This window comes from Empedobacter sp. UBA7611, from assembly GCF_002484365.1.
GTDB classification, from domain to species: domain Bacteria; phylum Bacteroidota; class Bacteroidia; order Flavobacteriales; family Weeksellaceae; genus Empedobacter; species Empedobacter falsenii_B.
Genome location: NZ_DLJR01000041.1, coordinates 6,304 through 59,969 on the forward strand (window position 1 = coordinate 6,304; position 53,666 = coordinate 59,969).

Below are 53,666 nucleotides of genomic sequence, written 5' to 3' on the forward strand. Positions count from 1 at the left end.
ATCAAAAAGAGAAGCAATTGCTTCTCTTTTTTTATTTAAATTGATTTATTTTTACTCCTCCACTCTTTTATCTTCAATGTGATTTGTTCGAAAATATTCTCGAACCGAAACAAACGTAGGTTCTATATGCACTAAAACGTCTTTTACTTGTGGCATTTTGGCTTGTACAGCATCTTTCAGATCATGACTAATTTTATGTCCTTCCACTACCGAAATCGTTCCATCGACTATTGCATGTAAATCCACATAATAATTCATTCCGTTCTTACGCACATTACATTTTTCAGTCGCCATAACACCAGGAACATGCGAAGCGATTTCTCTGATTTGTTCAATTTCATTTTCGTACAATTGTTCATCCATAATTTCTCCCAACGCAGGTCGAAGGATTTTGTACGCATTATATAAAATAAAACTTGATGCAAAAAGTGCTGCAACATCATCTGCTGCCTCCCAACCTGGTCCCATTACCAATGAAATCGAAATTCCGATAAACGCCATTAACGATGTAATTGCGTCCGAACGATGATGCCAAGCATCTGCTTTTAGAGAAGAACTATTGGTTTCAACACTTTTTCGCATTACATACTGAAACGATAATTCTTTGAATAAAATAATTCCTCCAAGAACTAATAAGGTAAATGGTTTGGGCTGATGATGTGGTGTAATAATATTGTTAATACTTTCTTTTGCAATGATAATCGCAGAAACAATAAGGAAAGTAACCACTAAAAATGTGATTAACGCTTCTGCTTTTCCGTGCCCGTAAGGATGATTTTCATCTGCAGGTTTTGCAGAATACTTTAGTCCAAAGAAAACAAATATAGAAGAAAAAACATCTGCCGAAGACTCGATTGCATCTGCAATAAGTGCGTAAGAATTCCCAAAATAACCAGCCAAAAACTTAATTCCAGCCAAAGAAGCGTTTCCTACAATACTAAAAATTGAAGCTTTGATTGCTTTTTCCGAATTATCATTCATACCAAAAAAATAAGCCCTACAAATGTAAGGCTTATTCTAATTTTATATCTCGAAAATATTATTTTTCTAAGAATGGGTATTTATAATCTTTTGCAGGAACAAATGTTTCTTTGATTGTTTGAACAGAAGTCCAACGTAACAAGTTCATTGCAGAACCTGCTTTATCATTTGTACCAGAAGCACGCGCTCCACCAAATGGTTGTTGTCCTACAACTGCACCTGTTGGTTTGTCGTTGATGTAGAAATTTCCACAAGCATTTTTCAATGCTTTAGCAGCTAATTCTACAGCAGCACGATCTTTCGCGAAGATTGATCCTGTTAATGCGTAAGCAGAAGTTTCGTCAACTAATTTTAAAGTTGCTTCGAATTCATTTTCATCATAAACATAAACTGATAATACAGGCCCGAAGATTTCTTCTACCATTGATTCATATTTAGGATTCGTTGCTTTGATAACTGTTGGTTGAACAAAATATCCAACTGAATCATCATAAGTACCACCAATTACAACTTCAGCTTCAGAAGATGCTTGTGCACGATCGATATATGCTTTAGATTTTTCGAAAGAGTTTTTATCGATAACCGCTGTCATGAAATTAGAGAAATCCTCTGGAGATCCTAATGTAACAGTTGCTAACATTTCTTTCATTTGTTTCTCAACTTCGCTCCATAAGTTAGATGGAATATAAGCACGAGAAGCAGCAGAACATTTTTGTCCTTGGTATTCAAACGCTCCACGAACTAAACCTACAGCAACTTCTGTTGGACAAGCTGATTTGTGAACCATTACGAAATCTTTTCCTCCTGTTTCTCCTACGATACGTGGATAAGTTCTGTAATTGTTGATGTTATCTCCAATTTGTTTCCATAAAGTATTGAAAACTTTTGTAGAACCTGTGAAGTGTAAACCTGCAAAATCTTTGTGTTCTAAAACTGTTTTTGCAGTTTCTGCTCCATCAGTTAAGATCATGTTGATTACACCATCTGGTAAACCAGCTTTTTTGAACACTTCCATTGTTACTTTAGCAGCTAAAGTTTGTTTATCAGAAGGTTTCCAAACTACAACGTTCCCCATCAAAGCCATACAAGATGGTAAGTTACCAGCAATTGCAGTAAAGTTGAAAGGAGTAATTGCAAAAGTAAACCCTTCTAATGGACGATAATCTACACGATTCCAAATTCCAGGAGAAGAAATTGGTTGATCTGCATAAATTTCTGTCATGTATTGTACATTGAAACGTAAAAAGTCAATCAACTCACAAGCTGAATCAATTTCTGCTTGCATTGCATTTTTAGATTGACCAATCATTGTTGCAGCATTTATTTTTGCACGGTAAGGACCAGCAATCAAATCTGCAGCTTTCAAGAAAATTGCCGCTCTATCTTCCCAAGGCATTGCAACCCAAGCTTCTTTTGCAGCTAAAGCTGTATCAATCGCTTTTCTTACATCATCTTGTGTTCCTTCGTGGAAATAACCAACAACTTTTTGGTGGTCATGTGGAGGACGAATTTCTTTTTTATTTCCTGAAAAAATTTCTTCAGAACCAATGTATTGAGGAACTTCAGTTACCTCGTTAAACATTTTTTTGTATGCGTCTAATAATTGCGCACGCTCTGGCGTTCCAGGAGCATATGATTTTACCTCTTCGTTAACAGCGTGAGGAATTTGAGCAAATGATTTTGACATTTTGATTATTTTGTTTGTTTATACTTTTCAAAGTTCAAATTTAAGAAAAATAAATGGAAATGTTTCAGTTCAGATAATTAAGTCTTTTATCACTTTAGACATAAAATTATCCATTATTCTTCCTTTTTATTTTCTTTTTTATCTTTTGTATGAAGAATTTGATTTTCGATATTTTCTAAATATTGAATCTGCATTTCCTGTATTTCTAATAATTTTTTATTCTGATGAACCAATAAATGATCTATTTTTTCACTTAATAATTTTATTTCCAATTCAGCTTTCAAGTTAATCTTATAATCATGTTCGGCTCTATCACGATCTTTATCTTCTTGACGATTTTGACTCATCATAATAATTGGTGCTTGTATTGCTGCTAAACAAGACAAAATCAAATTGAGTAAAATAAATGGATAGGGATCAAAACCTTTGTTGTGCAACATCCAAAAATTAAGAAACATCCAAGCCAATAAGAAAATAAAAAAAGAAATAATAAATGTCCAACTTCCACCAAAAGATGCTACTTTATCTGCGATTCTATCGCCTGTTGTCAATGGCTTTGATGAATTTTCTTTTATATTCTCGGAAAGAATAGAATTATCACGAATCGCTTCCACTACATCTTGATCCAATTTTTCCATTTCACCTTTTTCTTGCGAAATCAAATTTGCAAAAAATTGACGACGATATTTGTTCAATATTTTTATCGAAACATAATCTTCTTCGGTAATTGCTGGATAATCTTGCTCAATCAATTTAAAAATCTCTTGCTGAATTTCTTTTCCTTTTACAGCTTCGTAGCGATTAATTGGTTCTTGAGTTACAAAACATTTCATAATAATCTATTTTAGTCAAAAATCACATTACAAAAAACGCTCCTAAAATTAGAAGCGTTTTAATTATTAAAAGTTATTTGTGTAATAATCGAAATATTTACAATTTGATTTTATTTCTTGATATGTTTTCGTGTCCGAATATTGTTTCAAATTTTTAAAATTAGAACGATAATTTGCCACTTTAAACCCTAAAATTTTATCTTCGTTATCATATTGATTTTCGTACAAACGTTTCAACACAGGGTCTTTTGCATTATAAAATCTTCCTTGTTCATTCTTAGACAATGCAAACAAAATTTGCGCTTTCATTTCTTTGTCTTTTGTCGAATCAAAAGCTTTTTTCAAATAATTTTCTGACGGCGTAAAATTATCTACGTAGTTTCCACCCCAACCGAAACTTTTGTAAAAGAAGTTGCTTGTCGCTTCATATTGATCACCATAATTATTAAATTTTGGTCCATTATCATTGTTTCGATCAAATGTCAACAAATAACGATAATAGCCTAAAGTCGTCGTATTGTAAAAGAAATTCCCCAACAAATAATTCGCTTTTGCAGCTTCTTCGGTATTCTTCTTTGCTATTTTATTCAATTCAATCATCGCATTTGTCAATTCTAATTTTGACATTTTTGGTTTGATAAATTTGAATTCATTCAAATATGATGTTGCGATCACTTGATTTTCGTCACAATTGAAACATTCAATCTTATTATATCCAAAGATTTTATTCGGAATATTATGATAACCATCAAACTGATTTTCTACCCAAGTTTTGCTTTCTTTTTCTGTTGTATAATCGTAATCATAAACAAAATAAGCACTTTCTGACGTGTGATATTTTTGATCAATCTTCTCAAATTCTTTTTTCGCCAAATCAAATTTCATTTCGCCTAAATACAATGTTCCTTTGAAATCGGCTAAATAATCTGATAATTTAAACTGAATTTCTTTTGATTTTTCTGTTCTCCAATCCCATGAACTCGATTTTACTTTTGCATTAATCAAATATTTTTCGAAAGCTGTTTTATTCGATTTTTTATCCAATTTATCTAAATCATTGATAATCGTCCAATCTGGATTTGAACCTAATTGTGTAATTTCATTATGAATCAAAAATGCTTTTCCTTTGTCACCTTGCAAAAAATATCGATTTGCTAAAACATCTAAAATCACATTTTTCAAGTTCATTTTTTGATCATCTTCATCCGAATAACCATAGACATCTTCTGGTAATTTTGGATATTCATAATTCAAAATCGACGCATATTTTTGCATCAATTGATTCTCAAAACTATCTGTAATTTTCTTTTGTTCGAAAATTTCTAATAAAATTTCAATCACTTTTTTCTGTTGTTGAAATTCTTTCGAAGTTGAATTTACTTTTGCTAAATAATCCTTTGTTTCCGCAAAATTTTTGTTCAATAAATTCAAATATGCCACCGATAAATTCCAATATTCTTTGTCGTCAGCTTTTATCACTTGCGATTTTGCCAAAGAAATTAATTCATTAATCTGAATTTCATCTTTCGAATTTTCATCAGAACTTCCATAATAATCGTTATTCGCTTTTACAGGCAAATACAAATCCGTGTATTTTTTTCGCACTTGCGACGAATCCCAATAATAATCTTCAGGATTTTGTTGCAAATATTCGCGCTCAATTAAATTGATAGAACGCGCAAATAAAATTCTCGCTTGTGGCGCATTTACATCATTTGCAATAATTTTTTTTGCAGGCGCCAACGGATTCGAAAAATCGTTGTAACCAATTAACAAATACAAATCATTTTTCTCTTGAATCGTTTTGGCATTGGCTAACATTTTCTCATAATTCAAATCTTCTGTCACTCGCATCGATTGATAAGCACTCATTTTTCGATCATTCGAATGAGAAAAAACTTCGAAAAAGTCATAATTCGCCTGAATATAATTTCCAAGCGCACGCTCCGCACCACCTTTTTGATCTAATGCATAATAGTACATCGAATTTTTGAGTCCTTGCGAAGCCACATACATATTAAAATAGTTGATGGCATCTTTATATTCGTGGAAATAATGCGCAAAACGTACCAATTGATAACCATAACGGATTTTTAATTCTTTGTCCGTTTCTGCATTCCAACTTTTCTTTAGAACTTCAAGAACTTTTTTATAATTTAGATTATTGACATTTTTTTCGGGACGATCGACATACGACCATTCACCATTATCGATGTAATAAAAAGCCATGTAAGGCTCTAAATACTTAGCATACGACAGATAAAGTAAACTTTGTTTATTCTTTTTTACCCAATCTGTTGTTGCAAAATTATAGTTCGAATTCGACGATTTTCCATTCTTTACCATCATATCAATTTCTTGTTTCGATGCTTTAAAAACCAACTCAAATGCTTGTTGATAGCTAATTCCCAACGTTTTTTGCCAATCCAAAATATTTTCATTCTTTTGATTTGCATCCATTGTATAATATGGATTATCCAAAGTCATCAAAAATGGCTGATATTGCGGTGCTTCGCTTAATGTTTGCGAAAAAAGATTGTAGTAATAATAATCTTCTCCACCACCATCAGCACACGCAAATACTTTGGTTAAACCAAAAGTTAAGCATAAAGTAAGTACTATTTTTTTCATAATTGTGTTGGTATTGTTTTCAAAAATTTTGAGTCTAAATGATAATAAATCAAGCGATAATTGTAAGATAATTTTGTATCGATAAATGATTTTGCTTCAACTAATAATTCGGGAGAAATCATTTCAACTTTTATTGTAAAACCTTTGCTCACATAAAAATTTCGTACAAAAAAATCATCTTCCACTTCATAAAATCCATTTCTGATTTTCTTTACAGGTTTTCCTATCAAATCTTGCTCCGAAAAAGAATTGATTAATTTTATTTTTCCTTGATGATTTGTCAAAATTGCCCACGAATAAATTGGCAAAGCAACATCTAATTTGATTGGATAATCGTTCAAGTTTTTTAAATAATCTTTTGCTATTTTCAAATCTAAAATCGAATTATTTTCAGATTGATCAGTTGGATTTTCGGTTGCATAACACATCAAAACCATTTTATCCAAAGGCGGAACTCCTTCTTTGTCTTTAAATTTGACTTGATGCAAACGCAAAGTTGCCGAAAGTTTTTTTCCCGAAATATGTTTCAATTCCGACAAAAACATAAAATAATTCTCACGCGTAGATTTCGTCCAATCACAATCTATCTGAATTTCATTGAAACTTTTTAGATTTCCTCTTTCAGCCGTTTCACTCAAAAAATTATACACATCTTTTGCTAAAATTTTGACTTGATCTTTTGATGTATTCAGAAAAGTTTGATTGGTAATAAAAACCGTCGGAATATAATTGACATTGAGCTTCGTTGCATCAAAATTCTGAATAATTCCAACTGGAGAAATTTTATTCAACTTTTTATCCACATCAAAAAAACGAACATAAATATTTTCCACTTTTAGTGAATCAACCGCTTTTTTCTCTGTTTCATTCACCGAATAATTACTTCGCCAATAATAAAAATCAATTGGTGATTTTTTGGTTTCAGAAATACATCCAACCAAACTAATTATCGTAAACAGTGTTAAAAATCTAAATAAAAATTTCATACTCAAATTTAACTCAAAATCTATAAATCACAATCGATGAAAATAGTGAGATTTTATCAAATTAATTGTCGAAATTTATCCTCTATAATATTCTTAAAAAATGAATGATAAAAATTTTCAGCGTGTAATCGAAATGTCTTTTGCAAGTGTTTATCCGCATTACATCACGAAAGCAGAAAAGAAAAACCGAACAAAAACGGAAGTTGATCAAATTATTTTTTGGTTAACAGGTTATACTGAAAAAGATTTGGAAGAAATTTTAACAAAGAAAACTAACTTTCATGATTTTTTTGAAAATGCACCAAAGTTTAATCCAAATTCAACTAAAATAAAAGGTGTGATTTGCGGCTATCGTGTGGAAGAAATTGAAAATCCATTGATGCAAAAAATTCGATATTTAGACAAATTAATCGATGAATTAGCCAAAGGAAAAACGATGGAAAAGATTTTGAGAAGTTAGATTATTTCCACTTTTTGATATGTTCAATTGGTTGCTTTAATTGAAAACTTAACGATTTTATTTTTGCTTTGATCAACTTTTTTCGTCCATAATAACTTCTTGTGTAATGCAATTCTGCATCGCCTACAAGTTGCAACCATTGTTGATGAAAATATTCAGCCTTTTTCTTGTGTTGACCAATAATTTCGGGAACCGAATGATAATCTCTTTGTTTGAAAAGCTTCATCAGCACACTTTTTCGTTCGATAAAATAACGTGGATTATCAATTGGATTTAAAATATTTTCGAGCGAATGTAAAAAAGTCGCCTTATCATAAGTTGTTGCCGACAATAAACTACACGAAATATTTCCCGATTTATCTACAGTTGTCAAAATATTTGTTTCTCGCAATTCATTAGACAATAAATTAAAATGTTGCAAAGTATTGAATAACGCAACAGCTATTTTCTGAAAATCTTTGGTGATATCTCTATATTGAATATAAAGTTTGATGTTTTTGTAAAAATTAACTCCGAAATACACAATTCCGACCGTTGAGAGAAAAATTATGGTTGAAAGAAAGCTTTTTTTCGACATCGAAAATAAAAGTGTTCGAATACTTTCTTCGAAAAAGAAAACGATAAAAGAGATGAATGAAAGAAGTAAACTTGTTGTTAAACTTTTTATCGACTTCGAATAATACAAATGTTTTGAGAAATCATATTCTTTTTCTCCGTCATAAAAATACTTTAATTCATTATCAATCTTTGTTCCTTCGGCAATAGAATTTGTCCAAGAATCTCTAATTTGAACATCATTTTTACTCCATTCTATCGTTTGCTGATTGTAATTTTCAATAGATTCCTCTGTAAATTGTTCAGGAAGATTCAGACGAGAAATACCATTCGAAATCGTGTTTTCTTTTTGCGAAATCCCAACAAAAGCCTCAAATCGTTGTCTCATTTTATCCAAATCTCCACCTCCATTTTGCGCAAACAAATCCAACGTAACCAAATGCCAAACGTTACTCACTTTATTTGGTTCTTCAGAATTCACACGAATCGCACGCCCACGCATCTGATTTGATGTTACAAAAGAACCTACATTACTCGCTAAAATCAAACTATTGATACTCGGCGCATCCCAACCTTCGCCCAAATAAGCGCGAGTTCCGACAATTATTTTGATAACACCTTTGTTAAATAATTTTGTTAAAACAGCCAATAAATTTCCTCTTGAATTATCTTCCGTAACAACTTCGAAAAAATTATCATCGAACATCACCGATTTAAACTGAATCGCTTCTGCTCTATCTTTGAACTGATAAATTATTTTTGGAAGAATTGTTTTCGAAACGATTACCATCGAACCTGTAATAATCGCAAGATGTGGAATTATTTCTGAATTTAGATTTCGAAGTTTTTCGAAAATTGGAAAAACGCCTAACTTTATTTTACTTGGTTCATTCTGTAAATTATCCGAATAAAATTCTTTTCGAATATAATCGGTCAAAATTACCATGTGCAACTTATCGCCCAAATGTTGGTATTCTGATTTTACAATTTCTGCAATACTATCAATCTTTTTTACACTATTTATCAGCGAATTTTTAACTTTTTGATTATAATGTAAAGTAACTTTTATCTGATCGATTGCTCCGATTCGTTTTAAATTCGTTAAAAATGGTTTCAAAAATTTCTCGTGTTCCAAATAAAATTCTTCATCTTTAAACAACAAATAATTGAACATACATTCTGCCCAATAATAATTGAAAGGCGGAAAATCTATCGTTTCGTTTTCTAATAAATCCAAATGCTGAAAATCCAATGGCGTATCAAACGATTTCAGATAAATCACAAAAGACGCATAGGCATCAAAATCTGCATAAATTTCGTCGAAACAACTTGCAGGCGTTTTGATAAAATCTAACATCAAAACAAATTCATACAAAGCTGTATTTTCTTTAACCTCTTGGAAAAAAGCTTCTACTTCTTCAAGGTTTTTGGAAATAATTTCACTCTCAAAATTTATGGGAAATGAACACAACAACAAATCTTGATGCGGACACAAATCTTTTTGTTTGACTAATTCTGGAATAGATATTTCGCAATCAATCGGACCACAAAAAGTGAGATAACGATTCCATTCTTCTTTCGCAACATCAAAAGGCGGCGTAGCAGTTAACGCCACAATCTTTGGTGATAATTCACTTTTGATTTTATTGAGACTTTTCCACCATTCATTTTTTAGATGATGCGCTTCATCTACAATCAAAGTTTTGACGTTATTTTCTTTTAATAATTGAATCAAAGATTGTTCGTCTTTTACCATCGAAGCATGTAATCCTTGATAAGTAGAAATGGTAAGAAATTTTGGTTGATGAATATCCATCGAAATCCAATCGACTTCCTGATTATCAAGAAAAAGCTCAATAAATCGATCTTTCCATTGATTACGAATCGCTAAAGTTGGCGCTAAAATAAGCGTAGGCTCATTAATTCGAAGCATTACTTCCAATCCCAAAACCGTTTTTCCAGAGCCAGGCGGTGCTACAATATTAAGATGCGCATCTTTTAAATGAAATTCTAATTCATCTAAAACACGCTGTTGATAATCGCGCCAAGAATACTTAAATTTTATAGGTTGAGTGTTGAAAGTCATGATTGATAAAAAACTGAATTATTTATCTCCTCGAATTTCCAGTTCCATATCCCATCAATACATCGTATCGTTGTCCCCAAGGGCGATAGTAAAACAACGCTTGATATTGATTTTCAGTTTGCCAAAAACTTCCGCTCACATAACTTGGATCAATTTTTCCTGTTTTAGTATTTTTTACGACATATTGATAATTGTAATAACCTTGTTTCAAGAATAATTCGGTTACCCAAAATCCTGCATCGTCTTTTTCTAATTTCGAATTTTCATCAATTTCCCAATTATTAAAAGCTCCCACAACATACGGAACGTACAATCCATTTTGATCTTCGAAAGCGTCTAAGGCAAAATAAACCCACGAATAATCTGCTTCAGAATTTGCTGCATATTCGTTTCCATAACGATTATTTCGGATATAAAAATTTCCATTAATGTCTGGATAATCATCATAAGGTAAATTATATTTCGGAATATCTGCACGCAAAACAGTGTGGTAAACACTATCTTTTCTGAATGTTTTTTCTGTTGTTAAACTCGGAACTTCTAAATTTTTGTTATCAAACCAATTATATTCTGCACCACCGTCAAACAAAATATTGGTATCATTATATGTTAATTGATTTGGACGAGAAAAAGATGGTCGATTAACAAAATAACCTTCATTCCAATTGTTATTTTTCATCAAAAATAATCTTGCGCCATCAGGAACTTCAGTTAAATTTTGTGTTCCACTTGAAACTTGAACTTGCAAACGCTGATTCAATTCTTTTACGGTTGGATTATTGTAACGAGAAACCATCACACCAACATCCGCAATTGGTTGATAAACGGCAAAACGTTTCGTGAAAATTGGATTCGAATCATTTTCTAAATACACTTTCAATACATAATTTCCAGGCAATTTTACATTCATTTGCTCATTCGGAAATTGAATTTGATAATTGGTATATTTTTGATACGTATTGAATGAATTTTTATAAGTTCGCGCATAATCAGCATTAACACCATTTAGAAATTCAGTTTGAAAAATATTCGATTCAGACCAATCTGCATTTCTGTGTTCGATAGAATATTGATAACGTTTGTAACCTGCGCTGATATCATCAAAAAGAAAAATTAATCTTTCGCTAGAACCTAACTTGATAATGGGTGTATTATCGTTTGTTTGCGGGTTAAAAACTTGAATCGTCTTGATATTCTTTGGAGTAATTATATCCTGAAATTGTCCAAAAAGAACAGAAGTTAACAGACAAAGTATGATCGAATAAAATTTCATTTTCATTATAATTTTGATTGTTAAAAATACAAAAAAAGCGCATGCCTTTTTTGAAAAAGACATACGCTTATATAACTCTAAAATTTATTTTTTAGTACAAAGCAGGAAACTCATTTGGTTTCGCTTCGCGCATCAATTCATAAACTTGTTCTGTAATATCATCAACAGAAGGTTTTGAGAAATAATCTCCATCAGTCGCATACGCAGGACGGTGAGCTTTCGCTGTAATCGTCAATGGTGCGCTATCTAATGTAAAATATCCACCTTGTTTCTCGATAATTTCTTGTAACAAGAATGCACTTGCTCCACCAGGAACATCTTCGTCAACAATAACTAAACGATTCGTTTTGTTCAAACTTTTCGCAACATCTGCATTGATATCGAAAGGTAATAAAGATTGCGCATCAATTACTTCAACAGAAATACCTAATTGCTCCAATTCTTTCGCTGCATCCATCACAATTCTCCAAGTAGAACCATATGTTAACAACGTTACATCTTTTCCTTCTTTTGTAATTTCTACTTCACCAATTGGCGTTGTAAATTCACCGATATTAGTTGGTGCAGGCTCTTTCAGACGATAACCGTTCAAACTTTCTACAACAATTGCTGGCTCATCTGCTTGCATCAATGTATTGTAAAAACCTGCGGCTTTTGTTAAATCACGCGGAACCAAAACATTCACGCCACGAACCAAATTCAAAATTCCTCCCATTGGCGAACCTGAATGCCAAACACCTTCTAAACGGTGACCACGCGTTCTGATAATCACAGGCGCTTTTTGACCTCCGTTCGAACGATAAAGCACAGTTGCCAAATCATCAGAAATTCCCTGCAAACAATAAAGGATATAATCTAAATATTGAATCTCTGCAATTGGACGTAAACCACGCATCGCCAAACCAATTCCTTGACCAAGAATTGTTGCTTCGCGAATACCTGTATCCGAAATACGATCGATTCCATATTTTGCTTGAAGACCTTCTAAACCTTGGTTTACATCACCAATGTTTCCCGCATCTTCACCAAAAACTAATGCCTTTGGGTATTTTTCGAAAATTTTATCGAAGTTATCACGTACAATTACACGACCATCTTCTAATGTTGGATTTTCTCCAAACTCAGGTTTTACTTGTGGAACTTGTGTTGCTGTACCAGAAACTAATTTAGTCGAATAAATTTCTTCTTCACGTTTCATTTTAGCATCTAACCAAGAAATTAATTCAGTTTTAGAAGCTAAATTTTCTAAACGAGTTAAACGAATAACTTTACGAATTGCGCCATAAACATCACGTTTGAAAGGGCTTTTCTTTGATTTTAGATTACTAATTTCAATGTTGATAAAAGCACCATTAGCACTTTCTGAAGCAACTTTCGTTAATAATTCTAATGCTTCATTTTTCAAATCCAAAATTGGATTCAAATAATCGTCCCAACATTGTTTTTGAGAAGCTTTTACTTCAGCTTTAACATCAGCTTCTAATTGATCTAATTCTTCCGCAGAAATAATTGCTTCCGAATGATCTGCAAATGCTAAAATATATTCACGGAATTTTGTGATTCCGTCAAATTCTTTTTCCCAAGTCAAACGCTCCTCTGATTTATAACGCTCGTGCGAACCAGAAGTCGAGTGACCTTGCGGTTGCGTACATTCTTGCACGTGTACAATACACGGAATGTGATGCTCTCGCGCAAATCTTTCTGCACGTGTATACGCTTCAATCAAAGCAGGATAATCCCACGCTTTTACTGTAATAATTTCGTAACCTCTTTCTTCTTCCGTTCTTCCGAAACCTGATAATAATTCAGAAAGATTCGATTTTGTGCGTTGAAATTTAGCTGGTACAGAAATTCCGTAACCATCGTCCCAAATAGAAATCACCATTGGCACTTGCAAAACTCCACCAGCATTTATCGTTTCCCAAAAATGTCCTTCAGAAGTACTTGCATCTCCAATTGTTCCAAAAGCAATTTCATTTCCGTTTACAGAAAATTGTTGATCTTCGTCTGATTGAGGAACATTTCTAAAATATTTTGAAGCTTGTGCTAAACCTAACAAACGTGGCATTTGACCAGCTGTTGGCGAAATATCTGCACTCGAATTTTTTTGTTCTGTTAATTTTTTCCAAGAACCGTCTTCATTTAAAGAACGTGTGCCGAAGTGAGATGTCATTTGACGACCTCCAGATGAAGGTTCTTTCTCTAAATCTGTTAAAGCATATAATTGTGCAAAAAATTGTTCAACTGTTAATTGACCAATTGCGAACATAAATGTTTGATCGCGGTAGTATCCAGAACGGAAATCTCCATTTTTGAATACTTTTGCCATTGCAATTTGTGGTAATTCTTTTCCATCACCAAAAATTCCAAATTTTGCTTTCCCAGTAAGTACTTCTCTTCTCCCTAAAAGACTTACTTCGCGAGACATAAAAGCAGTCTTGTAATCATTAATGATTTGACTTTTAAACTCTTCGAAAGTAATTTTATTTACCTCTTTTGTTTCCATTTCTTTTGTTTGTTGCATCACAAATTTAACAAAAGATTTGTAACTTACACCATACAATTTGCGTCTAACGAATAGATTATAGAATTGTATCATCCAATTAATAACTATAAAAATAAATACATGAAAAAAACTTTACTGAGTATTTGTCTGGTTTTTGCCTTTGCAAATTCACCTTACTTAATGGCTCAAACGAAATCTGGAAGCGCAACTTTTGTGACGCAAGTAGAAGGAATTAAGGAATACAAACTACCAAATGGATTACAAGTTTTATTGGTTCCTGATCAATCGCAAAGTAATGTTGTGGTTAACATTGTGTACAATGTTGGATCTAAACATGAAGGTTATGGCGAAAAAGGAATGGCGCACTTGTTAGAACATATGTTGTTTAAATCAACTAAGAATTTAGGTGATATCAAGAAAATGTTATCTGACAAAGGTGGACGCGCAAATGGAACAACATATTATGATCGTACAAATTATTACGAAGTTTTCCCTTCAAGCGACGAAAATTTACGTTGGAGTTTAGAAATGGAAGCTGATCGAATGATTAATGCAACCATTAAACAAGAAGATTTGGACAAAGAGTTTTCAGTTGTGCGTAATGAATTTGAAATTGGTGAAAATGATCCTTCAAGTGTTTTAATGGAACGCGTTATTTCTGCTGGCTATTTATGGCACAATTACGGAAAATCTACCATTGGATCTAAAGAAGATATTGAGCGTGTAAAAACACCACAGTTGCGCAAATTCTACGAAAAATATTATCAACCAGATAATGCAACTTTAATTATTGCTGGAAAATTTGACGAGAAAAAAACAATGGAATATGTGAATCAGTATTTTGCTTCAATTCCAAAACCAACGCGTGTTTTAGACGAAATTTTAACAGTTGAACCAGCGCAAGATGGTGAAAAATTTGTTGAAGTAAAACGTGCAGGAGATTCGCAATCTGTTGGTGTAATGTATCACGTTGCAGCATATAGCGATAAAGATTATGCAGCGATTGATGTTTTAAATAATATTTTAACTTCAGATCCTTCGGGATATTTGTACAAATCTTTAGTTGACACACACAAAATTGCTTCAATTTGGGCGTATAGTCCAGAAGTTCGCGATGCGAGTTTCTTCTACATCGGAACTGAAATTCCAAAAGAGAAAAATATCGAGCAAACTAAAAATGATATTCGTTCAGAATTAGACAAAGTTGCTACAATTAATTATACTGATCAAGATGTGCAACGTGCGAAAGCAAGTATTGTGAAAAACATCGAAAATCAAAAAAATAATACGATTAATTATGCCATTGGTTTAACAGAAATTGTTGGTGCTGGTGATTATCGTTTAGGTTTCTTGTACCGCGATAATATCGAGAAAGTAACCAAAGAAGATGTAAAACGTGTTGCTGAAAAATATTTTAGAGCGAATAATAGAACAGTTGGAACTTTTATTCCGACGAAAGATGAAATTCGTGTAAAACCGACTGAATTAACGAATAAACAAATCTCAGATTTAGTTTCGAACTACAAAGGTCGTGCAGTTGAGAAAGAAGCAAAACCATTTGAAGCTTCGATCAAAAATTTGAAAGCTCATTATGCAGAAGGAAAATTGAACAATGGTCTAAAATACGGAATCATCGATAAAGAAATTAAAGGTGAAAAAGTAATTCTTTCGTTTAATTTGCCAGTTTCTAATGAAAAAGATTTGGCAAATAAAGGAATGATTGGTCAACTAACAGCTGAATTGTTAATGTCTGGAACGAAGAATCTAACAAAAGAACAAATCAAAGATCAATTAGATGCTTTAAAATCTTCGGTTGGATTTAGATTTAGTGGACAAAATTTATCTGTAACAATCAATACGTACAAAAATTCATTAGACAAAACTATGGATATCGTACGTCAAATCATTACAGAACCTACTTTCCCAGATGCTGAATTAGCGAAATCTGTAAATGAATATGTAACATATTTGGATGCAAATACAAACGATCCGCAAGCATTAGCCTTCAACGAAATTAGTCGTTTAACATCTAATTATCCTAAATCTTCTATTTTCTACACAGCTTCTTTTGCTGAAACGAAAGATGATTTGAAGAAAATCAAACAAGCTGATTTAGTTGATTTTTATAAAAATATTTTAGGTGCGCAAAATGGTGTTGTTTCTATTGTTGGAACAAATGACAAAGCGAAAGTTGAAAAATTATTGAATGATACTTTTGGTAAATGGAACAGCAAATCGAAGTACGAAAAGGCGTATCCAACTTTTACAGCAACGAAGAAAGAGGATAAACTTTACAACATTCCAGACAAAGAAAATGCTGCTGCAGTTGGATCAATTAACTTCAAAATGAATCGTGAGAGTGCTGATTACGCCGCAATGGTTATGGCAAATGAAATGATTGGAAGTGGAGGATTTTTATCTGCTCGTATTCCAATGCGATTAAGAGAAAAAGAAGGAATCAGCTACGGCGCAGGTTCTTATGTTTCGATTCCAAGCGATCCTAAAAACGACGTTTCTTCTTGGGGATATTATGCATTCTTGAATCCAACAAAACGTGAAGCGGTTGAAAAAGCATTGAAAGAAGAAGTTGCAAAAGCATTGAAAGATGGTTTCACAGCGGACGAATTGAAAACAAATATTGTAAGTTGGAAAAACGGACGTACGACTTCTTTGGGAACTGACGGAACTTTATTAGGTTTATCGAATGGTTATTTATTGAACGGAATTTCGTTTGATGAATTTGATAATTTAGAGAAAAAAGTAGATGCATTGAATGTAAACCAAGTAAACGAGGTTTTCAAAAAGTACATTTCTTTGGATAAATTGACTTCTGTTTACACAGGAACTTTTGATAAAAAGTAAATACAATTCATATTAATTAAAAGAAAGCTTCAGATTATTCTGGAGCTTTTTTTATGATTTATTTAGAATAAAATTCTATCTGATTATTCATTTTCGGTCTAAAATGTGAAAAAATTTGTTAAAAAACCCTCATTTTAACATCATCATAAGTTTTTGGCATCATAATTTCTTAACACTAGAAACAATAAAAAAACAATTAACCTTAAATAATAATTCATATGCAAGGATTAGAAGAAAACAATCAACCAACAAACAAAGGAAAAAACGGTTTAGTAGTTCCTTTGGCATTAGTCGGAATCTTATTAGCAGGAAGCGTAGGATATAATATTTATCAAGCAAACCAAATCGGGAATCTTGAAAAAAATGAATCTTTAAATTCTCAAATCCTTAAAAACGAAACGGGTCAAAAAGATCAAATTCGTAAACAATATGATTCTATTTTAAACGACTATACACAATATAAAGCTCGTATCGAAGATCGTAACAATTTATTGGGCGATAAAGAAAATATGATTCAGTTAAAGAATCAAGATATTCAAGAAATTCTAGATAAAGACAATCCTACTGCAGAAGAAATGAATCGTGCTCGTAAAATGATCAACGATTTAGAAGGAAGTGTAAAAAATTACAAATCTGAAGTTGCGCGTTTACAAAAAGAAAATGCAATTCTTGTACGTAGTGTTGACGAATTAAATAATAAAAATTCTGCTTTAACAACAGACAACAATAATTTAAGAGAAAACAATAAAGAGTTAACATATAACTACGAAACAGAAAAAAGTGTTCGTCAAAAAGACAATGCAATTTCGAAAGGAAAGATTAATGAATTAAGTTCAACTTTATCTGTTTCGAATCAACAAATCAAAGGAATTCGTGTAAGAAATAGCGGAAAAGAAGTTGAAAAAACACGTGCAAAACGTATAGATAAAATTCGTGTTTCTTTTGATGTAGATCGTAATTCGAGAACAGAATCTGGAGAGAAAAAATTATATGTTGCTATCTATAATCCTGATGGAACTTTAGGAAGATATGGAAATGCACAAGGTGGACAAATTGAATTGAGATCTGGAGATACAGTAAATTTCTCTGATGCAATCAACTTTAATTACACAAACGGACAAACAAAAAATATTACGTTTGATTGGGAAAACGAGGAATTCCAAAAAGGAGTTTACACGTTCAATGTTTACGAAAATGGATTTAAGATTAGTCAAGCAAAAATAACCCTAAACTAATTATTGATACAAGACTAACCAAGAAAGCTCAGCAATTGCTGAGCTTTTTTTTGATTTAATATATTTTTTAAATATTATCGTTTCAAAAGATTAATACTAACTGTTGCCAACTCATTATTTGGATATTTTTTAAACAATGTTTTATCTGGAACCAAACCTGTTTCTTGACAAATACGATGAAAAACATCTACTTCCACAATATATTGATCCGAGAATCCATGCGTCGCATCATACGCTGTTGCCGGCGTATTTCCTAAATTCTTCGCCGTTAAATCTGGAGCAATTGTATGTAATTCGATCAATAACAATCCAAATTTATCTACATAAGGCGCCCATTTTTTGAGATGATTCAATAAATTTTGTTCCACATCATTGTTTGACAATCGTTTTCCTCTAAACGCAAAAGCTCCTGTAGAAGCACTAATTCGATTTGTTTTGACATCTTCTACATCTTCCCAAATTCGGTTATGATCTAAAAATGTTCGGATATTTAATAAATCACTCAACTCTATTGAATAATCATTTTTCAAATCCGTTGCCAAACGATCTGGATCGCCAATATCGCCCCAAATCACTTTTGCCCAAATATCATTTTTAATTAAATTGGCACGCGTTACTTTCAATGCTGCTTGATTATAATCTGCACCAACCAAGAAAAGCGGATATTCGTCTAGATGTTTTCCGCGTAAGGTTTGACGTTCTATGACATCATACAAATGTTGCAAAAGCGCTCCATTTCCACATCCCATATCCAAAATCCCTTTCGGTTGCTCTTCTATTGGACGATTAAAAATATCAACAATAAACTCATCAATCACTTTGAAATAAGTGGAATGCGCTCCTCCGCTACCCCAAACATTCATTTCGCGATTCACATGTTGCTCATCTTCACCATCGGTAATTTCACGCAATTTTGTTGGCGAACCGAAAAGTAAATCATTCAACTTTGCAAACATTGGTAAATAAGAAACTGTAACACCATACGATGTTGCTCGACGTGCAAAAAACAATCCTATTTCGGTGAATTTATAGTTTTTTTCGTGTTTAGTAAACCAACCTAATTCGGTTAATCTTTCTAATATTTTTTCGAAAGTTTGTGGATTTTTGTGAAATTCATCTGGATTGAAAGAAGCTTCCATAAAGTATTTATGAAACAAACCGCTCATTCCCATTCGCACAATAATTGGTCCAACCAAAACGCCTTCGATATGTTTGGTAATTTGATAATGCAAAGGTTTTTCAAGAAACTCTTCGTCATCAGCAGTCATCAAATAAGTTTTATATTTATCAAATAATTTGATCCATTTTTTACAAAACTCATCCGAAAAATCATGTTGATTGATTACCTCATTTTCTGCCAAAAAAACAGCTAAATCATGGTAAATATCAATATTAGTAAATGCTCGATCCGAATATTTATTGGTTTGAATTTCGACATTATCTTTCGCATTGTCCACCGAATATTCTAACATATTCTGCGAAGCCAATACACGCAAAGCAACATTTAGATAACCTTCGTTTGCCTGAAATTCTTTTGTCAATTCTTCTAACTGTATAGTTTTGTGCTCGACAATGTAATGCAAAGCTCCTTTTTTAGCCAAAGCGCTTAATACCGGAGCCGTTACCAAACCATCGAGATGTCTAAAAATTAGCGATCTCAAATATTTTTTATCCATTTTGGTTGATTTTTTCTACTATAAATATATTGAAAATTGCGAAAAGTTGATGTGAAGGTTATTGTAAATTTTAAAAATCAGAAATAAAAAAAACCTCATCTATTGATAAGGTTTTTGATGTATGTGATTAATCAATTTTGATAAAATTACCATTCAAATCAAATTTCAAATCGACATTATTTTGTAACAATTCTACTTTTATTTCTTTATCTTTTGTATCCATTTCAATTGATTTCGCATCAATTTTAGGATATTTAGTTTGAAGATATTTTTGAATATTATCTGGGAAAAATTTAATCGGAATCGCTTTTCCTAGACCATTTTTCACCTCCTTCCAATCTCCATTATCTGTAAATTCTATTTTTGTTCCGTCTTTCAACTGAATATTATATGTTGTGATATTGCGTTCAACTTCTTTTATTGCATTCACGAACTCCATATTACCAAAGTTTTTCGAAACAAAATTTTGTGCATTAACAGGCAAATTATTTGCTGAAATAACGGTTTCATTCGGGTCAATATTTACTGTTTTTTGTTGACCATTATCTTGCAAAACCACATAGGTATTTGACGAAGTCGATGATTCTGGATTATTTGCAATATCACTCTCCGAAACAATTGGCTGTTCTGCAACTTCAGATTTACTTGTGATAACTTCTGAGTTTTCTGTTTTCTTCGATTCGCACGAAGAGAAAACTAAGCTTAAAATGACGGCTGTTGATAAAATTACTTTTCTCATGATTTGGATTTTAAACGTTTATCAACAAGCATTATACCATAAAAAAAGCTGATTAAAAATTTAACCAGCTTTTAAGAGTTTATTTTTTCTTCTGAACTAAAATCAGGTATTCCCAAGGTTTTAATTTCAGTTTTGTTGTAGCATCAAATGTCACATCTTCGTTGTTCATAAAATTTTTGTACACACCATTAATTGGAACTGTAATTTCTTTATTTGCTTTCGTAAAATTCGCAATAAAATAAGCTTCTGTCGTATTTTTTTGACGTTTGAACGCTAAGATAGATTTATCATCAGATGTTTTCAAACGTTCGTAAGAAGCCGCTTTTTTCGCTCCATTAAACGCTTCATTTGTGATTTTTAATTCTCCTAACTTTTCGTAAACGCCACGCATTTTTGCTGTTGAATTACGATCAATAGAATCTTTGACAAAGAATTTTAAACGACGATTAAAATCTTCTTCTTGTCCATTATAAATCAAAGGAATTCCTGGTAAAGTATACGTTAATGCAGCAAATGTTTCGACCGCATCACCCATTCTTTCGTACTCAGTTCCAGCCCAAGAATTTTCGTCATGATTTGATGTGAATAATAATTTATAATCATCCGCTTGCCATTTTTTCGGAATCGAATCCATGTACGCATCAATCGCAGAAACATTCTTTTTACCTTTTGCAATGTCATTCATGATATGATGAATTTCCCAACCATAAGCGGCATCGAACGCATTATTTGCTAATAAATCTGGCTTCTCTGTTTCACCTAACATAAAAATTTCGCGACCTTTTGCCAATTGTGGTTTTGCTTCGTTCCAAAAATCTGTTGGAACTTCGTGCGCCATATCACAACGGAAACCATCAATTTTGAAATCATCTAACCAATATTTCATATCGGCAATCATCTGTTTGCGCATTTCTTTGTTATCGAAATTTAATGCCACAACATCCGACCAATCGTAAGGAGAATGCATTTTTCCGTTCTTATCTTGTTCGTACCAATCGGGATGTTGTTTTACCCAAGGATGATCCCAAGCCGTGTGATTCGCAACCCAATCCAAAATCACATAGATTCCGTTTTTGTGCGCTTCATCAACTAATTTCTTAAAATCTTCGGCATTTCCAAATTCTGGATTGATTCCTCTATAATCTTTGATCGAATAATACGAACCTAAACCTTCTTTTCGATTTTCTTCTCCAATTGGATAAATAGGCATAATCCAAAGGATTTTAACACCTAATTTTTTGATATTCGAAATCTCATTTGTTACCGCAGCAAAAGTTCCTTCTGGCGAAAATTGACGAACATTCACTTCATAAATCACAGAAGTTTCTGCCATATCAGCCGTAAAAGGTAAAATACCTTGTTGTTTCATTTCAGTTTTAACGTCTTCTGACTTTGTTTCCTTTTTGCTTTCACAACTTGTCAAAAACAAAGTTGTCATCAAGGTTAAACCAACTATTTTTTTTATCATTTTTTCTTCTATTACTTCTCAAAAAATTAATTCACTTTTTCCAATAATACAATATCAGAAGTCGTATTCAATTCTAAATTTCCGTTCACAACTTTTCCAGAAAAACCTGAATAAGCATCGCGAACTTTGGTACCATCTTTCCAAACAGAACTTACATTAATTGTTTTTTTTCCAATTGGCATTTCCAATCCAATCACCACTTCGTCTGTCTTATATTTTCTTGTAAAAATATACGGAGAATTTTGCAAATCTGTTTGATTTCCTGCTCCAACCGCTGGATGATTTCGTCTAAATTGTCCTAATTTTTGGTAATGATTCAATAATGATTCCGTTTCTGAATTTGGTTTAATATCTTCCCAGTTCATATTCGAACGAAGATTTGCATCTCCATCAACACCTTCAATCTCTAACGGACGAGCCGTTTCGTCTCCATAATAAATTTGCGAAATCCCTGGCGCCAATAACAATCGAGTTCCTGCATCCCAAGGATTTTGACGATTTTTATCAAAAGGCGAACCGTCATCGTGCGAGGTAATGTAGCTCATCACAGACTTTCCTTTCATCTTCTTTTGAAGAATATCATTGTATCGATCAAAAACAGTTTGATTAGATTCTTTTTGAGTTGAACGCAAATCGAAATTGATTAACGCATCAAATCCATTCTCGAAATAATTAACCGTTTTATCAGGAAAATTATATTGCTGACCATCATTAATCGAATATCCATAAACTTCTCCTAACAAGAAAAACTTATTTTGATCCAATACTTTTATAGGATTATTCGCTTTATATTCAGCAAACGCATCTTGACAAATTTCTTCGAATTTCTTCCAAACATTTTCTTCCGTATGTTTCACCGTATCGACACGATAACCATCAATTCCGTACTTACGAATATAGTCTGAAAGCCATTTCATGATATAATATTTCGGTGCTTTTGGAAGATTATATTTCGCGAAAAAAGCATTCAATTCAGCAACTTCTTTGTCTAAACGACCTTCTTGCGACCATTTTGCTAACAATTGCGGAGGCAACATCACATCATTTTCTGATTCCGTTAAAATGTCTGGAAGATTTTTTACCAACGTACATTCAATCGTCGTTTTGTAAGACTCATAGGTACATTGTGGAGAAATACGAACCCAATCAGCAGGAAAAACACCATCCGAATTTGTAACTGGACCTGTGTGATTAATCACCGCGTCCAACATAATACGAATGCCTTTCGCATGTGCTTTGTCTACTAATTCCTGTAACTCTTTTTCAGTTCCCCAGTTTTTATCAATCGACGTCCAATCTTTTGTCCAATAACCGTGAAATCCATATGTTTTTCCTTGTCCTTCGTCTACAAAACCGTGAATTTGCTCCACAATCGGTGTCATCCAAATCGCATTAACTCCTAAATCTGAAAAATAATTATCTTCTATTTTATTGATTACTCCACGAAAATCTCCTCCTTCAAAACCTCTTAATTTAGACGTTTCAGCAGTTCTTCCATAGTTGACATCATTCTTTTTATCTCCATTCTCGAAACGATCGGTCAACAAAAAATAAATATTTGCGCCATTCCAAACAAAAGGTTGTTTTTCTGAATGATTTGTTTGCGTAGCTTGTGTTGTTGTTTTTGAACAAGAGCTTAAAAACAATGAAGCTATTCCTAACGTGAAAAGTATTTTTTTCATAATTATGTTTTTATGATTTAATAAGAAACTGAATTAATTTCAGCTTTTCATTCTACTTTATGTCATCATGAAATGAATTCAGGATGACTTTCTACAATCATATTCATTTTTGTCTTGACACAAAAACGAATCAAAAAAGTCAAGGCGGTAAATCTATTTGACTAAAAATTTAAGCCGTTTCGAGAATGATTTAAAAATTCGCTAGCGCTCATTAAATCATTTTTACTCTTCACTTATTAAATTTTATTTACGTCATAGATTTAATGCCATTTTTAAATACGTTTTCAGAATAAACTTGGAACATATAAAATAGAGCTTATTTGATTTCTTTGATACTAATTGCAAAACCTCCTCCAGCTTGAGATGTTAAATCTAACACAGATTTTGAATCAACCTTTTTTGTTTCGATTTTATAGGCTTGAGGATTTGTTTTGTAATGCGCATCTTTTGCATCAGCATAGATTTTCGCTTCGTATTTTTTTCCTTTATCTAAGAAATCTAATTTAATTTTCGTTGAACGCGGTGTTTCTCCATTTACATTTCCAACAAACCAATTATTCGAATTTTTGTCTTTACGCGCAATTGTTAAATATCTTCCTGGTTCAGCTTCCAAATAGTTAGAATCTTGCCAATCTACAGGTACATCTTTGATGAATTGAAATGCATCAGAAAATTGTTTGTAATGCTCGATAATATCAGCAGCCATTTGTAAAGGAGAATACATTGTCACGTATAAAGCCAACTGATTTGCAATCGTAGAATTAACGTGAGAATGATTGTTTGGATTTAATTTTTTCACATCCATTTCGAAAATACCAGGCGTGTAATCCATTGGTCCACCTAAAAGACGCGTGAAAGGTAAAACCGTTACGTGATTTGGTTTAGAACCACCGAAAGCTTGGTATTCTGTTCCACGCGCAGATTCGTTTCCGATTAAATTTGGCCATGTACGCGCAACTCCTGTAGGACGAACCGCTTCGTGTGCATTAACCATTATTTTATAATCAGCCGCTTTTTCGATTGCATATTGATAATGATTAATTGTATTTTGGCTGTAATGATAATCTCCACGAGGAACAATATCACCAACATATCCACTTTTTACTGATGTATAACCATTATCGTTCATGAATTTATATGCTTTATCCAAATGTCTTTCGTAATTACGAATTGATCCAGACGTTTCGTGATGCATCATAATTTTTACACCTTTAGATTTTGCATAAGCATTTAACATTTTCACATCAAAATCTGGATAAGGTGTTACAAAATCGAACACATAGTCTTTGTGATTACCGAACCAATCTTCCCAACCTTCGTTCCAACCTTCAACTAAAACAGCATCAAATCCGTTTTCTGCAGCAAAATCGATGTATTCTTTTACATGTTCGTTATTTGCTCCATGTTTTCCGTTTGGCTTCGCATTTTTATAATCGGTTACACCTAATTGTACTGTCGGAAAATCATCTGTATATGCCCAAGAGCTTTTTCCTGTAATCATTTCCCACCAAACACCAACGTATTTTACAGGTTTGATCCAAGAAGTATCTTTAATTTTTGAAGGTTCATTCAAATTATAAACCAATTGCGGACCTTTGAAAGCAACTTCTCGTGCATCATCACTCGCAATAATAGTACGCCAAGGCGTATTGAAAGGCGCTTGTAAATAACCTTTATCACCCAAAGCATCAGGAGTCAACCAAGATTCAAACGTTAATGTTTTATCATCTAAATTCAAACTCATTGCAGGATAATTAATCAACGCTGCTTCGTGTAAATTGATGTAAAGTCCATTTGTTGCTTTCATCATCAAAGATGTTTGTACTCCTGTTTTTGAGAAAGCTTGTTGAGATGCATTTCCAATATAAGCTTTATCAAATAATCCTCTAATTTCTGATAATTTAGATTCTGTGTAATCGTATTCTTGCGTATCGTAATCACCAGGAATCCAAAAAGCAGTATGATCTCCTGCCATTGCGAATTGTGAATGCTCTTCTTTGATCACAAAATATTTCAAATTCTTTTGTTCTGGGAATTCGTAACGGAAACCTAATCCTTCATTAAACAAACGAAAACGAATAATCATTTGTCTATCTGTATTTGGTTGAGAAACCGTCACCGCTAATTCGTTGAAATTATTTCTGATTTTGTCTACTTCTCCCCAAACCGGTTTCCAAGTTTCATCAAAAGTTGATGTTTTAGTATCAATAATTTTGAAACCTGATAAGAAGTTTGCAATGTCTTTTGCACGCTCATCTTCTACTCGATCTTGCACTGCAAAATCCATTTCTTTATGCTTCGTTTTAAACTCAAATCCTAAATGACTTGGTTTAACCACATCTTTTCCTTTGTATTTTAACTGATAAGTAGGTTTTCCATCTTTAGACAACGAAAAATCCATTACAAAATTTCCGTTTGGAGATTTCAATTCTTGTCCATAAACCATATTCATCATCGCGATTCCTAACCCCAGTATAAACTTAAAGTTTTTCATATTTCTTGTTTTTGTTTTATTGTCTGTTTTATGCTTTACGCCTAATGCGTAAAGCAATAAATTTCTTGTCAAGCTGAACTTGTTTCAGCTTCTCATTCTCTACTTTATGTGATCCTGAAATGAATTCAGGATGACTTTTATATTTCATTCATTTTTGTCTTGACACAAAAACGAATCAAAAAAGTCAAGGCGGTAAATCTATTTGACTAAAAATTTAAACCGTTTCGAGAATGATTTAAAAATTCGCTATCGCTCATTAAATCATTTTTACTCTTCACTTTTTAAATTTTATTTACGTCATATATTTAATGCCATTTTTTATAATACGTTTTCAGAATAAACGTGAAACCTACTACTTTCCAAGTTCAATAATCATCGAAGATTTACCATCAATTGTGATTTCTCCGTTTGTATTGATTGGTAAAACTTTGTCCGAAATAATATCTTTTCCAGAAGTAAATCCGTTTAATGATTCTGCAAAACGATCTAATTTGAACGTTTGTTTTTCTGGATTTGCATTCAAAATAATCATTACAGATTCGTTTTCATTGTATCTAAAATAAACGTAAACATTATTTTGTGGCATGTAATGTTTTGTTTTTCCTGAATGAATAACTTCTTTATTTTTTCGCCAATTGAAAAGTTTTGCTGTAAAATCGTGAAACGTTTTTTGCTCCGAAGTTCTTCCTTCATTTGTAAAAGCCGATTGTTTATCTGACTTCCAACCTCCAGGAAAATCTTGTCGAATTGCTGCATCACCTTTACTTTTATCTCCTCGCATCCCAATTTCAGACCCGTAATATACTTGAGGAATTCCGCGAACCGTTCCGATTAAAGTCGTTGCTAGTTGATACGGCTTAATATCTCCTTTGTAGATTTCGTTCCAACGTTCGGTATCGTGATTTTCAAAAAAGACCAATAAATTATTGATGTCTGGATATAAGAAATCATTCGTGAATGATTCGTAGATTTTCACCAAACCTTTATCCCACGATTCTTCTTCCTGAAAAGCTTTCGTCATATTTGCATACAACGAAAAATCCATCACCGCTGGTAAATTCGAATTGTACCCCGCCATTTCACCGATTTTCGAATCTTTTTGCCAATACGATACATGAGCTGGCGAATGCATCCACGCCTCTCCTACTACATTTAGATTGGGATATTCATCTGTAATTGCTTTTACCCAAGTTGCCATTCCTTCTTTGTTATTGTAAGGATATGTATCTACACGTAAACCTCCTAATTCGGCATATTCTATCCACCAAATGGCATTTTGAGTGATGTACTTTAATACTAATGGATTTGCTTGATTGATGTCTGGCATCGTCGTATCGAACCAACCATTTAATGCGCCTATTTTATCAATCTCTGAAGCATTAGGATCAAATTGGGTTGTTGTTCTATAATTCGAACGACGGAATCCATTTTCTCCTTCTGGAAATGTATGGATCCAATCTTTTGAAGGTAAATCCTGAATCATCCAATGTGAGATTCCCCAGTGATTCGTGACATAATCTTGAATCAAATACATTCCACGTTGATTCAATTTCTGAGACAATTCACGGTATTCTTCGTTTGTCCCGTAACGACCATCAATTTTATATAAATCGGTTTGAGCATACCCGTGATACGAATATTCTTTTTCATTGTCTTCGTTTACTGGAGTTAACCAAACTGCAGTGGCTCCTAAATTTTGGATATAATCTAAGTTGTTGATAATTCCTCGTAAATCTCCTCCGTGACGACCACCTGGCAATTGACGATTAACTTTCTCACGCAATTCTTTTTTCGAATCATTGCTTTCATCTCCATTGGCGAAACGATCCGGCATAATTAAATACACCACATCTTTTGATGAAAACGATGAACGATTCGCTGAATTTGGTTGACGATCTTTTAACTCGTATGTATACGAATCAACGATTTTATTTTTGTTTTTGATGTTAATTTTGAATGATGATTTGTTTACTTCATTCGTATTAATCGTTACAAAAACATAATTTGGATTTTCAGTTTTCTGTAAATTTTGAATTTTTACATTATCCGATAATTCAATATTGTATTTACTAATATCTTTTCCATAAACCAGAATTTGAACTTCTGGATTTTTCATTCCTTTCCACCAAAACATTGGCTCTACTTTTTGAATCTGTGCAAAAGCAAATGTTGATAGGAAAGATGATAATAATAGTATTTTTTTCATGTGTTTTGTTTTTTAGATTCCTCCATTCTGCGGAATGACATTTACTTTACTACATTAATGAAATTGTCATTCTAAGTTTATCGAAGAATCTTTTTAATTCTCTGTCCAGCTGAACTTGTTTCAGCTTTTCATTCTCTACTTCATGCGATCCTGAAATGAATTCAGGATGACTTTTTTAAAATACGTTTTCAGAATAAACTTAGAACTTAAAACATCTATTCTAAATAAAAATACCCTGAAAACCGAAGCCTTCAAGGTATTAGATTCCCTTTATTAAATCGAAGGCTGAACAACTACTTTCTGGTCGAAAACATAAACCTCTAATGGTTCTGTTCCTTCCAATTCAAATGTTGTTTCTCCTTTATTTACAATAACTTTTAGGATTTGATGACGGAAATTGACTTTGAACGAAAAACCTTCCCATTGTTCTGGTAAACGCGGCTCAAAATACAATTGATCGTTTTTCACACGCATTCCACCAAATCCTTCTACAATCGACATCCAAGTTCCAGCCATAGATGTGATGTGTAATCCTTCGTGAACTTCTTTGTTATAATCGTCTAAATCTAAACGAGAAGTTCTCAAATAAAATGTATATGCTTGCTCCATTCTCCCCAACGTTGCCGCTTGAATAGAGTGAACACAAGGCGATAATGATGATTCGTGAACCGTTAATGGTTCGTAGAAATCAAAATGTTTTTCTAATTGTTCCTTCGAAAATTGATCTTCAAAATAATAGAACGATTGTAAAACATCTGCTTGTTTGATATAAGCCGAACGTAAAATTCTATCCCATGACCATTTTTGGTTAATTGGACGTTCTTCTTTTGGTAATTCAGAAACAGGTGTTAAATCTTTATCCAAGAAACCATCTTGCTGTAAATAGATTCCTAATTCTTCACTGAATGGAAAATAAATATTCGCCGCAACTTCTTTCATCTCTGCTAATTCTGCATCAGTAATACTTCTTTTTGCAGCGATACGAGCGAAATCCTCTGGATAATTTGTTTTGACGTTTTCAACTTGTTCCAACAAATAATTCATACACCATTGTGCACAATAATTTGAATGGAAATTGTTGTTAACGTTATTTTCGTATTCGTTAGGACCTGTAACACCTAACATCACATATTGTTTTTTGTCGTTTGACCAATTTACACGCTGTTTCCAAAAACGCGCAATTCCTAATAAAACCTCTAAACCAGCTTCTGGAATATACGTTTGATCTCCCGTAAAACGAACGTAATTGTAAATCGCAAATGCAATCGCTCCATTTCGGTGAATTTCCTCGAATGTAATTTCCCATTCATTGTGGCATTCTTCACCATTCATCGTAACCATCGGATACAAAGCTGCACCTTTGTTGAAACCTAATTTCTCACCATTTTCAATTGCTTTATCCAATTGATTAAAACGGTACATTAATAAGTTTCGCGCAACTTCTTGATTTTTTGTCACCATATAAAATGGCAAACAATATGCTTCTGTATCCCAATATGTAGAACCTCCATATTTCTCTCCCGTAAAGCCTTTTGGACCGATATTTAAACGTGCATCTTTTCCAGAATACGTTTGATTTAATTGAAAAATATTAAAACGAATACCTTGTTGCGCTTTCGTATCACCTTCTATCGTGATATCAGCCATTTCCCAAATCTTTGCCCAAGCTTCTTTTTGGTTTATTAACAATTGTTCATAACCTTGTTCATTTGCTTGAGATAATACATTTTCGGCAGCGTTAATTAATTCATTTTTAGGATGATTTGTCGAAACTACATAACCTCCAAATTTCTCAATTGTCGCGGTATCATTCGCTTTTACCTCAACTTCATATGTAAATTCTACTTTTGTTTCAGTTTTAACATCACTTGTTGGTGTATTTTGTTGATAACTTCCATTTACCAAGATTTTATTCTGCATAAATGTTACGACTTCAAAATGAGTTTTGAACGTACGCGCTTGTACAAAACCTTGTTCACCTTTAATTTCAGAAAAAATTGGTTCCCAAAAAATCTCTTCCCAGTTCGCATCTTCGTTCTTTACAGCTGCATCAACATAAGGTTTGAAGACAATTTTCGCATCATCATTGATTGGTTTGATGTCATATTTAATTGCTCCTAATTCATCTAAATCAGCAGAAAGAAAACGTCGAACAAAAACCTCAATTTCTAATCCTGAAGGTAAAATCGCAATAAATGAACGATCCAATAAACCTTCTTTCATATTCAATTCGCGACGGAAATTTTTAACTTCTTTACAAGTGTTTAAATCAAATTTTTCACCGTTAATTTCGATGTCAATTCCAATCCAAACTGGCGCATTTAATACTTTTGCAAAATATTCTGGATAACCGTTTTTCCACCATCCCACTTTTGTCTTGTCAGGATAATAAACGCCGGCAATATAGCTTCCTTGAAATGTATCACCTGAATAAAATTCTTCGAAATTAGCACGTTGTCCCATTGCTCCATTTCCTATAGAAAATAAACTTTCAGACGATTTTACACGATCTTTTTCAAACCCTTCTTCGATAATTGACCACGCATTCGGGATGATATAATCTTGATTCATTTTGTTTGTTGTATGTAGTTTGTATAATTATTGATTGATTAATTCGACCAAGAAATCTGTTGAGATTTCAGTAAAATTATTAAAGTTGTATTTTGCTTCATTCAAAACCGAAGCTTCTCCAATTCCGATGCTTGTCATTCCTGCAACATTTGCAGCTTCAATTCCTGCAACAGAATCTTCAAATACAATTGAATTTTCGTTTGTTTGATTTGCTTTTTTCGCTCCAACGATAAAAACTTCTGGATCTGGTTTTGCGTTAGAAACATCGTTTCCGTCCACGATATCATCGAAGTAGTTTAAAATATTAACTTTCTCCAAAATTGGACGCGCATTTTTAGAAGCCGATCCCAAAATAATTGGTTGATTGTTTTCTTTTAGAAAGTTTAAAACGTCCATTACACCTGGTAAAATTTCAGAATCGTCCATCTTATCGATGTATTCTAAATATTCTTTGTTCTTCTGAACTAACCATTCGTTTTTCTGCTCATCAGAAGCTTCAACATTTCCCAATCCGAGAATAATTTCTAATGATCGCACACGAGAAACACCTTTCAATAATTCGTTATGTTCATGCGTAAAATCGATATTTAGATTATTCGCTAATTTTTTCCATGCTAAATAATGGTACTTTGCAGTGTCAACGATGACACCATCTAAATCAAAAATAAATACTTTAGTTTTCAAAATGATTATGCTTTGATTGGTTCATCCACATCTTTTACGCGCGTTACAAAAAGTGCTGCAATAATTAGCGCAACACCGCTGGTAACAATGGCGTAGATTGGATTATCGTGATATAAATATTTTACAATTGGACCGCCCAAAAGAGCGTTAATGATTTGAGGCATACAAATGAAGAAATTAAAAATCCCCATGTAAACACCCATTTTTTTAGCTGGAATTGCTCCTGCTAAAATTGCATAAGGCATCGATAAGATACTTGCCCAAGCAATTCCTACTCCGATCATGGAAAGGATTAATAATTTTGGATCGTGAATAAAATAGATTGAAATTAATCCTAATCCTCCACAAATTAATGAAATAGCGTGTGTTGTTTTTCGACCAAATTTTAAGGCGATTGCAGGTAAAAAGAAGGCGAAAATTGCAGAAATTCCGTTGTAAACACCGAAGATAATTCCAACCCAATCTCCTGCTTTTTGATATGTTTCTGAATGTGTATCACTCAAAGACAAACCGTACACATGATGAGCGATTGCTGGTGTAGCGAATACCCACATTCCGAATAATGCAAACCACGTAAAAAATTGCACCAAGCCTAATTGTTTCATCGTTTTTGGCATATTCCCAAAATCGGTAAAAATCTGTGTTAAGCTTGCTTTTTCTTCAACAATTGGTTCTCTACCTTCTGCTTTTTCGAAAGCGTCTAATTCTTCTGGCGAATATTCTTTTGTTGTAAAAATGGTAATTAAAACGGTTACAATAATTGCAATTGCTCCAATAATGAATGATAAAATTAAGTGAAACGGAACTTCTCCTTCCGCTGCAATACTTGAAACACCAAACCAGTTGCTCAAAATATAAGGCAACCACGAACCGACAACAGCTCCTAAACCAATAATTACAGTTTGAATTGAATATCCTAATGTACGTTGATCCGAAGGCAACATATCTGCTACAAATGCACGCATCGGTTCCATCGCGATATTGAATGAAGCATCCATTATCATCAAGAATCCAGCACCCATCCATAATGCAGGCATCAATGCCGTAAATGCACCTGCTTGTGGCATTAAGATTAATCCGAAAGAAGCCAATAAAGCTCCTACTAAAAAGTATGGTTTTCTTCGTCCAAATTTAGACCAAGTATTATCTGAATAATGACCAATAATAGGTTGAACAATCAATCCCATTAGCGGTGCAACAATCCAAAACCAAGACAATTCGTGCACATCGGCACCAAATGAACTTAGAATACGGCTCGCATTTGCGTTTTGCAAGGCGAAACCCATTTGAACTCCTAGATATCCGAAACTTAAATTCCAGATTTCAAGAAATCCTAATCTACGCTTTCTCATTATCGTAATTTTTTTATGTATTTTACGATAAGCGTTTTATGCTTATCAAAACTATATTTTTGTAATTTGAGAAGTAAAAATATGTTTTGATTTGTTTACAATGTTAAAACTTTTTTTTGGGATTATTGCAACTGTAACAATTATTTAACCAAAAAAAACTTACTAAATCGTTGTAGTTTCTCTGTGTAATAATTCTGTTCCGACAACTTCGGTAATGTAATGCTCATGCTCGTTTTCTGACTCTAATTTTTGAATCAATAAACGCGCTGCAATCTCACCCATTTTGAATGCATTTTGTTTGACTGTAGAAATGCTTGGAATTGAGTTCTTGGAAATTACACCATCTGTAAAAGCTATTAAATGTAATTCTTCTGGCACTTTGATTCCTTTTTTCAGTGCTGCTCTCAACACTTTTACGGCATATAATTCATTTACTGCCATTACTGCGTCAAATTTATTTTTTTCGAAAAACTCATCAATCATAGTGTCCAACTGACTCTCGTCTTCTACACGCAAAATCAAGTTTTCGTCAACTGCAATTCCATTCGCTTCTAATGTTCTTTTATATCCTTCGGTTCTTAAGCGTCCAACACTTATATAATCTGGCGTTGTGATAAAACCGATTTTCTTGCGTTCTTTACTTATAAAATACTGAATTGCTTCTTGTGTCGCAAGTACATCATCAATAATCACTTTATCAGTATAAACCTCACGCGTTACACGGTCGAACATCACAACTGGCATTCCTTGGTTGATGATTTCTTTGATATGATGATAATCTTTTTTGGCTTGAGTTTCTTTCGAAAGAGAAATCACAAATCCGTCTATACTACCCGCTGCAAGCATCTCCATATTAATCACTTCACGTTCGTACGATTCATTTGACAAACATATTAAGACATTATAACCATATTGATTGGCTAAATTTTCGATTCCACTAATTACCATCGCAAAAAAATCGTGAACGATTTCGGGAATAATCACGGCAATGGTTTTCGTTTTACGATTCTTTAGACTTAATGCTATATTATTCGGTTTGTAGTTGTATAATTTTGCAAATGCTTGAATCTTTTGTTTCGTTGCAGCACTAATCTCTTCGCTATTTTTCAACGCCTTAGAAACCGTTGATATCGAAACATCTAACTCTTTTGCAATCTGTTTTAATGTCAAATTCTTTTTCATAATCTTCTTTCTACCTTAACCATCAATCTTATTCTACTAATTTCCGTCTTTTTTATTAAAAATTAACATGCTATAACAATTAATTTAATTATTTATTAACACGAAAACGTTTTCGTTTAACTAGTTAGTGTATTACATACACAATCAATCAATTAAACAACTTATATTTGGTAATGAGAAGTAAAAATATAAATTAATAATTAACGAAACAAAACAAAAAATATATGAGGATTTTAAAACAATCTCTTCTTGCTTTAATCCTTTCTACACCAGCAATTTTGAGTGCGCAAAATATTGTAAACGGTAACGTTACAGACGCAACAAATAATAGTATTTTGGCTGGTGCAGACATCATGAACGAAACAACAGGAGAAAGTGTTTCGAGTGATGAAAACGGGAAATTTAGTATAGAAGCTAGTAACGGAGATATTATCATTGTATCTTATTTAGGATTTGATGATCAAGAATTCACTTATAATGGTGAAGGAAGTTTAAACTTCAGTTTAGCTAAACCAACAACTAATCAATTAGATGAAGTTGTTGTTATTGGTTATGGTACTGCAAAAAAATCTGATGTTACAGGTGCTGTAAATAAGATTGGTGAAGATGATTTTAATAAAGGATCGATTACTTCTGCACAAGAATTAATCACAGGTAAAATAGCAGGTGTTGTTGTTACGTCGGCAGGTGGAGCTCCTGGTGATGGACAAAATATTATCATCCGTGGTAACAGCTCATTATCTTTAACATCACAACCATTGTATGTTGTAGATGGTGTTCCATTAGCAGATGGTGTAATTGGAGGTTCTCGAAATCCTTTAGATTTCTTAAATCCAAATGACATCGAATCGATGACGATTCTGAAAGATGCTTCAGCAACAGCTATCTATGGTTCTCGTGCTGCAAATGGAGTTGTTTTAGTAACAACAAAAAAAGGTAAAGGACAAAAATTTACTTATAATTATAACGCTACAACTTCTGTCTATACTCCATCTAACTATGTAGATATGATGAATGCGGATCAATTCAGAGCATTAGTTAATCAAGTTGGTTCTTCAACAGAAGTAGCTAGATTGGGTAATGCAAACACTAATTGGCAAAAAGAAATTTATAAAAATGCAGTTGGTTTTGATCACAATTTAAGTGCTATGGGAAATATTGGTGGTAAAATGCCTTCACGTTTCTCTTTATCAAATACAAATCAGGATGGAATTTTAAGTGGTGATAACATAAATAGAACTACTGCTTCTATGTCCTTAAATCCATCATTTTTTGATGATCATTTAAAGATTGAGTTAAATGCTAGAGGTTCTTATATCGAAAATAAATTCGCTAATAGAGGTGCTATTGGCGCTGCTTTAGAATATGACCCTACACAACCTATTTATTCTGGCGCACCATTTTTTGGTGGTTATCACACTTGGATGGATGGTAATGTTAAACATAATTTAGCTCCTACAAATCCTGTCGCATTATTAAATGAGCAAGACGATACATCAGAAGTTAGACGTTTTGTAGGTAATGCAAAGGTTGATTATAAGTTGCATTTTTTACCTTCTGTAACTGCTACAGTAAATGTTGGTTATGATATATCTAATGCAAACGGAAGAAATGTTGTTTCTCAGAACATGCCAAGCTCATCTTTAACATGGGATGGTTCTTATTACAGATATGATAATCAAAACTATAACAAATTATTTGATGCTTATTTAACTTTCAATAAAGACTTCGGTTTACATAATTTGAATGTTGTTGCAGGTTATGGATATCAATACTTCAATACATATTCTCATACATACGACAGTGAATTATTTGAGCAAGGATTAGATTATGAATTCATAGATAGAGATCATTTCACTTTATTATCATATTTCGGACGTTTTAATTACAACTACGATAACCGTTACATTTTAACGGGTACTTTACGTGCAGATGCTTCTTCTAAATTCATCAAAGACAATCAATGGGGTTATTTCCCTTCAGTTGCACTTGCTTGGAACATTTCTAATGAAGATTTCCTAAAAGGATCTTCTACAGTAAATGACTTGAAATTACGCGCTGGTTTTGGACAAGTTGGTAATGTAAATGGATTAGGAAGCTTTTTATACATGACACGTTACAATGTTTCACAATCTACAGCATATTACCAGTTTGGTAGTACTTTTTATCAAACCTATAGACCATCTACTGTAAGTAAAGATTTAAAATGGGAAATTGCAGAAACAATTAATTTAGGTATTGATTATTCTTTATTCAAAAATAAAGTTTATGGTTCTGTAGATCTTTATCAAAAGAAAACAAAAGATTTAATTGCTAATGTTTACATCGATCCTTTTACCAATTTCGGTAATATGATGAACAAAAACATTGGAGATATGGAGAACAAAGGTATTGAGTTTAACATCAATGCTGATCTTGTAAAATCAAATGATATAGATTTCACACTAGGTTATAATATTGCTTTTAACGACAACAAAATTACCAATCTTTCTAATGATAATTATGTTGGTGGAATTGACGGTGGTACAGGTAATAATATACAAATCCATAGAGAAGGTTATGCTCCATACAGTTTCTATGTTTACAAACAAATTTACGATGTTAACGGTAAACCTATCGAAGGTGCTTACGAAGATTTGAATGGTGATGGTATCATCAACGACAAAGATCGTTACATACATAAAAACCCATACGCAGATGTTACCATGGGATTCAATTTGTTTTTCCGTTACAAAAATCTAGATTTATCTGCTAGCGCTCGAGCAAACTTAGGTAACTATGCTTATAACAATGTTGCTTCTGCAAAAGGTTATAGTAGAAAAGCGACTGGTAATGGACAAAATTATTTATCTAATGTTCATACTGATTTTTACAATGCAGGATTCGTAGAAATTACAGATTCAAACTTAATGAGTGATTATTACGTACAAGACGCATCATTCTTCCGTATAGATAATATAACTGTCGGATATAATCTAAATCAAGCGATTAAAGGATTAGATGTACGTTTATACGGTGCGGTACAAAACGTAGCTGTATTTACAAATTATGATGGGTTAGATCCTGAAATGTTTGGCGGTATTGATAATAATTTCTATCCAAGACCTAGAACATTTGTATTCGGTTTAAATGTTAAATTCTAATCAAAAAGTCATGAAAAAAATAAAAATATCAAAATATATAATTGCAGCGGCATTAGCTTTCTCTATAACATCTTGTCACGATGATTTAGATTTAATGCCAAACGATCCAGACATCATCACAGAAAATGATGTATTTGCTGATGCCACACAAGCTAAATTTGCTTTAGCAAAAGTTTATGCAACATTAGCACTTACAGGTCAAAAAGGACCTTCTGATGATCCTGATATTTCTGGTGTAGACGAAGGTGCTTCACAATTTACAAGATCTTTATTTACATTAAATGTTATTACAACAGATGAGTCTTTAGTTGGCTGGGGTGATGCTGGTTTACCAAACATGCATGCGCTAAGTTGGGGATCTAATAACAGTTTCATAGAAGGGATGTATTACCGTTTAGCTCAAACTGTATCTTTTTCAAACTCATTCATCACCAATGCTACTCCACTAGCAGAAAATAATGAAGAGGTAAGTCAATTCATTGCAGAAGCTCGATTTATTCGTGCCTATGCATATTATAATCTAATGGATCTTTTTGCTAATGTTCCTTTAGTAACTGAAATTAACAACACTTTACCTACACAAAGTAATCGTCAAGAGATTTTTAATTTTGTAGAATCAGAACTTATTGACATACAAAATACGCTTGCAAATCCTAGAAGTAATGAATACGGACGTGTAGATAAAGTTGCAGCTTACGCATTACTTTCTCGTTTGTATCTAAATGCAGAGTCTTGGATAGACGTAGCTAAATATTCAGAATCTATCACCTATTCTAACTTAGCAATCGAATCAGGATACTCGTTAAACACCACGGATGCCAATGAAAATGGAACTGCGTATGACGAATTATTTTTAGCAGATAACGATACTAATGGTGCTCAAAACGAAGCTATTTTTGTATTAAATTTTGACGGAAATAATTCTAGAACTTATGGTGGTTCTACTTATTTGGTAAAAGCTGCTATCGGTGGTTCTATGCAACCAGCAGATTATGGTGTAAATGGTGGTTGGGGAGGTCCTCGTACTACAAGCGCTTTGGTTGAGAAATTTCAGTCATCACAAAATGATTCTAATGGTAATCCTATAGCTTGGACAGATAAACGTGCTATGTTTTATACAGATGGTCAAACATATGATATTGCAGAAGTTAGTAGATTTAGTGATGGTTATGCCGTAACAAAATTTAAAAATAAAAAATCTAATGGGAATAATGGTAATGACTCAACAGGTGAATTTGTAGATACCGATGTTCCTGTAATAAGACTTGCAGAAATTTATCTAAATTATGCAGAAGCAGTTCTTCGCGGTGGTGGGGGCGATCGTGCTACAGCTCTTAATTACATTAACGCATTGCGTACAAGAGCTTATGGTAACACTTCTGGTAACATCACAAACGCACAATTAAACCTAGATTTTATTTTAGATGAACGTGCGCGCGAATTGTATTGGGAAGGAACAAGAAGAACAGATTTAATCCGTTTCAATAAATTTACAACAGGTTACAACTGGCCATTTAAAGGAGGTGTAGCTAACGGGACTTCTGTTTCTGACATTAGAAAACTTTTCCCAATTCCTATCAATATCATTGCAATTAATCCGAATTTAACTCAAAATCCTGGTTACTAATGAAAAATTTTTTAAAATATATCTCAATTGCTTTAATTGGTAGTATTGCCATTACAAGCTGTTCAGAAGATGATGATTTACTAACTGTAAATCCATCAGATTATCAAGCGCCAGAATTGGTAACACCAAACGATAATGCGCAATTTATTTTAACAGAGGAGCATCAAGATTCAATTATTACTTTCTCTTGGAACAAAGCAGAATATGGACTTGATGTTGTCCCAAAATATTCTTTAGAATTTACAACAAAAGACGATAGTAACTTTGCTAATGCAACAGTTCTAATAGGTAATTCTACAACAACAGAGTTTCAAATATCATTTAAAGACTTTAATAATAAAGTAATTGATCTTGGTGTTGAACCAAATGTGGAGCAAGATTATATTTATCGTGTAAAATCAGAATTAGGTACACAACAATCTCAACCACTAGTTTCTGCTGTAAAAACAATCACAATCACAGCATATCCTACAGATTTATCTACGAATTGGGGTGTTGTAGGTTCTATTACGAATTGGGCAGATAATCAAGATATTCCTTTCTGGAAAAGTGAAGAAACTAATGTTTTAGTTGCTTATATTAATGTTGAAGAAGCTAACGCAGAAATTAAATTCAGACAAAACGGATCTTGGGATGTAAACTTTGGAAGTAACAACCCAACAACTGCATCTGACGGAACAGTATCTGGAAGTTTAGACGCTGGTGGAAATAATATTAAAATTCCAAATATCGGAAGATATAAAGTAACTTTTAATCAAAGTGATTCAACTTTCAAAATAGAAGCTTTCACTTGGGGAGTTATTGGTGATGCAACACCGCTTGGTTGGGATGCTGACACTGCTCTAAATTACGATGGCACAATAGATTCTTGGATAGCTACTATAGAATTAAAAGTTGGTGAATTTAAATTCAGACAAAATAAATCTTGGGATGTAAACTATGGTGATTCTGGAACTCCTGGAGTTTTAAAATCAGGTGGCGACAACATCAAAGTTACTGAAGCTGGGACTTACATTGTAACAGCAAACTTCAGTAAAGAAACTTATTCTTTTGTAAAACAATAAAGAAATTCCTCATTTAAAAATAGAGCTGTTACAAACATACTTGTATGTTTTAACAGCTTTTTTTATCTAATCTAATAATTCAAAAATCGCAATAATATGAAAACATTTTATTTAACTTTCATGTTGATTTGCCTTTCTTTCTTAAAGATCGATGCGCAAATCACTTCAGATCCTAGTCCGCCAGAAGCAGACAAATCGGTCACTTTGTATTTTGACAAAACAGGAACTCCACTAGAAAATTACCAAGGAAATCTTTATGCTCATACGGGTGTAACTGTTGATGGACAAGATTGGCAAAATGTGATTGGTTCTTGGGGAGATAATTCTTCTCAACCTCAATTTATTCATCAATCTGGTAATGTTTATAAATTAGAAATCACACCTTCTATCACAAGTTTTTACAATGTAGAGCCAAACAAAACTATAACTAAAATGGCTTTTGTGGTAAGAAACGCAGAAGGTAATCAACAAACCTCATCAGATATTTTTATCAATGTTGGTGCTTTGCAAGTTAATCTAATTCATCCGCTAGAAAACAGCACAACCAATGTGAATAGCGGTTCTAGTTTTAATATCCAAGCAACAAGTACAATTCATGTGAATTGGACATTAGAGCGTAACGGAAATGCTTTTGATCAAGTAAATGATAGTAATTCATTTGATAAAAATTATACCATTTCACAAAATCAGAATTATACATTAAATGCAACTTTTAATGGTCAAACAATAAGCAAATCTTTTACAATTAATATCAAACCAACGGTTAAAGATGTAGCCATTCCATCTAATTTACATGAAGGAATTAATTATTTGGCTAATGATTTTACAAAAGCATATTTGGTTTTATACGCTCCACAAAAAGAGTTTATTCATGTAATCGGAAGTTTCAATAATTGGCAACTTTCTGATCAATATGTGATGAATCGAGATACAACTAACAAGGATTTATATTGGATTGAATTATCTAATCTTAAAGCAAGTGAAATCTATACGTTTCAATATCGAACAAGTGATGGAATCAAAACTGCAGATCCTTATTCGACTTTAGTTTTATCGCCTTATGATGATCCGTATATTACCGCAGCAACTTACCCAAATATGCCTGTATATCCTACTGGACAACAATTTGAAGTTTCGGTTTTACAAACAAATCAAGCAAAATACAATTGGAAAGTTTCAAATTTCAATCGCCCAAATAAAGAGAATTTGATGATTTACGAATTATTAATTCGTGATTTCAATTCGACAAAAACATGGCAATCTTTAATTGATGATTTTGATTATTTCAAAAAATTAAACATTAACGCAATCGAAGTTATGCCCGTAATGGAGTTTGAAGGAAATATTTCTTGGGGTTATAATACAGCTTATCATCTTGCTTTGGATAAAGCTTATGGACCAGCAGATAAAATGAAAGAATTCATCGATTTGTGTCATCAAAATGGAATTTCAATCATTTTAGATGTTGCTTTAAATCATGTTTATGGTCGATCTCCGTTGGTTAGAATGTGGATGAATGATCCCGACAATGATGGTTTTGGAGAACCAACTGCTATAAATCCTTATGTTAATCAAACTGCAAAACATAGTTACAATGTTGGATACGATTTAAATCATCAATTAACACCAACTCAAAATTATGTACAACGTACATTAAAACATTGGATTGAAGAGTTTAAAATTGATGGATTTAGATGGGATTTAACAAAAGGATTTACACAAAATTGTACACCTTCTGATGAAACTTGTACAAACGGATATCAAGCTGATCGTGTAGCAATTTTAAAAAAATATGCAGATATGCAATGGACAATTGATCCGAATTCCTACATCATTTTTGAGCATTTAGGAAATAATGGTTCAGCACAAGAGGAAACAGAATGGGCGAATTATCGCATTAACGAAGGTAAAGGAATTATGCTTTGGGGTAAAGCGACTAATAATTTTAATCAAAATACAATGGGATATGCTTCGGATAGTAACTTTGATTGGTTGAAGCATACTGTAAAAGGTTTTACGAAAAAACATTTGGTTGCCTATGCAGAAAGTCATGATGAAGAAAGAATGATGTACAAGAATTTACAATATGGTGCATCATCAGGAACTTATAATATAAAAGATTTAAAAACTTCTTTGGAAAGACAAAAAGCTCTTGGTGCAGTTTTATTTACAATTCCTGGTCCTAAAATGTTGTGGCAATTCGGAGAATTAGGATATGATTACTCGATAAATCATTGCGAAGATGGAACAAATAATGACGGATGTCGCACCAATCCAAAACCTATTCCAAGCGAAATTGGTTACTTAACAAATGCCGATAGAAAATCTGTTTATGAAGTTTGGTCAAAAATTATTGGTCTTAAATTAAACAACAAAGTTTTCGAAACTGATAATTATACAATTACATCTGGAGATTTAAAACCGCGTATTCAGATTACAAATAATTTATTATCGTCGTCTGATTTATATGAGGTAATTGTTATTGCAAACTTCACAACAAGCACTCAAGCAATTGCGCCACTTTTTCCATTTACAGGAAATTGGTACAATTTGATGGACGAAACAACGCTGAATGTCACCAATACAAATTCATCATTTACAGTTAATCTAAATCCAGGTGAATTTAGAATTTTCGGGAATGCAAAAGCAAATTTATCAACAGATAATATTGAGGTTAATTCAGAAAAAATCTCTGTAACTCCAAATCCAGTTTCTTCCTCTTTTTCATTAAATATTAATTCAGAAAAAGTAAAAATCTATGATTTAACAGGAAAACTGATCAAAGAGTTTTCAGGAAAATTTTCAGCGATACATCAATTTAACATCAAAGAATTACCAAAAGGTATTTACATTCTTGACATTGAAGCTAAAAATCGAAAATCGTCTGCGAAGCTGATTAAAAATTAATTTTTCAAAAAAGCCATTAAAACAAATTTTAATGGCTTTTTCATTTTCTCAAATCGTTGAAAAATCAATAACTTGTCGGTTAATTTACACACCATGACAAAAAAGAAAATTCTACTTACCATTTTTTCCTTCGCTTATACGCTAGGATTTGCCCAAACCAACAAACAAGTTTTATTTACAAGCAAAAATCAATCGGATGTCAAATGTTATCGCATTCCGAGTATCATTACATCAGCAAAAGGAACATTGATTGCGGCAATCGACGAGCGTGTTCCAAATTGTGGCGATTTGCTTTACAATCCTGATATCAATATTGTGATTAGGACAAGTGATGACAAAGGAAAAACATGGTCAACAATCAAGCGAGTTGTCGATTTTCCAGATCAAGAATCTGCTTCTGATGTATCGATGGTTTTGGATGAAAAGACAAAAGAAATTTATCTTTTTTACAATTACATGAATCATAAAATTGCGAAAAATGAATTTCGATTACATTTTGTAAAAAGTGCTGATAATGGAGAAACGTGGTCAAAACCTGTTGATATTACAGACCAAATTACGCCAACGGAATGGAAAAAAGATTTTAAATTCATTACTTCTGGTCGTGGCGCATACACAAAAGAAGGTTGGATTTTGAATACATTGGTTCGATTGAAAGACGGTGTTTACGTATTCGGAAGTAAAGATCATGGAAAAACGTGGGAACGAATTTCGAGTGTTGCAGAAAAAGCTGACGAAACAAATATTGTACAACTTCCGAACAAAGATTGGATGTTAAATGCGCGCATTCAAAATGCTGGTTTCCGTAAAATATTTATCTCAAAAGATCAAGGAAAAACGTGGGTTTCTAAAATGGAAGAACAATTAATTGATCCTACTTGTAATGCATCGACATTAGTTTTAGGAAGAGATATTGTGTTTAGTAATTTGCATGATTCAAAAGATCGTCAAAACCTGGGATTGAAAGTAAGTAAAGATCAAGCGAAAACATGGAATTTTTTCAAAACTATAGAACCAAATTCTTCGGCTTATTCCGTTTTAACGAATATATCAAAAAATAAAATTGGTATTTTTTATGAAGCTGATGATTACCAAGATATGGTTTTTGAAGTAGTTGATTTAAAATAAATTCAATCATAAAAATATAAAAAAACCTCATCAATTGATGAGGTTTTTTTGTTGCTTAAAAATTAAGCTTAATATTATATTTTTCGTAGAAATTTTTGATATGAGCAACGGCTTCTTCCGCTGTATCAACCAAACGGAAAAGATCCAAATCTTTCTCAGAAATATAACCTTCTCTCAAAACTGTTTCTTTGATCCAATCAATCAAACCTGACCAATATTCAGTTCCGACTAACACAATCGGGAAACGTCCTGTTTTCTTCGTTTGTACTAATGTCATCGACTCAAACAATTCGTCTAACGTTCCGAAACCTCCTGGCATTCCAATAAATCCTTGTGAATATTTCACAAACATTACTTTTCGTGCAAAGAAATAATCGAAATTAATTTCATACTCGCGGTCGATATATTTGTTCAATTCTGTTTCGAAAGGCAATGTAATTCCCAATCCAACAGAAGTTCCTCCACCCTTTTGCGCTCCTTTGTTTGCAGCTTCCATAATTGCAGGACCTCCACCAGTAATTACTCCAAAACCAATCTGTGTTAATCGGTATGCAATATCTTCTGCTAAAGCATAATATGGATGATCTGGAGAAGTACGTGCCGAACCAAAAATAGACACGCAAGGTCCTATTTTAGACATTACTTCGTAACCATTTACAAACTCTGCCATAATCTTGAACAACGCCCAAGAATCATTTATTCTAATCTCATTCCAATCTTTTGGTCGAAACGGAGATTGTATTCTATCGTCTTCTTTTTCTTTATCTGTCATAGTATCTTAAATAAAAAAACCGCAACAAAAATGCTACGGTTCAATATACAAATTTATTGTTTCTTCATGATTAATCTCTACTCATAAAAATTCTCAAAATATACCAAAACAATAACATTAATGAAGCAAATAACGACAATGCCGCTGCAACATACTGTTGTGTTCCGAACTCATATTTTAATTGGTGAGTGTTGTACAAAATTGCTCCACCAGCTAAGGCGCACATTCCTACTGAGAACCATAATCCTAAATCGAACCCGAATAACATTCCTGCAATAATCAATCCAATTGCTAAGAAAAATCCTATAGTTAATGCTCCTCGTAAGATAGAGAAATCTGCTTTTGTTAAAAATACAATAGCTGATAATCCTACAAATAATCCGCCTGTTACAACGGCTGCTTGTTTTATCACATAAGTTCCGCCATAATACAAGGCAATGTAAAGCATTGGCACAAAGATTAAAGCTTCTGCAACTATGTATAAAAAGTAGCCTAAATATTGTTTAGATTTTGAAATCGATCCGTACGCCATTTTTTGTGCAACCCATGTAATTCCCATGAAACCTGCTAGTAAAATAAGCCAAAGATATCCAGAAGTTAAACTTAACATAAAGCTCACTAATGCTTCTGATTTTAACATCAAAGATTCTATGAGTACAAAGACTAACACCCCTCCGGCAACGTGACCGTAAGTATGTTTATAAAAATTTGCCCTTTCTACGCTTGTTGCCTCGGCAACCAATTGGTTTTGTTGATATAAATGTTGATTTTCCATACAATTCTATTTAGGTAGATGTTTTTTTAATAATTATTGCTAAAATAATAAATTTCAGCTATTCTTTTACTCACTATTTTCAGGATTTTTTAGGCTGTCTTCATTTAATTGATTATTTAATAATTACTTAAAGTTTTGTTAATCCCCTAACCTTCTTTAAAAGATATATTTGCTCCTAAAAAATCATATCCATGAAAACACATTTATTCTTATTACTATTTATTTTCCTAATCAAAACCAACTTACTCGCTCAATCAACACCAAATGACCCATTATTTTTTGAAAAAGGTTCTACCTGGCTTTACCTAGATGACGGTTCTAATCAACAAAAAGAGTGGACTCTCTTAACATATGATACAAAGAATTGGAAAGAAGGAAAAGGTCATTTCGGATTTGGAGACGGGGATGAAGACACTTTGATCCAAAAGGGATATATCCGCTATTTTTTCAGAAAAAAAATTACAATAGATGATGTCACAAAACTTCCTGAAGAAGTTATTTTTAATATCGTTCATGATGATGCAGCGATCTTACATATCAATGGAAAAGAAATTTTAAGAAGCTCTCTTCTTCCTCAGTCCGGAGATATTCCTCATGAGTATGAATTAAGTACGTTTATACCGAACGACAAAGAAAATAGTTTTTTTCAGTACAACGTTTCTTCTTCAAATTTTGTAAATGGTGAAAATATTATTTCTATCGAAATTAGAAATCAAAATACAAGAAGCTCAGATGTATCGTTTGATTGTTTTGTGAGTGAAGATAACACAACTCCTGTTCCTTTCCACAAAGACGGACCTTATGTATTTTATGATAACGATCAAATAACAGTGACTTATATTACGGAAGCTGGTGCTGTAAACGAAACATATACAACAAATGACAAGGTTATTCTTAAAGTGACTGATCCCACTACATCTACGACATTTGATGTTCCTTTAAGAAAACAACATCAAACAGAGTTATCAACATATCAAGCTCCAACAAAATTCTTTATGACATCAGATATTGAAGGTCAGTTTTCAGCTTTCAAAAAAATGTTAATTGACGGTGGTGTGATGAATGATCGTTTGGAATGGACATATGAAAACGGGCATTTAATTGTGAATGGAGATATGGTAGACCGCGGGCCTTATGTTACAGAAGTTCTGTGGTTAATCTATAAACTAGAAAACGAAGCTGAAGCAAAAGGAGGAAAAGTACATTACATCATCGGGAATCACGATATGATGACCATGACATACGATTTTCGCTATGTCAACAAGAAATATATAGAAAACGCCAGCTATTTAAAAAAGACATATGGCGATTTCTTTGAACCAAATACAGCGTTTGGAAAATGGTTCAGAACCAAAAACATTATAGAACAAGTAGGTGATTACACTTTTGTACACGCAGGCATAAGTCCACAGGTTTCTGATCTAAAATTACCTTTGGATGAAATGAATGACTACGGACGAAAAAAAATGAATGGAGAATCATGTACAGGCAATTGTGCTACTGTAACAGGTGGTAGTGCTTCCGGATTATACTGGTACCGCGGAATGGCAAATCAAGTTCTTTCTCAAACACAAGTTGATGATATTTTAACCAATTTTAAGACAAAACATATCATTATTGCTCACACTGTTTTCCCTCAAATCACTTCATTGTACAATGATAAAGTTATTGCAATCGACGTCTCTCATGTTGATAATATCGCAAATAATAAAGTGGAAGCGTTGACTTTCTCTGATTCTTGTTTCAAAACGATGGTTTCGATTGGAAATCAAATCACCTTCAAAAATTTATTCGACAAATGTGAAAACTTATCTATTTCAGAAAAAATAAAACAAAATATCACGATCTATCCAAATCCTACTACAGACTGGGTCAATATAGAAGTGAATTCGAATCAAAATCTCTCAATAAAATTAGTTGACATAAATGGTCGAAAAATCACTAGTCCTTCTACTAAAACATCCAAAGGAATCAAAACAAACATTCAAGCACTTCCTAAAGGAATTTACCTTTTAAAAGTTTATGACAACGGACAAGAAATTCTAACCAAAAAAATCATCATAAAATAGTTTACTTCAAAATCCTCCATCATTTTTGGAGGATTTTTTTCTTCCATTCTATCAGACCCAATATAGAAATACCCAACAAAACAAGGTATTGAAAAGATGTAATAACTGCTCCTTTATAAATCATTAATGGAATCATGATTAAATCGCCGATAATCCAGAAATACCAATTATCAATTTTTCGTCGCGCCATCATCCACATTCCAATCAAAAAGATAGCGGTCGTCGAAGCGTCTACAAAATCAATTTTAGAATAATGTAATTTACATTGGTTGATAAAACTGAAATCAAAACCATTTTGAATAACTGGACGGAAATAATAAATCGTCAAAATAAAGATAAAACTCAACGCGAAAAGTAAAGTTGCATATAAATATTCTTTCTTCGAAGCCCACGAAACATCGACATGTTTATGATCTGCTTCGAGATTTTTTTGCCACAAAATCCAACCATAAATCGCCATTGAAGTATAGTAAATATTAATAATAGTTTCGCCGTATAATCCCCAATTAAAAAATAAATAGATGAAAATAAACGTCGAAATAATAGTGGTTGGATAAACCAAAATATTACGTTTGTAGGTATAATAAACGGAAATAATCCCAAATAAAGTTGCAATTATTTCAAGTAAAATATTCAGTGTAGAATAGGTTTTATAAGGAGCAAAGATGTAATCAATAAAATCGTTCATTCTTAAGTTGTGAGTTAAAATAATTCATTCTAAATCGTAAATCTAAATTCGTAATTATAATTTCTAACTTCAATCTATTCATAATCCAACACCCAAACCAAATAATATTCACCAATCATTTTATAGAATGCATGATATTTTCGAGATTTTACATCATCCGAAATCCAACAAATAAATTGTTTATTTTCTATTAATTCAAATTCTTCTGCACGATAATGATTCAGAAAATTCCAAAGATTTCCACCATTCAATTTGTACAAACCTTCTTTCATTCCCCAAATTACATGCAAATATTCAGTTTCATGTTCTTGAGGTATCCAAGCTATTTCATCTGGACGGGCAAATTTATGTTTGATGTTCAAAATTTTTCTTGGTCGAGACAATTCAATATCTATCCCAATATTATATTCGCTCACGCCAACAGAAACCAATCCATAGGAATGTGTGATGGAAATTTCTTTATTTGTAGGTAAAAAAGGTTTTCCTCTTTCGTCATAATTTACATCATAATCCAAGTCCAATTTCTTTAGACAAGCGCGCAAACCAAGATATTCTCTGGCCTGTTTAGGTCGAAGATTATTATATTTTTCTATTCTATAGTCCTCTAAATGAAGATATTCTAATAATTCTTCATTCGATTCTGTTACATTCCACGTAATAATGCGGGTATGTTTAAAATCGTTAATATAATCGATAACGGGCATTTTATTAATCGAAATTTGTTTGTAAATTTGTTCCTTATAAACTTAAAAAAAAAGTTAGTTAAATATATCAATTGATGGATACAAAAACGCAATACATTCCATACAAAGTTAAAGATATTTCTTTAGCTGAGTGGGGAAGAAAGGAAATTACGTTGGCTGAGGCAGAAATGCCTGGGTTGATGGCTATCCGTGAAGAGTACAAAGCTGCTCAACCTTTGAAAGGTGCTCGCATTGCAGGTTGTCTACACATGACAATCCAAACTGCAGTATTAATCGAAACGTTGGTTGCTTTAGGAGCTGATGTTACATGGTCGTCATGTAATATTTTCTCTACACAAGATCACGCTGCTGCTGCAATAGCTGCTGCTGGGATTCCTGTGTATGCTTGGAAAGGGATGAACGAAGAGGAATTCGATTGGTGTATCGAGCAAACATTATTCTTCGGAGAAGATCGTAAACCATTAAACATGATTTTGGATGATGGTGGAGACTTAACGAATATGGTGATTGATCGTTACCCAGAATTGGTTGCTGAGATCAAAGGATTATCAGAAGAAACAACTACGGGTGTACACCGTCTTTACGAAAGAATGGAGAAAGGTACATTGCCTATGCCTGCAATTAACGTAAATGACTCTGTAACAAAATCTAAATTCGACAACAAATACGGATGTCGTGAATCTGCAGTAGATGCTATCAAACGTGCTACTGACTTGATGATCGCTGGTAAACGTGTTGTAGTTTGTGGATTTGGTGATGTTGGGAAAGGTACAGCGGCTTCTTTCCGCGGTGCTGGAGCAATTGTTACAGTAACAGAAATCGACCCTATTTGTGCTTTACAAGCATCTATGGAAGGTTACGAAGTAAAAAAATTAGATACAGTGGTTGCAAACGCTGATATCGTAATTACGACTACTGGTAACTTTGGAATTGTACGTGCAGAGCATTTCGAGAAAATGAAAGACAAAGTAGTTGTGTGTAACATTGGTCACTTCGATAACGAAATCGATATGGCTTGGTTAAACGGAAACTACGGAAACACGAAAGAAGAAATTAAACCACAAGTTGACAAATACAACATCAACGGAAATGACATCATCATTTTGGCTGAAGGACGTTTAGTTAACTTAGGTTGTGCAACAGGACACCCTTCTTTTGTGATGTCAAACTCTTTCTCTAACCAAACTTTAGCTCAAATCGAATTGTGGACAAATTCATCAGCTTACAAAAATGAAGTATATACTTTACCTAAGCATTTAGATGAAAAAGTTGCAGAATTGCATTTAGCTAAATTAGGAGTAGAATTAGAAGTTTTATCTCAAGAACAAGCAGAATACATTGGTGTAACGGTTGAAGGACCATTTAAACCAGAATATTATAGATATTAATTAATTTTAATTCAAAATTTTTATTTGAAAAAAGAAAAAAGCACTTAACTATATGCCCTCGCCCTGAACAAGCGAGGGCTTTTTTGTTAGTCATTTTCTACGCCAGAAATTGATTCAAGTTCATTATTCAATTTATTTAGCTCTTCCTTTGTTGTATATTTTTTAGGAATATTTTTCTTAAATTAAATGTCGCTTCTTTTTTATTTTTTATCAAAATATCAGCATTGATTGCAGGCGTAATTCCTAATGGTGTTTTCATCCACACATCAGAATCAGTCGTTTTATATAAACATTTAGCCAGCAAAGCTCCACTAAAATAAATTGGCTTTTCAACTTCTGTTAATAATTCTACTTTGATGAAAAAATCATCTTGATATTTAATATTCAAATCACGTAAATCCATCGAAAAGACATCATTCTGTTGATATTCTTTTTTTACAACAACTTCAAAAGGTTTTTCTAAAATTGATTGAGCTGGTTTCCCATTATTCATTGCCGTTAAATCAACTTTCAAAAGAATAGAATCTAATTTCAAACTATTACTAAAATTGAAATTAATACGTTGAAAAGTGAATTCTTTTTTAGGCGCATTTATTGGAATTGCAAATTCTTTGGTAAACTTAGGAAGTGAATCTTTACTAAAATTAATATCAGCCGTTAATCCGATTAAAATTGATTTCGTCTTGGTATCCGAACCAACACGTTTCAATCGAAATTTGCTTTTATCATACAAAATCGTTTCATGTCATTCTATCGTATCTTTTTTATAATCTTGTGCATTTGCAAACGTTATAAAACATAAAAAAAGAAAGTAAATTTTTGTCATCTATTTGGTTTTTAAATCATTTATCAATTTTATAAAATATAGATGTTCAAAATTCACAAAGGTTACACAATGACATGTTAAAGTTTAACGCATTACATTAACAAAAGAAGAGTAACTTTTGGTTACTCTTCTAATTGATGCAATATATTTTCTAATTCTACCAGATTCTTTTTATAATAAGTAGAAATCCACCATTTTAATAATAAAACGCAAATTAATACATAAAAAAATAGTGTAAGAAAAATATAAAGATAAAACTGAAATTTGTATTCAAATTGCAACGAGTTAGGATGCTGGATATACGAAATCCCAATAATCATCAACACTAAAATAGAAATCAAGTACGAGTAAATACTGTAAATATCAATCGCAGATTTGTAATTATAATAAAACCAATTGATGTTCTTTAGCGAATTATATTCCAGATGATATGATCGTTTATAAAACTTGAAAACATAAATAAACGGCACCAAAAAAGTCAACGAAATACACAACAATGTCCACCAAATTGTTGGCGTATTTGCATCAAATAAGAAAGGAAAAGTATATAAAAACAATAATCCTAATAATTGAACATAAAACTCTTTCTTCAAGGTTTTTCGTACTTTATCAATAATGGTATTTGCTTCTTGATTAAACTCAAGATTTGGATCAATTTTAACTTCATCTGAAGATTGATTGTCCCATTGTTTTTGTAATTCATCAAAATTCATAACCGTATTTTTTTATGATGATTTGTATTTTTTCTTTCGTTCTGTTCAATTTCACACGTGCATTTACTTCCGAAATTCCCAAGTTCATACAAATTTCCTTGTGATTTTGTCCTTCCAAAAACAGAAAAATCAATGCTTTTTCTACTTTATTCAATTCATGAACTGCTTTATAAAACAATTCGAGTTGTGTTTCTTTTTCACCAAAATCCATCTCATCTACTTGATCAATATTTTCTAAAAAAGTATGACGATCTGCTTTTTTCTTTTCTTTTCTAAAATAAGTTAACGCCGTGTTCAACGAAACGCGATACATCCAAGTTGAAAATTGAGATTTACCTTCGAAACGATCAAAAGATTTCCATAGTTGCAAAACAATCTCTTGTATCAAATCATTTTGATCTTCAGAATTATCCATATACATCTTAGCGATTTTGTGTAAAATCTCTTTGTGTTGATCGATTAATTCTAAAAAAAGGGTTTGTTTAGCTTCCAAAATCGTTACTTTATTTTTTTCAACGCAACTTGTTCATCGTCTATTATGATAACATTATTTTCAACTGTTATTTCCAAAATAGATTTCATCGCTTAATTATTTAGTGTTTATTAGTAAGTAAACATAAAGTAAAAACGTTACAAAAATTTTGAAAAAAAATTTAAAAAACCATTTCTAACCAAATCGGTAAACTGAATTCTTCTAATAAATGAGCCAATTGAAATTCTTTGTAGTTTTCTTTCGTTATCCACGCCATTTCTTCTATCTCAGAAGCGATTTTAAGCGTTTCTAATGATTTTAATTTAACATGAAATACATTTGCATAAACTTCGGTATTAACTTCATTAACGGCAATAGAAGTGTGTTGCCCTAAAAATGAAACATCGTGCTGTAGAATATCAACATTAATCTCTTCTAAAAATTCGCGTCGAAGTGTGGTTAATAATTCTTCATCTTGTTCTCGTTTTCCACCAACCATCTGAAAAAATTTCGATTTCTTTTTTCGGACAGCTAACATTCTACCCGTTTCATCTGTAACCAAGGCGTTCACCAAATAAATATGATTCATTGTTATACGTTATGCGTTATGCGTTATACGTTATGCGTTATGCGTTATGCGTTATGCGTTATGCGTTATGCGTTATGCGTTATGCGTTATGCGTTATGCGTTATGCGTTATGCAAAAATAAAAAGTTTGGAGCAAAAAAAAGCCTCACAATAAGTGAAGCTTATAAAAGTTGGCGATCCGGACGGGACTCGAACCCGCGACCACTTGCGTGACAGGCAAGTATTCTAACCAACTGAACTACCGGATCAGTCTGTTTTTTTATTTATAATTTTCGATCGCACTAAAATAGAAAAAGAAATAGATGCGATCCGGACGGGACTCGAACCCGCGACCACTTGCGTGACAGGCAAGTATTCTAACCAACTGAACTACCGGATCAGAAAATTATAAATTGATATATTTTTTATGAATTTTTATAAAAAAATTGCGATCCGGACGGGACTCGAACCCGCGACCACTTGCGTGACAGGCAAGTATTCTAACCAACTGAACTACCGGATCAGAAATTATAAAAAATATATTGTGTAAAAGAACTAACTTTTTGCGATCCGGACGGGACTCGAACCCGCGACCACTTGCGTGACAGGCAAGTATTCTAACCAACTGAACTACCGGATCAAAATCTGTATCGATTTCGGATTGCAAATATAGG

The 53,666-nt window shown here is 32.8% G+C and carries 37 protein-coding genes and 4 tRNA genes; 11 read left to right on the top strand and 30 right to left on the bottom strand.

Features of this window, described 5'->3' with window-relative positions; translation table 11 throughout:
• Positions 1-51: 51 nt before the first annotated feature.
• The 5 genes from B3R94_RS06585 to B3R94_RS06605 all read right to left on the bottom strand — a co-directional run bounded on the left by B3R94_RS06585 (position 52) and on the right by B3R94_RS06605 (position 7,118).
• Positions 52-981: a cation diffusion facilitator family transporter gene (locus B3R94_RS06585; RefSeq protein WP_125349438.1), complete on the bottom strand. Its 930-nt coding sequence runs from the start codon at positions 979-981 to the stop codon at positions 52-54.
• Positions 982-1,039: 58 nt separating this feature from the next.
• Complete coding sequence (pruA, locus tag B3R94_RS06590; protein WP_125349439.1) at positions 1,040-2,668, bottom strand: L-glutamate gamma-semialdehyde dehydrogenase; 1,629 nt, start codon at positions 2,666-2,668, stop codon at positions 1,040-1,042.
• Between the two features lie 113 nt (positions 2,669-2,781).
• Complete coding sequence (locus B3R94_RS06595) at positions 2,782-3,501, bottom strand: DUF1003 domain-containing protein (protein ID WP_280035321.1); 720 nt, start codon at positions 3,499-3,501, stop codon at positions 2,782-2,784.
• 66 nt (positions 3,502-3,567) lie between these two features.
• Complete coding sequence (locus B3R94_RS06600) at positions 3,568-6,132, bottom strand: hypothetical protein (protein ID WP_291099478.1); 2,565 nt, start codon at positions 6,130-6,132, stop codon at positions 3,568-3,570.
• A complete protein-coding gene (locus B3R94_RS06605) occupies positions 6,129-7,118 on the bottom strand; it encodes a hypothetical protein (protein WP_291099481.1) in 990 nt (329 codons plus the stop codon). The genes B3R94_RS06600 and B3R94_RS06605 overlap by 4 nt, the downstream gene beginning before the upstream one ends.
• 100 nt (positions 7,119-7,218) lie before the next feature.
• Here B3R94_RS06605 and B3R94_RS06610 point away from each other — a divergent pair, with 100 nt between their 5' ends.
• Positions 7,219-7,578, top strand: a complete 360-nt coding sequence (locus tag B3R94_RS06610) for a DUF2200 domain-containing protein (RefSeq protein WP_291094921.1) — start codon at positions 7,219-7,221, stop codon at positions 7,576-7,578.
• Between the two features lies 1 nt (position 7,579).
• On the opposite strand, the gene B3R94_RS06615 is transcribed toward B3R94_RS06610, so the two are convergent.
• The 3 genes from B3R94_RS06615 to B3R94_RS06625 form a co-directional block, all read right to left on the bottom strand.
• On the bottom strand, positions 7,580-10,219 hold the full coding sequence (locus B3R94_RS06615; protein WP_291099484.1) for a DEAD/DEAH box helicase family protein: 2,640 nt from the start codon (positions 10,217-10,219) through the stop codon (positions 7,580-7,582).
• Positions 10,220-10,241: 22 nt separating this feature from the next.
• Entirely contained in the window at positions 10,242-11,492 is a 1,251-nt protein-coding gene (locus B3R94_RS06620; RefSeq protein ID WP_291099493.1) for a type IX secretion system plug protein domain-containing protein, read from the bottom strand.
• A 91-nt stretch (positions 11,493-11,583) separates the two neighbouring features.
• Positions 11,584-13,998 (bottom strand): alpha-ketoacid dehydrogenase subunit alpha/beta, encoded by a 2,415-nt coding sequence (locus tag B3R94_RS06625; protein ID WP_291099496.1) that lies wholly within the window; start codon positions 13,996-13,998, stop codon positions 11,584-11,586.
• 120 nt (positions 13,999-14,118) lie between these two features.
• Here B3R94_RS06625 and B3R94_RS06630 point away from each other — a divergent pair, with 120 nt between their 5' ends.
• Complete coding sequence (locus tag B3R94_RS06630) at positions 14,119-16,860, top strand: M16 family metallopeptidase (protein ID WP_291099498.1); 2,742 nt, start codon at positions 14,119-14,121, stop codon at positions 16,858-16,860.
• A 218-nt stretch (positions 16,861-17,078) separates the two neighbouring features.
• Positions 17,079-18,095 carry a hypothetical protein gene (locus B3R94_RS06635; RefSeq protein ID WP_280050768.1) on the top strand — a complete coding sequence of 339 codons (1,017 nt, stop codon included), beginning with the start codon at positions 17,079-17,081 and terminating at the stop codon, positions 18,093-18,095.
• A gap of 74 nt (positions 18,096-18,169) precedes the next feature.
• Here B3R94_RS06635 and B3R94_RS06640 read toward each other — a convergent pair whose 3' ends face one another.
• The 10 genes from B3R94_RS06640 to B3R94_RS06685 all read right to left on the bottom strand — a co-directional run bounded on the left by B3R94_RS06640 (position 18,170) and on the right by B3R94_RS06685 (position 34,149).
• Entirely contained in the window at positions 18,170-19,771 is a 1,602-nt protein-coding gene (locus B3R94_RS06640; protein WP_291099500.1) for a class I SAM-dependent methyltransferase, read from the bottom strand.
• A gap of 127 nt (positions 19,772-19,898) precedes the next feature.
• Entirely contained in the window at positions 19,899-20,510 is a 612-nt protein-coding gene (locus tag B3R94_RS06645) for a PepSY-like domain-containing protein (protein WP_291099503.1), read from the bottom strand.
• Between the two features lie 79 nt (positions 20,511-20,589).
• Positions 20,590-21,978: an alpha-amylase family glycosyl hydrolase gene (locus B3R94_RS06650; RefSeq protein WP_291099506.1), complete on the bottom strand. Its 1,389-nt coding sequence runs from the start codon at positions 21,976-21,978 to the stop codon at positions 20,590-20,592.
• Positions 21,979-22,004: 26 nt separating this feature from the next.
• Complete coding sequence (locus B3R94_RS06655; protein ID WP_291099509.1) at positions 22,005-23,660, bottom strand: alpha-amylase family glycosyl hydrolase; 1,656 nt, start codon at positions 23,658-23,660, stop codon at positions 22,005-22,007.
• Between the two features lie 316 nt (positions 23,661-23,976).
• Positions 23,977-26,154: a glycoside hydrolase family 97 protein gene (locus B3R94_RS06660; protein WP_280050763.1), complete on the bottom strand. Its 2,178-nt coding sequence runs from the start codon at positions 26,152-26,154 to the stop codon at positions 23,977-23,979.
• Positions 26,155-26,506: 352 nt separating this feature from the next.
• On the bottom strand, positions 26,507-28,360 hold the full coding sequence (locus B3R94_RS06665; protein WP_291099513.1) for a glycoside hydrolase family 13 protein: 1,854 nt from the start codon (positions 28,358-28,360) through the stop codon (positions 26,507-26,509).
• A gap of 273 nt (positions 28,361-28,633) precedes the next feature.
• Positions 28,634-30,931 carry a glycoside hydrolase family 65 protein gene (locus tag B3R94_RS06670; RefSeq protein WP_291099516.1) on the bottom strand — a complete coding sequence of 766 codons (2,298 nt, stop codon included), beginning with the start codon at positions 30,929-30,931 and terminating at the stop codon, positions 28,634-28,636.
• 27 nt (positions 30,932-30,958) lie between these two features.
• The gene (gene pgmB, locus B3R94_RS06675; protein ID WP_280035343.1) at positions 30,959-31,615 is read right to left on the bottom strand and encodes a beta-phosphoglucomutase; all 657 of its coding nucleotides are present in this window, start codon (positions 31,613-31,615) and stop codon (positions 30,959-30,961) included.
• Positions 31,616-31,620: 5 nt separating this feature from the next.
• Positions 31,621-32,967 carry an MFS transporter gene (locus B3R94_RS06680; protein ID WP_291099519.1) on the bottom strand — a complete coding sequence of 449 codons (1,347 nt, stop codon included), beginning with the start codon at positions 32,965-32,967 and terminating at the stop codon, positions 31,621-31,623.
• Positions 32,968-33,129: 162 nt separating this feature from the next.
• A complete protein-coding gene (locus B3R94_RS06685) occupies positions 33,130-34,149 on the bottom strand; it encodes a LacI family DNA-binding transcriptional regulator (protein ID WP_125349451.1) in 1,020 nt (339 codons plus the stop codon).
• A gap of 224 nt (positions 34,150-34,373) precedes the next feature.
• Here B3R94_RS06685 and B3R94_RS06690 point away from each other — a divergent pair, with 224 nt between their 5' ends.
• The 5 genes from B3R94_RS06690 to B3R94_RS06710 all read left to right on the top strand — a co-directional run bounded on the left by B3R94_RS06690 (position 34,374) and on the right by B3R94_RS06710 (position 44,018).
• Positions 34,374-37,292 carry a SusC/RagA family TonB-linked outer membrane protein gene (locus B3R94_RS06690; protein WP_291099523.1) on the top strand — a complete coding sequence of 973 codons (2,919 nt, stop codon included), beginning with the start codon at positions 34,374-34,376 and terminating at the stop codon, positions 37,290-37,292.
• 10 nt (positions 37,293-37,302) lie between these two features.
• Positions 37,303-38,919, top strand: a complete 1,617-nt coding sequence (locus tag B3R94_RS06695; RefSeq protein WP_291099526.1) for a RagB/SusD family nutrient uptake outer membrane protein — start codon at positions 37,303-37,305, stop codon at positions 38,917-38,919.
• Positions 38,919-39,983: a SusE domain-containing protein gene (locus B3R94_RS06700; RefSeq protein WP_280049883.1), complete on the top strand. Its 1,065-nt coding sequence runs from the start codon at positions 38,919-38,921 to the stop codon at positions 39,981-39,983. Before B3R94_RS06695 ends, B3R94_RS06700 begins: the two co-directional genes overlap by 1 nt.
• A gap of 96 nt (positions 39,984-40,079) precedes the next feature.
• Positions 40,080-42,890: an alpha-amylase family glycosyl hydrolase gene (locus tag B3R94_RS06705; RefSeq protein ID WP_291099529.1), complete on the top strand. Its 2,811-nt coding sequence runs from the start codon at positions 40,080-40,082 to the stop codon at positions 42,888-42,890.
• A gap of 93 nt (positions 42,891-42,983) precedes the next feature.
• A complete protein-coding gene (locus tag B3R94_RS06710) occupies positions 42,984-44,018 on the top strand; it encodes a sialidase family protein (RefSeq protein ID WP_291099532.1) in 1,035 nt (344 codons plus the stop codon).
• A gap of 55 nt (positions 44,019-44,073) precedes the next feature.
• On the opposite strand, the gene B3R94_RS06715 is transcribed toward B3R94_RS06710, so the two are convergent.
• Positions 44,074-44,790 carry a TIGR00730 family Rossman fold protein gene (locus B3R94_RS06715; RefSeq protein ID WP_114998816.1) on the bottom strand — a complete coding sequence of 239 codons (717 nt, stop codon included), beginning with the start codon at positions 44,788-44,790 and terminating at the stop codon, positions 44,074-44,076.
• 70 nt (positions 44,791-44,860) lie between these two features.
• On the bottom strand, positions 44,861-45,565 hold the full coding sequence (locus B3R94_RS06720) for a Bax inhibitor-1/YccA family protein (protein ID WP_280049881.1): 705 nt from the start codon (positions 45,563-45,565) through the stop codon (positions 44,861-44,863).
• Positions 45,566-45,756: 191 nt separating this feature from the next.
• On the opposite strand from B3R94_RS06720, the gene B3R94_RS06725 reads away from it, so the two are divergent.
• Positions 45,757-47,634, top strand: coding sequence for a T9SS type A sorting domain-containing protein (locus B3R94_RS06725; RefSeq protein WP_291072624.1), 1,878 nt, complete (start codon positions 45,757-45,759; stop codon positions 47,632-47,634).
• 19 nt (positions 47,635-47,653) lie between these two features.
• On the opposite strand, the gene pnuC is transcribed toward B3R94_RS06725, so the two are convergent.
• Together pnuC and B3R94_RS06735 are read right to left on the bottom strand one after the other, a co-directional pair.
• Entirely contained in the window at positions 47,654-48,322 is a 669-nt protein-coding gene (gene pnuC, locus B3R94_RS06730) for a nicotinamide riboside transporter PnuC (RefSeq protein WP_280035357.1), read from the bottom strand.
• A gap of 74 nt (positions 48,323-48,396) precedes the next feature.
• Entirely contained in the window at positions 48,397-49,026 is a 630-nt protein-coding gene (locus tag B3R94_RS06735) for a 4'-phosphopantetheinyl transferase family protein (protein ID WP_038331028.1), read from the bottom strand.
• Between the two features lie 74 nt (positions 49,027-49,100).
• Between B3R94_RS06735 and ahcY the strand changes: the two genes are divergently transcribed.
• On the top strand, positions 49,101-50,414 hold the full coding sequence (gene ahcY / locus B3R94_RS06740) for an adenosylhomocysteinase (protein WP_038331025.1): 1,314 nt from the start codon (positions 49,101-49,103) through the stop codon (positions 50,412-50,414).
• A 136-nt stretch (positions 50,415-50,550) separates the two neighbouring features.
• Here ahcY and B3R94_RS06745 read toward each other — a convergent pair whose 3' ends face one another.
• The 4 genes from B3R94_RS06745 to B3R94_RS06760 form a co-directional block, all read right to left on the bottom strand.
• On the bottom strand, positions 50,551-51,123 hold the full coding sequence (locus tag B3R94_RS06745) for a hypothetical protein (protein WP_280049877.1): 573 nt from the start codon (positions 51,121-51,123) through the stop codon (positions 50,551-50,553).
• 239 nt (positions 51,124-51,362) lie between these two features.
• Positions 51,363-51,953 carry a hypothetical protein gene (locus B3R94_RS06750; protein ID WP_038331016.1) on the bottom strand — a complete coding sequence of 197 codons (591 nt, stop codon included), beginning with the start codon at positions 51,951-51,953 and terminating at the stop codon, positions 51,363-51,365.
• Positions 51,943-52,446 carry an RNA polymerase sigma factor gene (locus tag B3R94_RS06755; protein WP_038331014.1) on the bottom strand — a complete coding sequence of 168 codons (504 nt, stop codon included), beginning with the start codon at positions 52,444-52,446 and terminating at the stop codon, positions 51,943-51,945. The genes B3R94_RS06750 and B3R94_RS06755 overlap by 11 nt, the downstream gene beginning before the upstream one ends.
• Before the next feature lie 160 nt (positions 52,447-52,606).
• Positions 52,607-53,014: an NUDIX hydrolase gene (locus B3R94_RS06760; protein ID WP_038331012.1), complete on the bottom strand. Its 408-nt coding sequence runs from the start codon at positions 53,012-53,014 to the stop codon at positions 52,607-52,609.
• Here B3R94_RS06760 and B3R94_RS06765 point away from each other — a divergent pair.
• Positions 53,006-53,167: a hypothetical protein gene (locus B3R94_RS06765; protein WP_291099539.1), complete on the top strand. Its 162-nt coding sequence runs from the start codon at positions 53,006-53,008 to the stop codon at positions 53,165-53,167. The two genes, B3R94_RS06760 and B3R94_RS06765, sit on opposite strands and share 9 nt — an antisense overlap.
• A 17-nt stretch (positions 53,168-53,184) precedes the next feature.
• On the opposite strand, the gene B3R94_RS06770 is transcribed toward B3R94_RS06765, so the two are convergent.
• From B3R94_RS06770 to B3R94_RS06785, 4 genes are all read right to left on the bottom strand, one after another.
• A tRNA-Asp gene (locus B3R94_RS06770) sits at positions 53,185-53,261 on the bottom strand.
• A gap of 57 nt (positions 53,262-53,318) precedes the next feature.
• Positions 53,319-53,392, bottom strand: a tRNA-Asp gene (locus tag B3R94_RS06775).
• A 49-nt stretch (positions 53,393-53,441) separates the two neighbouring features.
• A tRNA-Asp gene (locus tag B3R94_RS06780) sits at positions 53,442-53,515 on the bottom strand.
• 43 nt (positions 53,516-53,558) lie between these two features.
• A tRNA-Asp gene (locus B3R94_RS06785) sits at positions 53,559-53,632 on the bottom strand.
• Positions 53,633-53,666: the final 34 nt, after the last annotated feature.

Excerpts from the sequence above, each read along its gene's own strand:
- B3R94_RS06585 (WP_125349438.1), bottom strand. The coding sequence starts at position 981 with ATGAATGATAATTCGGAAAAAGCAATCAAAGCTTCAATTTTTAGTATT.
- pruA (WP_125349439.1), bottom strand. The coding sequence starts at position 2,668 with ATGTCAAAATCATTTGCTCAAATTCCTCACGCTGTTAACGAAGAGGTA.
- B3R94_RS06595 (WP_280035321.1), bottom strand. The coding sequence starts at position 3,501 with ATGAAATGTTTTGTAACTCAAGAACCAATTAATCGCTACGAAGCTGTA.
- B3R94_RS06600 (WP_291099478.1), bottom strand. The coding sequence starts at position 6,132 with ATGAAAAAAATAGTACTTACTTTATGCTTAACTTTTGGTTTAACCAAA.
- B3R94_RS06605 (WP_291099481.1), bottom strand. The coding sequence starts at position 7,118 with ATGAAATTTTTATTTAGATTTTTAACACTGTTTACGATAATTAGTTTG.
- B3R94_RS06610 (WP_291094921.1), top strand. The coding sequence starts at position 7,219 with ATGAATGATAAAAATTTTCAGCGTGTAATCGAAATGTCTTTTGCAAGT.
- B3R94_RS06615 (WP_291099484.1), bottom strand. The coding sequence starts at position 10,219 with ATGACTTTCAACACTCAACCTATAAAATTTAAGTATTCTTGGCGCGAT.
- B3R94_RS06620 (WP_291099493.1), bottom strand. The coding sequence starts at position 11,492 with ATGAAATTTTATTCGATCATACTTTGTCTGTTAACTTCTGTTCTTTTT.
- B3R94_RS06625 (WP_291099496.1), bottom strand. The coding sequence starts at position 13,998 with ATGGAAACAAAAGAGGTAAATAAAATTACTTTCGAAGAGTTTAAAAGT.
- B3R94_RS06630 (WP_291099498.1), top strand. The coding sequence starts at position 14,119 with ATGAAAAAAACTTTACTGAGTATTTGTCTGGTTTTTGCCTTTGCAAAT.
- B3R94_RS06635 (WP_280050768.1), top strand. The coding sequence starts at position 17,079 with ATGCAAGGATTAGAAGAAAACAATCAACCAACAAACAAAGGAAAAAAC.
- B3R94_RS06640 (WP_291099500.1), bottom strand. The coding sequence starts at position 19,771 with ATGGATAAAAAATATTTGAGATCGCTAATTTTTAGACATCTCGATGGT.
- B3R94_RS06645 (WP_291099503.1), bottom strand. The coding sequence starts at position 20,510 with ATGAGAAAAGTAATTTTATCAACAGCCGTCATTTTAAGCTTAGTTTTC.
- B3R94_RS06650 (WP_291099506.1), bottom strand. The coding sequence starts at position 21,978 with ATGATAAAAAAAATAGTTGGTTTAACCTTGATGACAACTTTGTTTTTG.
- B3R94_RS06655 (WP_291099509.1), bottom strand. The coding sequence starts at position 23,660 with ATGAAAAAAATACTTTTCACGTTAGGAATAGCTTCATTGTTTTTAAGC.
- B3R94_RS06660 (WP_280050763.1), bottom strand. The coding sequence starts at position 26,154 with ATGAAAAACTTTAAGTTTATACTGGGGTTAGGAATCGCGATGATGAAT.
- B3R94_RS06665 (WP_291099513.1), bottom strand. The coding sequence starts at position 28,360 with ATGAAAAAAATACTATTATTATCATCTTTCCTATCAACATTTGCTTTT.
- B3R94_RS06670 (WP_291099516.1), bottom strand. The coding sequence starts at position 30,931 with ATGAATCAAGATTATATCATCCCGAATGCGTGGTCAATTATCGAAGAA.
- B3R94_RS06680 (WP_291099519.1), bottom strand. The coding sequence starts at position 32,967 with ATGAGAAAGCGTAGATTAGGATTTCTTGAAATCTGGAATTTAAGTTTC.
- B3R94_RS06685 (WP_125349451.1), bottom strand. The coding sequence starts at position 34,149 with ATGAAAAAGAATTTGACATTAAAACAGATTGCAAAAGAGTTAGATGTT.
- B3R94_RS06690 (WP_291099523.1), top strand. The coding sequence starts at position 34,374 with ATGAGGATTTTAAAACAATCTCTTCTTGCTTTAATCCTTTCTACACCA.
- B3R94_RS06695 (WP_291099526.1), top strand. The coding sequence starts at position 37,303 with ATGAAAAAAATAAAAATATCAAAATATATAATTGCAGCGGCATTAGCT.
- B3R94_RS06700 (WP_280049883.1), top strand. The coding sequence starts at position 38,919 with ATGAAAAATTTTTTAAAATATATCTCAATTGCTTTAATTGGTAGTATT.
- B3R94_RS06705 (WP_291099529.1), top strand. The coding sequence starts at position 40,080 with ATGAAAACATTTTATTTAACTTTCATGTTGATTTGCCTTTCTTTCTTA.
- B3R94_RS06710 (WP_291099532.1), top strand. The coding sequence starts at position 42,984 with ATGACAAAAAAGAAAATTCTACTTACCATTTTTTCCTTCGCTTATACG.
- B3R94_RS06715 (WP_114998816.1), bottom strand. The coding sequence starts at position 44,790 with ATGACAGATAAAGAAAAAGAAGACGATAGAATACAATCTCCGTTTCGA.
- B3R94_RS06720 (WP_280049881.1), bottom strand. The coding sequence starts at position 45,565 with ATGGAAAATCAACATTTATATCAACAAAACCAATTGGTTGCCGAGGCA.
- B3R94_RS06725 (WP_291072624.1), top strand. The coding sequence starts at position 45,757 with ATGAAAACACATTTATTCTTATTACTATTTATTTTCCTAATCAAAACC.
- pnuC (WP_280035357.1), bottom strand. The coding sequence starts at position 48,322 with ATGAACGATTTTATTGATTACATCTTTGCTCCTTATAAAACCTATTCT.
- B3R94_RS06735 (WP_038331028.1), bottom strand. The coding sequence starts at position 49,026 with ATGCCCGTTATCGATTATATTAACGATTTTAAACATACCCGCATTATT.
- ahcY (WP_038331025.1), top strand. The coding sequence starts at position 49,101 with ATGGATACAAAAACGCAATACATTCCATACAAAGTTAAAGATATTTCT.
- B3R94_RS06750 (WP_038331016.1), bottom strand. The coding sequence starts at position 51,953 with ATGAATTTTGATGAATTACAAAAACAATGGGACAATCAATCTTCAGAT.
- B3R94_RS06765 (WP_291099539.1), top strand. The coding sequence starts at position 53,006 with ATGATTCATTGTTATACGTTATGCGTTATGCGTTATACGTTATGCGTT.
- B3R94_RS06760 (WP_038331012.1), bottom strand. The coding sequence starts at position 53,014 with ATGAATCATATTTATTTGGTGAACGCCTTGGTTACAGATGAAACGGGT.